The organism is Bacillus cereus group sp. BfR-BA-01380, assembly GCF_022663535.1.
GTDB classification, from domain to species: Bacteria; Bacillota; Bacilli; order Bacillales; family Bacillaceae_G; genus Bacillus_A; species Bacillus_A cereus_BB.
This window is the reverse complement of sequence record NZ_JAKUFS010000011.1, coordinates 1-57,671: the sequence shown is the minus strand read 5'-3', so window position 1 is coordinate 57,671 and position 57,671 is coordinate 1. Positions and strand designations below refer to the sequence as shown.

The window sequence follows — 57,671 nt, the reverse complement described above, 5'->3', positions numbered from 1 at the left end:
GGCGCGGTGGGGGACTGATGAAGAGCTCCAAATTTTAGCCGACTATACTTTACAGCGACATTATCCAGGCGGTGAGACGGCTGAAAATCGCTATCTTTTCCTGCTTGAGGAAGTGATTCAGCGTCAAGCTTCGTTGATTGCAAAGTGGCAACTTGTTGGCTTTATTCACGGAGTGATGAATACCGATAATATGACTATAAGCGGAGAAACAATTGATTACGGTCCTTGCGCCTTCATGGATACTTATAATCCGGAAACAGTATTCAGCTCCATTGATATTCAAGGGCGCTATGCTTATGGCAACCAGCCATATATTAGTGGGTGGAATCTTGCAAGATTTGCTGAAACCTTATTACCACTATTGCATAGTGATTATGAAAAGGCCATTCGAATGGCCCAGGATGCCATTTTAAACTTTAACGAGTTGTATGATGCTAACTGGCTTGCGGGAATGAGAGCGAAATTAGGGATATTTAACGAAGAAGTACAGGATAAAGCCCTTTTTGAAGATCTCCTTACTATTATGGAGAAGTATCGTGCGGACTATACGAATACCTTCCGTGCGTTAACTTTTGATAAGCTTGAGGATATGGCTTTGTTTGAGACTACAGAGTTTGCCGAGTGGCATGTAAGGTGGCAGGAAAGACTAGGGAGACAGGAAGAATCGAAGGCTTCCTCACAATTATTGATGCGAAAAAGCAATCCGGCGATAATCCCTCGGAACCACAGGGTAGAAGAAGCCTTGGAAGCAGCAGTGAATTGCGGGGATTACAGCGTAATGGAGCGTCTTCTTACTGTCCTCTCAAATCCTTACGCGCACTCCCCAGAACAAGATGAGTACGCTACACTGCCTGTGCCATCATCCCGTCCTTACCGAACTTTTTGCGGCACATGATATAGAAGTAGTAAGGATAGTGCTTTCTACAATTATGATAAAGTGAAACTTTAATAAGTGGGGGGGGTTCTTCATCCCCCACTTATTATTAGTTGAACCAATCGGGCTTTTACGGGCAGTTTATCTCCCGCCTAGCCTCTTTGCTGTCGCTGAATTTTGAGGTGGGAGTATTACTGCCCGTTAATGCGGGATAAAGCTTTGTTATAGTTTAGATTCGGATAAAATAATGCTACTTCTTGGTTTGAAGTAGCATTATTTTAATTTGTTTTTAGTAGGGGTCACAGACTTCTGCTTTTAATTTTTCTGGAATGATAATGAAATAACCGTTTTCATCAATAGCAATCAAATTCCTTCTTTTTAACTGATTAATTGTGCGACTAATTGTTTCTCTTGATGTGCCAATCATATTGGCGAGTTCCCGATTCGTAAACTGGGTCGTTAAAGTATATGTACCATTCATTTCTACACCATTTGACCTACATAAACGAAGCAATAACATAATAATTTGTTCGTAAGTATCGTGAAGAATTTGTTCTTCTAATCTGTTCTGAAGATCCACAATTTTTTCTCCAAGAACCTTAAACATTTTAATACATAATTCAGGATGCTGAATCAAAATTTTCTCGAAATCAGCAATTGGAGTAACGATCAATTGTGCAGTCTCGAGTATTTCAGCATGTGCTGGGAAGGTACCTTTTTGGAAAAAGCCAGCATGAGGAAACATTTCTCCAGCTTGAAGTACAGAAACAATTTGTTCTTTTCCGGCTGCATCTGTTTTTTGAATTTTTACTTTACCTGAGTGGATAAAAAACACGCGATCAAGTGTGTCGCCCTGCATAAATACAAATGATTTTTCCTTATACATTCGTAATTGTGAAATATCTACAATAGGCTGAAGTTCTTCTTCTGAGAGTTCTTTAAAGAGAGGGACTTCCTGTAAATGTTTTTTTATCATTTTCGCTTTCATATATACAACTCCTTAATAATTCAAGATATATTCTTATAATAAAGTTATATCAATTTTTTAAATGAAGCAGTGATAAAAATCATATTTGTGAGAAAGTTAAACTTTAATCAGTAACAGAAAAGTACATAAGAAATAGAACATAAGCAAAAAGTGCTTATGTTCTATTTTTTACGTATAAGCGGTATCTATTTAAGAAATTTTTTATTTGTTCAAGATCAAAAAATGTTGTTTTTGAACCTTAATTTGATATCTGTAGATTGTACTTAAGCCTTTGCAATTGCACGCGGGAACAAAATATTATTTTCTAAATGAATGTGCTGGAATAAATCGGATTCAAGAGCTGCAAGTCGTTGATAGACAAGACGATAAGTACCGCAAGCTCCTTCTGGAGGAGTAAAGTCATTCGTAATGTTACGAAGTTCTTTTATAATATCACCAGCATGACTATGCTCACTTTCCAGTTGTTCTACCACTTTGCTTAATTTCGCATAATTTTCATCAGTTGGATTTTGCTCAAATGCTAAAATTAACGGAAAATCTACTGTTTCTTCTTTAATTATATGCTGTTCTAATTCTGTTTTTAGTTCATGGAATAGCTTGTGAATTTGAGCTAAATGAGGCTGATTTGCTCCATGAACGCGGAGTACTTTTGTCACATATGGACTTAATTGTGGCAATTCTTCATTTAAATAGCGATGATGTTTATTCACAATATAGTCAATGAATTCACTATAATTCGCGGTTGTCCAGTCAATTTTTGATTCATTTAATACTTTTGTTTCATGATAAAGAGTATTTAAGTTTGTTATAACTTCTTCTACTGATAAATTTCTCTCATGAATTGCATCGATAAGTGGTCTGTTACCTCCACAACAAAAATCTATTCTATATGATTTGAAAAGGTCGCTTGCTTTTGGGAATTTCGTAACAATATCACCAATCACAGAAGTCTCAGTAAATACATGTTCCATATGAATGCCTCCATAAAATTTAAATTTTGTATCTAGATTAAAAATAGCAATAAATTTAAGTTTATGTAGTGATATACATCACTGATAACCTGTGAATTTCACCATACATTGTTTGTGTAATATAACTGATGCTTGTATGTATGCTAAAAGTAAGTAGAGCCTAAAAGAACTAAATATGGAAAATGAATAACGATATTTTCATAGAGCGTTATGGCACTAATGTTTCTGGGTAATTGACGGAAAATTATAACAATAATACAATGAAATAAAGTGAAACTTTAATCAGTGGGGGTTTTCTTCATCCCCCACTGATTATTAGTTGAACCAATCGGGCTTTTACGGGCAGTTTATCTCCCGCCTAACTTCTTTGCTTTCGTCGAATTTTGAGGTGGGAGTATTACTGCCCGTTAATGCGGGATAAACTGGATAGTCAGTTTGAAGGGAATTTATAGAACTTAAGGGGGATTGTTATGAAGCAATCATTTTTTACTCGCAATCGAAAAAAATTAGCAGAAACATTGCCGGATGAATCTGTTACCATTCTATTTGCTGGACAGGCGCCTTATAAGTCAGCTGATGACCATTATAAATTTGTGCCAAACCGAAACTTCTATTATATGACTGGTATTGATGAGCCGAATATTATTTTTGTGTTAAAAAAATTCGGAGATACAGTGGAAGAAGTACTTTTCATTGAAAAAGCAGATCCGGTTCTTGAAAAATGGGTAGGCAAAACGATTTCAAAAGAAGAAGCACAAACCATTTCTGGTATAAAAACGATAGTATTTTTAGAAAGCTTTGAATCATCAATAGCGCGAACATTTTTTACAGAACATGTGAAGCACGTGTATTTAGATTTGGAACGCCGTGAGTGGGCAGGGATGCAGACACGGACATTAGCATTCGCTAAGCATGTAAGAGAACATTATCCACACCTTTCAATCGGTAACGTTTATCCAAATATTTGTGAATTACGAGTGTTCAAAACTGATGAGGAGATTGAAAAGATAAAGGAAGCAATTATGGTTACAAAAGAGGGTATCTATAATGTGCTCAAGCATGCTAAAGAGGGCATGATGGAATATGAATTGGAAGCTCATTTTGATTTTACGCTAAAATCATCTGGTATTAAGCATCATGCATTCAATACGATTTTGGCAAGTGGTAAAAATGCAACCGTGCTGCATTATGAGGACAATGATTCTAAAATTAATAAAGGTGACCTAGTACTGCTTGATCTTGGAGCTCAGAAGGATTACTACAATGCTGATATCAGCTATACGTTCCCAGTGAGCGGAACATTTTCGAGTCGTCAAAAACTGATTTACAACATTGTGTTAAAGGCGTTGAGGGAAACAATTGAGCTTGTGAGACCGGGATTAAAATTCTCTGCATTAAATGAGCATACGAAAAAGGTGCTGGCGGAAGAATGTAAGAAAATTGGTTTAATCCAAGAAGACTCGGAACTCTCCAACTATTATTATCATGGAGTGAGCCATTTCCTCGGTTTAGATACTCATGATGTAGGTTCATACAAAGAGCGAGTGCTCGAGGCCGGCATGGTTATTACGGTGGAACCAGGCTTGTATATTGAAGAAGAAGCGATTGGAATTCGTATCGAAGATGATATTCTTGTTACCGAAAAAGGATATGAAAACCTGTCAAAAGACATAATCAGAACGGTTGAAGAGATTGAGAATTTTATGGGAGTATACAATCCAAACGTAAAGGATAGGCAAATCGTTGCAAAATAATAAGGAGCGCCCAATTTTGAGCGTATATATTCATGTAGTTCTAGGATTTTAAGTAACCAAATTCTTTTCGTGTAAAGAAACAAAGCACACTACTTATATATCAAGTAGCTCCTTTCACTTTTCGATATAATTTAGTTCAGCGGCTCGACTACTCGTATGTCGAATATCGTCGGAAAGTCGATATAATGTGTCGAAGCGTCGATATATTCTAAAGAACGGTCGATATAATGTGAAAAGCGTCGATATATTGCAAAGAACGGTCGATATATCGATGGACACGGAGCTGACCCAAACCTTTTGGGTCAGCTCCGTTGATTTATTATTCCGCTTATTCAGTTAAAGCCCCGTTAGTTTAGTAAACTATTTTCATTTCAGGCAATAGTGTTTTTAACTCTATTAAGTCATTTATTACCAAATCAGCCTGGGCAAGTTCATCTTCTTGTGCAAAATCAAAATTACATCCAATTGCAATCAAACCGTTATCTTTAGCTGCATGTATATCAGATAGACGGTCTCCAACTACTGCTGCCTTTTTTATATCATATTTTTTTATAATTGTTTTAACTAAATCTCCTTTATCGAGTGTTTGTATTTGTTGAATACTAAATGTTTCAGTAACCCAATTATCCAAATTATAATAACTCACAATTGCTTGTAAATATTCCGTTAAACCATTACTCGCTATGTAAATTGAACAATTATTTTCTTTTAAATAACTGAAAACTTCCTTTACATTAGGATATAAAGCGCCTTTCCCACTTCTTATGTTTTCCACTAATCTTGCCAGAAAATAAGCATCTGTTTGTTCTCTTACTTCATTGGAATGATTAGGTAACAAAGCTTCCCAAACCTTTGGTAAAGGTACACCCATAATTTCACGGTATTTATGAATAGGAGTTACTGTATTCCATAAATTTAGTGACCGTAAATGGTTAAAAGTATCATCAAGTGATAATTCTAGAATTTTTTCTGTTTGAAATAGAGTTCCATCCATATCAAAAATCAGTGATTGTAACATTGTTTTCTCTCCCTTTTTACCAGTGCTGTATAACTTAACCAATCCTTATTCAACTAATTTGACTCATCAGTTTAAGTACAAACTCTCACAGTCTATATATTAACATAAATTTACAATTATTTTTCTTGATATTCTAACTTGAAAAAGAAATCACGTTCTTTTATTACAATTACGATGGATAAAATAAGAAAAAGAACTGTTTGTATGACTTTGCTCATGGGGTGTGTTGCAAACACTTCGTTGAAAAGACCAGCCGTAATATGAAAAACGATGGCAATGATAATATTCCGTCCCGTTTTATAGTACAACCAGTTCATCAAAATCACAAAAGGAATCAGACTCAACAAAAAGTTGATAGAATATATGACTCCTGTTTCAACTAGATTACTTTGATAATAATTCTTATTGAACTAAAGTGGCAGGTGAATGTAAGTTGGCGGGTAATCGGAGAGAGTGATTACAATGGAAAAAATGCTCTACAAATGCGGGAATCTGCTGTCCAACTTCGTATTTATACAGACAGGGAATGGATCGGAAAAATGGAAAGCTAATACACAGGGCATGCACCTATAATCTTTTTAAGAATATGCTAAATCACATATAATCGAAGGGGGCTGGCTTATTATGTATGAGCATTTTGGGTTTGTAGAAAAGTGCGATACAGTTCCAATCGAATTTCCCCCGCAATACCAACCTCAGCAGCCGGGTATTGAATCTTTGATGATTCCAAGACCTATCTCCGAAAATCCTAATTATTCTGGAAGCAACAAACTATTGAACAAAGTCGCCATCATTACTGGGGGAGACAGCGGGATCGGCCGGGCTATCGCCATTGCTTTCGCAAAAGAAGGGGCGGATATTGTAATTGTTTATTTAAATGAGCATGGGGATGCATCCGAAACAAAAGACAGAGTGAACCAATTGGGCAGACAATGCCTGACCATCGCAGGTGATATTGGGGATGACGGGTTTTGTCATTATGTCGTTAAAAAGACAATGGAAGCATTTGGCCACCTTGAAATCCTGATCAATAATGCGGGAGAAGCACATACACAAGCAAGTATCAGCGACATTTCAGCAAAGCAGCTCCAACGTACGTTTCAAACAAACATTTTTTCATATTTTTATTTAACACAAGCAGCTATGCCTTATTTAAAAAATAGAAGCTCTATTATCAATACGGCTTCACTTGCCGCATACAACGGACTTGATCCCGCGATTGATTATGCCGCTTCCAAGGGAGCTGTCGTTGCATTTACCCGCTCGTTAGCATTATCAGTCATTAATCAAGGAATCCGGGTCAATGGCGTTGCTCCAGGTCCTGTATGGACCCCTCTTATCCCCTCAAGCGCTCCGCCAGAACTTTATGCAACACTAGGAAGCAATACGCCAATGAAACGTACTGCACAACCTTTTGAACTGGCACCTGCCTATGTTTATTTGGCGTCGGACGACTCCTCATATGTGACAGGACAAATCCTTCATGTAAACGGTGGCGTGATTATAAATGGATAAGAGCGAATCACTTCGATTCAAACGATATTAAACTTGCCAGCAGATTATGAAGAAATGTACTTAAAGTTACGAGTGCTTTCGTTAAATAAGGACTTAAAAATGTTCAAACCTTATTATAAAAAATTGTATTTTAGTGGAAAGAAAGACGCCATTTTGATCAATCTTTTTTCAAAATGACGTTTTTTATTTCCTGTATAAAAATTGCATAATTACTATTTAGTCTAATACTTTATTTTAATCAAACAGTAGAAAATAAGATGTACGATATATAAGGAGTTCCTATTGTGAAGGTAATAAAATTAAGCGTATAATATTAGAAGTCTATAGTAGAGCATACAGAATTGTAGGTTATACTTATATGTGAAAAATGAAGAGATATCATTGAAGCTATACTGGAATTTAGATAGGGAGTTTTAAAATGAAATTAATTATTGCCGAGAAACCAGATCAAGGTTTGGCGCTTGTTTCTCAATTCAAATATCGACGGAAAGATGGCTATTTAGAAGTAGAGGCGAATGAATTGTTTCCGAACGGGGCTTATTGTACATGGGCAATTGGTCATTTGACACAGTTATGTAACCCGGAACATTATCATGCAGAGTGGAAAAAATGGTCATTAGATACGTTGCCAATGATTCCAGAACGTTTTCAGTTTGAAGTAACAAAATCAAAGTATAAGCAATTTAATGTTGTGAAACAGCTGTTACATAATCCGCAAGTGACGGAAATTATTCATGCGGGAGATGCTGGGCGCGAAGGGGAATTAATTGTACGGAATATCATTCATCTTTGTAATGTGCAAAAACCGATGAAACGTCTTTGGATTTCTTCTTTAACGAAGCAAGCAATCTATCAAGGGTTTAAAAACTTACTTGATGAAGCAGATACGGTGAATACTTATTACGAAGCATATACACGGGCATGTGCGGACTGGGTAGTTGGAATGAATGCTTCCCGTGTTTTTAGTATTTTACTAAAGAAAAAAGGAATGAATGATGTTTTCTCCGCTGGGCGTGTGCAAACACCGACACTTGCATTAATTGTGAAACGCGAGAAAGAAATTGAAAACTTTAAATCAGAGCCATTTTGGGAAGTGTTCGCAACTTTTCATATAGAAGGAAAAAAATATGAAGGTAAGTGGGAACAAGATAATGAGTCGCGCTTAAAAGACCCAAATATGGCAAATAAAATCGCTGCATTTTGTCAAAATAAACCGGCTGAAGTGAAAGAAATGAAAACAGAGCGGAAAGAGTTTCAACCACCATTTTTATTTAACTTGTCATCTTTACAAGCAACGGCGAATAAAGCATTTAAATTTTCACCGAAGAAAACACTTGATATAACACAAGCTTTATATCAAAAAGGAATTGTCTCGTATCCACGTTCGGATTCTAACTATGTAACAGAAGGTGAAGCTGCCACATTTCCTGATATTTTACAGAAATTAAGTCAGTTTGAAGAATATAAAGATGTATTGCCAGCACCGATTCCTTCTATTATGAATAATAAGCGCTATGTAAATGAGAAAAAGGTTACAGATCACTATGCCATCATTCCGACAGAGCAAGTTACAAATCCAAGTAAACTATCTGGCGATGAAAAGAAAATTTACGATATGATTGTAAGACGTTTAATTGCGGCGCATTACGAAGCGGCTATTTTTGATTATACAACGATTACAACACTCGTTGATGGACGTGCGGAATTTATTTCAAAAGGAAAGCAGCAAATTCAAGAAGGCTGGCGCAAAGTGATTTTTCAAGATGATAAAGATGATGAAACAATTTTACCGGTTGTTGCAGAAGGAGAGCAAGGAAAGGTAACAAAGGTGAAAGTGAAAGAAGGGAAAACACAGCCACCAAAACGTTATACAGAGGGTCAACTTATTACACTTATGAAGACGGCTGGGAAGTATTTAGAAAATGAAGAGCTAGAAAAGGTGTTAAAAAAGACAGAAGGCTTAGGCACTGAAGCGACGCGCGCTGGTATTATTACGATGTTAAAAGACCGTAAGTACATTGATGTGACGAAGAACCAAGTGTATGCAACCGATAAAGGAAAAGTATTAATTACTGCAATTGGCGATAAAATATTAGCTTCTCCAGAAATGACAGCAAAATGGGAGCAGCGCCTTGCCGAAATTGGAGAGGGTACAGCTTCACCAGCAACGTTTATGGAACAAACGAAAAAGCTCTCAGCAAAAATTATTGAAGATGCAATTGAAATGTCTGAGAAATGGGATTTCACGGGGTTACATGTGGAATCTATTGAACGATCTAATTCTAAATTTACAGTCGGTAAAAAAGTTGGACAATGTAAAAAGTGTGATGGAGATGTCATTGATAAATCTACTTTTTATGGATGCTCGAACTATAATACAACGAAATGTGATTTCACAATCTCTAAAAAGATATTAGGAAAAACGATTTCACAAAAGAATATGAAGAAGCTACTAAAAGGTGAACAGACGGAGTTAATGAAAGGTTTTAAGAAGAACGATAAAACGTTTGATGCGAAGTTAGAATGGAAAGATAATAAGATTAATTTTGTGTTTGAGAAGTGAGATTGTCAAAAAATAAAAAAGTTCTTTACTAAATAAAAAAATTCTTTACTGAATAAAAAAGTCCTTTACTGAGAAAAAAACTCTGTAAAGGACTTTGTACTTTGAAAAAGCAGCATTAATTTTAAACCTTAGCACAAAGGTATGTCATTAAATTGTGCTGCTTTTCGTTAATATCAGTAACCTATCGGTGCAATATATATTTTTATTAGCCGTATTTCTAATAATGCTTAAGATGATTGTTTAGCACTTTTTGCTACTTCTACTTTACTATGAGTTGATTTCTTATGAAGCCACTCATAAATAATTGGAATGATAATAAAGCTGTTAATTGTTGATGTAACCATTCCTCCTATCACCACGATACCTAATGTTTGAGAAATAACCGTATCCGTACTACGAGAAAATGCAAGTGGTAACAAAGTAAGGATTGTTGCTGCTGCTGTCATTAAGATTGGTCTAATCCTTGAAAGACTACCATTCAATACAGCCTCTTTAATAGGCATTCCTTCTTTTCGATTTCGTTCGATTTTGTCGATTAATACAATTCCGTTCGTTACCACGATTCCCGTCAACATAAGTACCCCAATTAAGGCTGCTAAGTTCCACTCCCCGCCAAACAGCACGAGTGCAACTACGACACCACTTAAGGCAAGGGGGATGCTGAGTAGTACAGCTAACGGAGCTCTCCAACCTTTAAATACTGATGAAATAATCAGTAACACTAACAAAATGGAGAACGCTATAGCAATGGACATATCAAAAATCATTTGTTTGACTTGTTCTGATATACCTCCAATAGAATAACTTACACCTTTTGGCAGCTTCATGTTTTGCAGTGTTTGATCCACTTGGTTTGAAACTTTGCTAATGTCATTTGAAGTAATTTGAGCTGTAACGGTAGAAAATGGTTGGCCATCTCGTTCACTGATTGTAGACGGAGACGCATCTTGTGTAATCGTTGCTAGCTGGTCAAGTCTTACACTATTTCCGTTTTTCGTTTGGAACGTTTCAGCTCCTAATGAAGCCATTACTTCACTTGGCGAAGCATCAATCTGAATCTTTGAATCCTGTCCAGAAGCAATTTGATCTAGATATACGTCTACTGGAAGGTTCTTGTGATCAATGGTAATCGTTGCATCCTTCGCCTGTGCCATATATCTGTTTACTACTTTTAGGATGTCGGCAACATTCACACCTTGTTGTTCAATAGCTGAACGATTTAAAGTTACTTTATATTTCGGTAATCCATTCGTTAAATCTACTTTTCCATCTACGCTTAATCCAGATATTTTTGCTAACTCCGTTCTTACCTTTTGAGCCGTTTGATCGAGTGTAACTTGGTCTGCACCAGTGAGCAATAGTTTCATTTGTGAATCATCACCGGAGATATTTTGACTAGTTACGGTGTAGGCTACTTTATCGGAAAGATGCGGCAATTGAGATTGTAAATCTTGAATAACAGAATCTGCATCCTTTTCATTTTTCAATGCAACAGAGAGATTCGCGACATTTGGACTTTGAATAAATCCTCCTCCTTGGTCGAACACATCATCACTTTGAGGAGTCATGGTGGAACCAAAGCTAGACGAATATGATTTCACCTTCGGATTTTCTTTTAAAGTTTGTTCCACTTTTTGAACTTCTGCATCTACCTCTGGTAATGTACTTCCTTTTGGTAATTCTACCTTAACGGCAATTTGACCAGATTTAGCGCTTGGCAAAAAGTTAATAGGAAGGAAGGCAGCATAAATGGCTGCGAACACAAAGATAATTACAGACCCAAACACCATTGTTTTTTTATGTTTTAAAGCAGATTGTAAAACCGGCTTCATCATCGGCTCCATGCTTACTGATTTTTTATTAGATGGAGCACCTTTCCAACCCATGAATGCTAAAGCTGGAATAACGCACATCGCAACAAAGAATGAAGTAATAAGTGCAATGACTACTGACCAAGCAAATCCACTGTAAGATGCACTAATCATACCTCCTACCATGGTGATTGGTATAAATACCGCAATAGTTGTTAAAGTGGATGCGAGAATCGCAGGTAACATTTCCGTTACCGCAGATCCCAGTAATGAGAGTAAAGATTTCTCTTTGGATTCTTCTTTTTTACGGTACATGTTATCCAAAATGACAATCGAATCATCCACAATTCGTCCCATCGCTACAATCAAACCGGAAACTGTTAAAATATTTAATGTGATACCCATAGATTTTAATATCGCGGTTGTTGCCAATAAGGAAATCGGCAATGAGATTGCGATAAGCAAAGTAGATCGAACATTACGGAAAAAGAAAAATACACAGATCATAGAGAATACACAGCCGAGTAATCCTTCTCGAACTAATCCGAATAAGGAACTGTTTAACTCCTGTTCGCGATCCAATAAGGTTTGCATTGAAACGTCACCATTTTTAACGGGTGCAAGATGTTGTACTCGGTCTTTTACTTGTGCTGCTACGTCTGTAATATTAGCAGAAGGTGTTTTAATGACGTTTAGCACTACGCTAGGTTGACCGTTTGTTCTAGACACGGTCTTCACATCATTTAAGGAACGAGAGATATCCGCAACCGCTGATAAAGGTACAGTTTTTCCTTGTGCGTTTTTAATAGGTACATTTTTAAGTTGTTGTTCATCTAGTGTTAATCCATCAAAACTTACTGGAATGGATAATTGATTATTTTGCATTGTTCCTTTTGGCAAACTTGGAAGAGATGTAGATAATGATTTATTTACATCATCCAGTGTTAGTCCGTTTTTTGCTAAATCCTTCATGCGTACGTTTAATACAAATCCATCCTTTGCTCCACCAAAGACGCTCACATCTGAAACACCTGGTACGGATTTGAGTTGTTTTACAATGTCTTGTTGTACGTTTGAGCGCAGTTCTTGTTCATTAAACTTAGAACTTGTTAAGCTATACGTTAAAACAGGAAATGAACTTGTAGTGACTCTCGTCACAGTTGGTTTCGCTGTAACAGTAGGCGGTAACTGTGCGTTTGCCAACGCTTTGTTTACTTCGTCTTCTGCTTTCTTCATGTCAAAATTCATAGGAAAATACAAACTCATAAACAAACCGCCATCATATGAGGTTGTCTCTACGTTTGCTAATCCGTCTACAGTTTGTGCAGCACTCGTAAGCGGGTCTGTAATTTCTTTCTTGATTTGATCTGCTTGCTCCGCAGGAACACGCATACTTACTGTAAGAGTGCTGTTGTTAATTCCTGGTAAATAGTCGCGTTGCATTTGGAAAGCAGAAATGCCTCCCCAAGCCAATATAATGAGAGCACAAACAATCATTAATATGCCTCGCTGCATCGCTCCCTCAACAATCTTCTTCATTCTCTGACCTCCTCGTTTCATTCATGTGAATAGAATCTCTAAAATAAGTAAATGGCAGTAAATCAAAAGAGACAAAATAACATTTCCTCATAATAAGAAAAAGTTTACTTCTCTAGTAACCATAGGAGCTTGCGCTCTTATTACTGCCTATTTTTCCCTAGAAATATCCTTATCTTTCTAGACTTAGATCTTTATAGCTGTACTTAGCTAGGAAAGGAATATGTTTCGTTAATTTCTTATACATGTAAAACACTACTTGTACTAAAGGCTCCAATTTTTTAGAGAACTTCATAACTAATAGGCTTGCCCCATATGAAATAAGAGCGCCACCAATTACGTCTGCAGGATAATGGACTCCGACGAATACACGCGAAATGCCAACAATTATTGCCCATACTAATACGGGATACTTCCAAGAATCATTTCGTAGCAACAGCGTACATGTTATAGAGAATACTAATACCGAGTGATCACTTACAAACGAAGAGTCAGCAGGATGCGGTATTAATTGATGAACATGATGTGCCACGAATGGACGTGGATGGTAGTAGACAAGGTGAAGGATTGCGTTTATGGACAATCCAAGTAAGCAAGAAAAGACAATGTACATAGCTGTATATTGTTTTTCTGCTCTTTTTTCTTTGTTTGCAGTAAACCATAGAAATAACATAAATGCGATTACGACATAAGGGACGCTATTCGTGATGAAGATCATCCCTCTATCTAGAAAAGAGGAGCGGCCGGCTAAGTCATTAATCCATTGAAATATTTCATAATTCATATTGTTCATCTCCTTGCTTATATATTTTTGGTTCCTCAGGTAAATCAAGTGACCAAAAACATGTATTTAAAGTGTAGCAAGTGAACCTGAACATCCTCTAAAAATTACATTAAAAATAGATTAAAAAAGAAAAATAACTATGAGTTTAGTGTTATAGTGGTTCAAAAATGGAGACAAAAATCAAATGATAACCAATAGAAAATGCAAAGCCGAAAGATTAGGCACAAAGAAGAATTGGTTCGGAGGAATGACATGGAACATTTTATTTCGATCTTTGAGCATTACAGTTACCTTATTTTATTTTTAGTGATTGCGCTGGAACTTATTGCAATTCCTATTTCGGGTGAATTTTTTATGAGTTATGCAGGCTACTTCGTATTTCAAGGAAAAATGAATTACACCTTGGCCCTTTTAACAGCGGTTGCTGCAGGGGGAATTGGAATCACAATCACATATTGGATCGGAAGAATAGGTGGATATAGGCTCATTGAGAAGTACGGAAAGTATGTTCACTTGGGTCCCAAAAGATTTAACAAAACAGCCGCATGGATGGAGCAATCAGGTAGTAAGTTGTTGTTATTTGCTTATTTCATTCCTGGGATTCGGCATTTTACAGGATACGTATCTGGCATTTCTAGGATGCCGTATCGAACCTTTGTCGTTCCGGCATATATAGGGGCGAGTTTATGGGGTTTTTCCTTTATTACACTAGGGAAAATATTAGGACCGCGCTGGGAAGACTTTCATAAATTGGCCGGTCGATATCTCATCTATATTGTCCTTGTATTCGCTATCGCTATCGGAGGGTTACTAGTTTATAAATTTTACAAAAACCAAATCAAAAACTTTTTCGTCCGACTGCTTAACAGAATTATTTCTTACTTTCGAATAATCCGAGCAACGGAAGTGTTCCTTATCAGTCTTACACTAGTCCTACTAGGAATGACAACCTTAATGTTGGGAATGGCACAGGATTATTTATATAATGAGTTTACTCAGTTTAACGAGGTTACTACCTATATTGTTCATTCTGTACTTCAAACAGGATGGACAAGTAGTATCAAAGGATTCCTATCGTTGCAGTCACCTATCGCATTGAGTGTTCTCATTATTATTACGATTTTAGCCATCTGGAGAAAAGGAAGGAATAGATGGCTTGAAGGCCTTTTACTTATCGTTTCCATACTGGGAGCGCATATATATCATAATGCGGTCTTACACACACTTTCTTATTTTCATTTTATTGGAAAAGATGCGGCAACTCGTTCTTCTACTTTTCCAGATGAAAAAGCAACGATCACCATCATCGTGTATGGAACCTGCTTATTTCTAATAGTACGTCACCTGAAGAATAAGTATATACAATTTGTTCTCCCTCTTCTGGGTATTTTGCTTTTACTATGTATAGCAATTGCGAACATTGGATTTTCTCATATACTTCCAAGCGATATCGTGGGCGGATATGTATACGGTGGGGTGTGGATGTTTTTGAATTTCTTGCTATTTGAGATGTTGCGCCTTATCGTAAATAAGCAAATATAATGTCCAGTGCATACAGGAATATGACAGACAATGAATGTAGAAAGAAGAGGAGATCATGAACAAACGGATTTTAGTTGTAGAAGATGAAGTGCAAATAGCGAGGGTACTACAGTTAGAACTGGAGTATGAAGGATACGAAGTATTAGTAAAACACGATGGAAAATCAGGATTAGAAGCAGCCTTACACGGAAATTTAGATTTAATCTTGCTGGATGTAATGTTGCCAGAATTGAGCGGTATAGAAGTGTTACGACGATTAAGAAAGGCTGATATCCATGTACCGGTAATCCTTTTAACAGCTCGAAATACAACATTAGATAAAGTCATGGGCTTAGATCAAGGGGCAAATGATTATGTTACAAAACCGTTTGAAATGGAGGAACTTCTTGCGCGGGTACGTTCAAGTATTCGTTCGAACACCATGATGACAGCTGGTGTTCCATTACATAAACAAGTACCCCTTTTATCCATTGCGGATTTGTCGATAAATATGGAGACGAGAGAAGTGACAAGGAATGGGAAGTCCATTTCACTAACTCCAAAAGAGTATGATTTATTAGTATATCTACTTACGAATAAAAACAAGATTGTAACACGTGAAGGTATTCTTACTCATGTTTGGGGATATCAATACGAAGGAGAAACGAACGTAATTGACGTGTATATTCGTCATCTTAGAAAGAAGCTAGACGAGGAGTTTTCTTCTACATTAATTCATACAATCCGGGGAATAGGGTATTCCATAAGGGAGAAATAAGATGAAGATCACAACGAAAATTAATTTGTTAATGTCAGCTTGGCTATTTGGTATATTACTAATTATAAACGTTGTTGTATTTTTTGCTTTTATGAAAACGACTGTAAATATGGAAGAACAACTGCTGTTTGAAAAAGCGAACAATATTATACAAGAACTTCATAAACAAAATACAACAACGCTAACAGAAGACGCATTAAAATCATATTTAGTCGAGCATTCCTTTATTCGGATTATAAATCCTGATTCTCATGTGATTAGCCAAGTCACGGATGATAAACATTTATATGATATAGAAGCGGAATTCTCTGAAAAATCTGAGTCGCAGCTATACAAGATTCGAGAGGAGCAAATCTTAATCACTCGAGTTCCTATTACTTCGGATAATCATGTTGTAGGCACATTGGAGATTGGCGAGCGATTAACTGGACTTGAAACGAGAAAAGACATTTTATTATCTATTCTTTTCGCTTGCTCCGCTATCGCTATTATATTGTCTCTTCTCATTGGGAAATGGTTGTCAAATATTATTATGCGACCTATTTCTAATATGATTAAAACGATGGAAGATATTGAACAAAGCGGTGTTCCAAAAACAATAACCATTCATAAACAAACAAAAGACGAGCTTGAAAAACTGGCTACAACGTTTAATCAGATGATTAAGAGGCTACAAGAAAACTCTGAAAAACAAAAACAGTTTATTTCGGATGCCTCTCATGAACTAAAAACGCCTCTTACAGTCATTAGAAGTTATGCCAATTTAGTAAGACGACGAGGCATCCAAAACGAAGAAATGACAATAGAAGCGATTGAGGCGATCCACTCAGAAGCAACTCGAATGCAAAGAATGACGGAAGCGTTACTGGATTTAGCAGCATCAGAAAAAGAAACTGTTTTAGAAATAAAATCATCTGATTTAGTATCACTATGTCACAGCATTCTACAGCAATTCAAAGATGTTTATAGAAGAGAAATTACACTCCATTACGGTCAAGCACCTATCATGGTGAAAATGGATGAGCTAAAAATCAAACAAGTCATCATCATATTGCTCGATAACGCTATCAAATATAGTTCTGACAAAATTGAAATTTTCTTGGAGAAGAATGAAGATTATGCTGTTATACGAGTAAGTGATTATGGTATCGGTATACCGAAGGAAGAAATAGAACATATTTTTGAACGATTTTACCGAGTGGATAAAGCAAGGAGTCGAGAGACAGGAGGGACGGGATTAGGACTAGCTATCGCAAAAAATATTATGAAACAACATAAGGGAGAAATTAAAATACGAAGCGAAGAAGGAAAAGGAACAAATGTGAATTTGTTTTTACCTGTTTCCTCTATGAATGAATAAAGTAGTGAGAGCAAAAAGTAGAGGTGAAAAACTGGATTCTTCGGCTGGATCTATATTTATTTAGAATAGTGGAAGAATATATAGAAAATGCTATATAAATGGGAAGTTTAATCAACTTAGGGGGGACAACCTTGTTCAATCAAATAGTAAAAGCTGTACCCAACTTATTTACGATCGGAAATTTATTGTGCGGTGTTTTTTCAATTACCTTGAATATGAATGGTTTTTTGGAAGTAGCCTCCATTTTTATTTTCTTTTCAGCTGTTTTAGATCTTCTTGATGGAAGGATTGCGAGAAAATTAAAGGTGAACAGTGAGTTTGGCGTAGAATTGGATTCCTTAGCTGATATTGTTAGTTTCGGAGTTGCTCCTGCACTTCTATTTCATTCGATAGCAGCACCATCTATTTTAACTTCTTTGGCATTTATCCTTTTCCCAACGATGGGTGCTTTAAGATTAGCTAAATTTAGTGTTAAACCAACCATTGGATATTTTAAAGGATTACCTATTCCAGCTGCTGGATTACTATTGGCTGGTATGGGATTGTTTTCATATGAAAATGCATGGATTACCTTAATCCTCGCTCTCTTAATGGTAAGTCCAATTAGGTTTAAAAAACTTTAATTTGAGTAAGGCTATAGAAGTATTAAAGAGTAAGTATGATTTCAATGACGAATTGCTAAAACATATTTCACCATCTGGGATGGGAGCATATAAACTTTCTTGGAGAACATCGATTTAATGTAAAAGATATGACAACATTGGAATCTCTTCGTCCATTGCAACAAACTTAGCAAAGCGAGAGCCGATTTTTTTTAGAGTAAAAAAATCGGCTCGTTTAATGTCGAAATTTGCTTAGCGTGAGGATTTCGGGCCCAAATTTGATAAATCAACGTTATAAGACTTACTTATAATCAAACATTTTTATGAAACAATAGAAAGAAGGTGTTGCGCTATGTCGTAATACTTTTTTAAAATCGAGAGAGAGAAATTGAAAATGGAGTAAATGGGTAAGAGTGCTACCTTTAGGGAATAAATACGAAAAAACAATGTTTCATTTACAACTATTCAAAAACATGTAATTGTATTTTATAAAAACGTAGTATGTGTTAATTTTTTGAAAAAGGATGTGTAGTATGAACAAAGAGAAAAAGTATACTGTTGTTGGCACTGATATTGATGAAGTGAAGGAGTTAAATAAGAAATCTGGGTTAACATATAACGAAGTAAAACAATTATTAGTGAAACAAATGAAACAAAAGTGATTATCTTGAGTAAGAATAGCAATCACAGTTTTTATAATGTCAAACGTTACTCTAATGATTTTTTCTCGAAGCAAAGAGTATCAATACATACATTTGTGGGAAGATTCTGAATGTAAAAAAGCGAATTTTGTCTTTTACAGTTAATTCACTGAAGATTCTTTTCCTAAATTCATTGAATTGATAGCGATAGCTTTTGACTAGTGATTTTTTTATTTTATTGTCATTCATATTAAAAAAAGCTGTAATAGTCAAATTCATCATATTAAGAAAACAGATATTATAAATATCATTAAACTCGTCCTCTCTAAATAATGCTAGTCTCTCGACGTATATATTCAGCATATCCAAATGTTCTTTGATATGCTGAACTTCGGTTGATTTGCTATGAAGTACGCTGTCTGGACGATTGAAATAGTAATATAACCTTTCATCAGTAATCACGTATTTATTGACCCTTTTCAACAAAAAACAAATAATTTGTTCATCTTCCGCACGTCTATATTGAGTGTTGAAACGAAGATTATTAAATAAACTTTTCTTATACAGTTTGTTAGAAACAACAACTCCCACTCCATTTATTTCATATTTTGGATCAAATACTGTCTTGATTGCACCGACTTTATCATAAACTCTGAGTTCAATATCATCTCTTGGAGGTTCGGCATAATTACTGTCCCAACACCCTCTACTAAAGCAAGCTGACATATCTGCATTATACTTTTTCAGTAAGGAATATAAACGTTCATACATTTCAGGGTGAATATAATCGTCAGAGTCAGGAAATGCAATATAATTACCTGTTGCTACATCAAGGCCCATATTCCTTGCCGAACTTACACCTTGATTGCTTTGGTGGATAACTTTAATCCTGTCATCTTTACTTGCAAATTCCTTACAAATCTGCAAGCAATTATCTGTTGATCCATCGTCAATAAGAATAATTTCAAGATTTTTATATACCTGTCCACACACTGTATGTAAACATCTTTCAAGATAATCCTCTACATTGTAAATGGGAATAATAACTGATATTTTTTCTTTATATATACTTTCAATCATAGCTCTCTCCCTTTATTTTTCAATATATTTTATTTTCAATTAAATTCATCCTAATTATATGTTCTTAATTAAGAACCAACAAGTGGGAGTTTTTCTTTAATAAGGAAATTCGCTTCGTGAATAATTAGACTCTTTTTCAATTGAACCCAACTTACTTAATAATCTGTTCAATTTCATAGTTCATTAGGATTCTGGTGAAATATAAAAATGAAATAAAATTAAAAATAAAAAGGAAATAGCGCCTTTAAATTTACGATATTTTGCAGATGGTATATTAGTAGTTGCAATTGGATTGCAATCTATTTTAATAGAAAAAAAGAAGTATAGTGAAATAAATCGGTAAGGCGTTGTTAATACAACAATAGTCTAAATCACGTAGGCTATTTTTATCCCGCTATTCGTGGGCAGTAAGACCCCCACCTTAAGATAGAGAGAAGCGAAGAAGATAGGTGGGGGATAACTGCCCGTAAAAGCCCGATTGGTTCAACTAACCATCAGTGGGGGATGAAAAAAACCCCCACTGATGGAAGTTTCACTTTATTTGTTAGGGGTTATTCACAGAGTCTAATACGATATTACATTCTTTTTTCACTTCATTTTCGGTAAGGGAAATGTAATGAAGTATTTAATTTCATTTGCATAAAACAATGTTATAATAATGGATGATATGGTAAAATTTTATGTATTGTGTGCATTTTTATACAAAATAAGTATGTTTGTTATGACAATGTACTATTTTTGTAACTTTTATTTTGAATTTCGTTTATACTTGTTAGGTGTAAATTGGTAGAATTTCATAGTGTAAATATTTACATAGTTTTTAGAGAAAGATGGGGGTGACTATGAATGCCCACACCATTAAAGAAAAATAGTCGTTATATGGTTGGATTAGACAGTCTAAGGGGCCTAGCCATACTAGGTGTTATTTTGTATCATATCAATTTTAACTGGATACCTGGAGGATTTTTAGGTGTTACTGTGTTTTTTGTACTTTCGGGTTATTTAATTACGGATATTCTTGTTGTTGAGTGGAAGGAAAACAGGAGAATCGACTTGAAGAATTTCTGGTTGCGCCGGGCAAGGAGATTGCTTCCAGGAATGCTTGTCATGCTTGTTATAACTTTAGCGTGGATTACAATTTTCCATAGTTCATTACTTGGAAAAATGCGTGGAGATTCGGTAGCAGCTTTATTTTATTTTAGTAACTGGTGGTATATTTATCACAAATTATCATATTTTGATAGCTTCGGTAAACTTTCTCCACTAAATCATTTTTGGTCGTTAGCTGTTGAAGAACAGTTCTATGTGGTCTGGCCGCTTATTATTAGTTTAGGGCTTACTTATATAAAAAAACAATCACGTCTGACTTTATTTATTTTTCTCGGAGCGATTGCTTCAGCTGTCGCGATGGCAATGATATATGTACCAGGCGCTGATCCAAGCAGAGTGTATTATGGTACCGATACAAGGGCGTTTGCCTTACTGATTGGTGCAGCACTTGCTTTCATTTGGCCGAGCAGTAGATTAGCTAATAAAATTATCCCACCAGCTCGTCTCGTTCTGGATATAATTGGAGGGATTTCTCTTCTTATTATTCTCGTTATGTTTTGGAAGACGAATCAATATGATCCATTCCTATACCGCGGAGGAATGTTCCTTTTATCGATTGCTACTGCATTATTAGTAGCGAACCTTGCTCATCCAGCTAGCCGTGTTAGTGTGTTTTTAAGGTTTAGACCTTTGCGCTGGATTGGAGTTCGATCTTATGGGATATACCTTTGGCATTATCCGATCATCACATTAACAAGTCCGCAAGTAAGTACAGGAGAATTTCAGCTTACGAGGGCTATTTTCCAATTTTTTCTTATTTTGTTTATTGCGCAAATTTCATGGAAGTTTATCGAAAATCCAATTCGCCAAGGCGCATTGAGGAATATTCGTTTACGTAACTTAGAAATAAGAAACTTAGCGTTAGGCGGTAAGTTAGCTTTAGCGTTTGCAATATTGGTTACTATGACAGCTAGTTTTGGTTTATCGACAGCAGGCAAAGCAAAAGAAAACCCTAAAAATAAAGTAGAGGCGATACAAACACAGCAAAAAGATCAGCCTAAACATCCAGAGGTAGCTTGGGAAGAACCGGCTGATAAACCATCACAAAACAAAGAAGAAGTTAATTCTAAGGGGTCTAAAGAATCTGCGCCGATTACAGCTATTGGAGATTCAATTATGATTGATGTCTCTCCCAATTTAAAAAATACTTTTCCTAATATTAGGATTGATGCGAAAATTGGAAGGCAAATGTCTGAAGCGACCGCTGCGGTAGACAGAATGAAAAAAGAGGGTACCTTAGGGGCGTGTGTTATTATTGGATTGGGTACAAATGGAGCGTTTACTACTGAGCAAATAACATCACTAATCCAATTAATAGGTAATGAACGTAAAGTTGTATTGATTAATACAAGAGTGCCGCGTCCATGGGAATCATTGGTTAATAAAAAGTTAGAAGAAATAGCGTCAAAATTCTCAAATGTTACGCTAGTTGATTGGTATTCAGCTAGTGCTGGGAAGCAAGAATACTTTGAACCAGATGGGGTTCATTTGACGAAAGCAGGAGCAGAGGTATATTCTTCGCTTATAGTGAAGAGTATTAAAAAGTAGAGTAATAGCAAATTGATAATTTTTTCACTTGATCTCACTTGGATGTGTAGAACTTTATCTGTTTAACATATCTCTATATGTATACAAATTGAAAAAACAACATAAAATGAACTTTAAAAATATATGGATTAGATGTGTATGGAAAAGTGTGGTTGCACTTAAATATAGTTTACATATGAGAAGAGAGTCGCGTTAGTATGCGACTCTCTTTATTAAATAAAAGATAATTTTATCCCGCATTAACGGGCAGTAATACTCCCACCTCAAAATTCAGCGAAAGCAAAGAAGTTAGGTGGGAGATAAACTGCCCGTAAAAGCCCGATTGGTTCAACTAATAATCAGTGGGGGATGAAGAAAACCCCCACTGATTAAAGTTTCACTTTATATTATGATGATGTGTCTCGTAAAAACTGAGAATATAAATCGTAAAAATAATTTGGTCGAAAGATATTTGCAGCATGACCAGCTAAGGGGATTTCTTTATATGAAACATTTGGAAGAATGGATTTTAAATCAAATAAACAAGATTTATAGAGATGATCATGTTCTCCCATTACCCATAAAATGGGTTGTGTAAGTTCTCGTAATCGAGATTTTAAATCGAATTCCAAACGATGCCGTAGTGACTCTCGAATAATAGATGAGTGTAATTGTAACCCAAATCGATAGTAAATATTTTTGGAAACAATTGCAAATGGATTGGCTTTTAGTATGCCACTTGGAAATATAGTACTTGCATACTGATAAAGCCAAGAAGAGTATTCATTATTTCGTTTCTCCCAAAACTTTTGAAAGACATTAAACAAAATAGATGGGTTATTGTAATGACCGCCAATATGACAAAGGCTCAATACTTTTTCAGGATACTTATGAGCAAATATAGTGGCAATATAGCATCCATAGCTTAGGGCGCAAATGTGAGCTTGCTGAATTCCTTCTTTTTCATATAAATCTGACAATTGCCCGACTAATTGATTTAAAGAAAAGTCAATGGCTTGTCCTTTGTCATCGCCATGACCAAGTAAGTCATACGTGATGATGTTATAAGATGAGGAAAATAGTTTACACTCTTTTTTAAATGCGCGACGATTTCCAACTAATCCATGAATGAATATAATCGTTTTTTTCTTAAAATCTTTTTTTGTTTGCAAAAGTATGCCCCTTTCAAGTCTATGGTAGAAAAAGAAAATATGTTCTACTAGAAAGTTGTTATCACTAGTAAGTTTAGGCAACAGATTATGCTTGAAACAATGAAATAATAGGATTTTCTAGAATATCATATTTCAAAATGAAGAATAACAAATCTATTTTATGATACGACCCATTTTCTATGGGATTTGTATTTAAAAACAGGACGTAAGAAAAAATTTCTGTGAGCTTAGTTCATTTGTTTTTCGTGTTTAATAGATTGATTATAGTTAATTTTAAGTACCAGGTAATAATACCAGATGATTGTGTGGTTTGTAAAGATAGCTTCTCAACATGGACATAGCAGTCTTTCTAGTATTTGTAATAATTTTATCCCGCATTAACGGGCAGTAATACTCCCATCTCAAAATTCAGCGAAAGCATTGTCCAGTTTCAGTGGCTAGAATGTTCGGTGGCTTCGCTTCTTCCTGCGAGGTAAAAAACACCTCTACGTCAGAAGCTCCATCCCCCTCACATTCTGGACGAGCCACTTCCACATTTCTTTGTTGTCCAGCTCTAGCGGCTAGAATCTCCGGTCGTTTCGCCCCCTCGGACGAGGCAGAAAGCGCCTCTCTGTCGGGTGCTCCAACGTCCTGCGATTCTGAGCGAGCCGCTTCCGCCTTTCTTAAGAAGTTAGGTGGGAGATAAACTGCCCGTAAAAGCCCGATTGGTGAGAGCTGATAATCAGTGGGGGATGAAGAAAACCCCCACTGATTAAAGTTTCACTTTATACAGATTCTGTTTTGTAACATTGTATGAAAACATGCATTATATAGTGAAGAGAAGTAGAATCCTATTTTAATTCAATCTATATAAGTTCATTTTAATTTTTCAACATATAAGTCACTGCTATGCATGGCCAGATGCTCTTGTCCACCTAAAAAGAAAGGGGTTATTATGTCGGTTTTTCAATTTGTATTTATATACCCATCATTTTTTTAAATGATTTCTATTAAAATAATTCATTTTATTTATTTTTGTTATAAATATATAATGGTGATTAGGTGAGTGTATAGGACTGTTATCTATTTTCTTTATATGCTGTATGTAATTTGAGAATGGCCAGTTATTTAAATTGGCAGCTTACATTTGAAATCAATCGTATTTAATTTAGGCGTGAAAGATTAAGAATGTATAAAGTTTACTCATGAAGCTAACTATTTCTATGAGAATAGTTAGCTTCATGAATGTTTCAGAAAAGGTTTCACTTCATATACCTTCTAATATCATTTTTCGTTATGATGGAAATGTAGTTATAACAATAAATTGATGATACGAGAATCTTGTAATCTTTATACATACATAAACCGTAATTCATGCTATTGAGGATGAAATAACGATTGTACAACAGGAGGCATTATTATGGAGCTGCGTCATTTGAAAACTTTTATTATTGTAGCAGAGAGTGGAGGATTTACACGAGCCGGAGAAAGACTCGGGTATACACAATCAACAATCACAAATCATATTCAATCCTTGGAAGAAGAAATTGGAAGTCCGTTGTTTGATCGCCTCGGTAAAAAGGTAGTTTTAACTGAGGTAGGAGAGCATATGCTTTCTTACGCGCAAAAAATATTGGCATTATCAAATGAGGCGTTGGAATCATCTCAAATGAACGGTGAACCGTCAGGAACGATACGTATTGGAGCAAATGAGTCTTTAATGATATATCGATTACCTGTTATTTTATATGAATTTAAAAGGAAGTATCCGCAAGTCCATATCATTTTACAGCCATCAGAGAGTCAGGAGTTGCATAATGAATTAAAGTCAGGGAAATTTGATTTTGCTTTATTTACAAATCCTGAAAAACTAGGTGTAGATATTGTCACTCGTTCGCTTGTTAGAGAAACAATTGTGCTTGTTGCTCCGCCGGGGCATCCGTTAACGAAGCGGAAAAATGTTACTCCTGCTGATTTAGAAGGAGAAATGTTATTGCTTACTGAGCCGGGGAGTTATCGAGACTTACTAGAAAGGTGGATAAAAGAAGAAGGGATTAGTTGTTCACGTATTCATTTTTGGAGTATAGAGGCAATTAAACAAACGGTTATGTGCGGGCTAGGGTTATCGTATTTACCGTTTATTACAGTTAAAGAAGAAATTGAGCGTGGAAAGTTAATTGCTTTGCCGTGGATGTACAGTGAGGATTTTGTTACAACTGAATTGGCGTATCATAAAAATAAATGGTTGACACCAGCGATGGAGACGCTAATAGAAATGATAGAGAAACATGCAGAGAAATGGAGAGAGACAATTTGATTTCCTAAGGTGTATAGAGATTAGAACGAAAGATACATATAGGAAAAGACGGGAGGAAAACGTAATGAATGAACGTATGAAAGAGATTATACTTGTTGTAATTGGGTCGTTATTATTTGCAATTGGAATTAACTTTTTTGCTATTCCAAACCGATTATCAGAAGGAGGAATTATCGGTCTTACGGTAATTACTTACTATTTGTTTGACTGGTCTCCTGGTGCTGTAAATTTTATAATGAATGCTATTTTACTTGCAATTGGTTATAAATTTTTTGATAAGAAAACGATGGTATATACAATTCTTGGTATTATATCTACATCTTTCTTTTTATATATTACAGAAGGTGTGGCAACTCCGGTAAATCACGATACATTATTAGCAGCTCTTTTTGCTGGGAGTTTTGTTGGTGTTGGTTTAGGGTGTATGTTTCGTGCAGGTGGTACATCAGGCGGTTCAGCTATCATAGCTAGGTTAGCAAATCAATATTTAGGCTGGAGTGTTGGGAAAGGTGTACTAATTATCGATATCGTTGTTATTGCTGGCTCAGTATTTATTATTGGACAAGAGAAGGCGATGTATACACTTGTAGCAGTTTTTATCGGTGCAAAGGTTATTGATTTTATTGTGGAAGGATTAAATACAAAAACAGCAGTGACTATTATTTCAAACAATCCAGATATGATTAGAGAATCCATTATGCAAAATATGACACGCGGTGTAACAGTATTAGAAGGACGAGGTGGTTACACAGGAAATAATAAGGAAGTGTTATATGTTGTTATTAATAAACAAGAGCTCGTTCAATTAAAACAAGTTGTAGGTCGAAAAGATCAAAATGCATTTGTTGTGATTCATGATGTACGAGACGTATTAGGTGGCGGCTTTAAAGCGAGTTAAAAAATCTAGCCCTCAAATGTTTGAGGGCTAGATTTTTTTGTCTGTATAATCAAAATGTAATTTGTTTCTAATGATTTCATAAAATATTATTGAAAATTATGCCAAATAAGAGAAAGATTACTTGGGATTTCAAAAAATATTTGTGTTAAAATTTCGTTGTCATCATTTTGTCACAAAGCGATGTTATTTTTTCTGTAGCGAAAAGCTATGATTCGCACATTATGAATTCTTACAAAAATGTAAGGTTGATGAAATGTAATTCGATACAAAGGATGTTACATTTCAATTAAACTAATAGGAGATGTTTTGAAAGGAGGAAGTGAAATGAAAACGGACATGGAAGCAACAAGTAGAAGTGAAAAGAAAAAGAAGCGCTCTAAAAAAAGAGGTTTTTTATTGTTTTTGATCATTCCTGTTCTATTTCTCGTCATTGGAGGAATAAGCTACAGTTCCTTTATATATAGTAAAGCAAAAGCGGTTGTAAGTAATTCTTATGCAGAAATAAATAAATCTGATAAACGTGATACAGAGGTGGCTCCTTTAAAAGATAATATTTCTATTTTAATTATGGGCGTTGATGAAAGTGAGCAAAGAAAAAGTCAATATGGTGAAGCGGTTCGTACAGATGCGTTGTTATTGGCAACGATTAATAAAAATGATAAATCGGTAAAGTTAGTGAGCATTCCTCGTGATGCGCGCGTATATATACCGTCACGAAAGAAATTAGATAAAATTACACATGCGCACGTATTTGGCGGTGTGGAAAGTACACGTGATACGGTTGAACGTTTTTTAAATGTACCTGTTGATTATTATGTGAAATTTAATTTTGAATCGTTCATTAAAATAGTGGATTCACTTGGTGGAATTGATATTGATGTGCCGGTTACTTTTACGGAACAAGATAGTAAAGACCAAGCTGGTGCCATCCATCTTGAAAAAGGATACCAACATTTAAATGGAGAACAAGCGCTTGCGTTGGCGAGAACGCGGAAAATTGATAGCGATGCAATGCGTGGGCAAAGACAGCAACTTGTAATGGAAACAATTATTAAAAAAGCAACATCAATGAATTCAATTACAAAGCTTAGTTCATTATTAGATGCAGTGGATCGAAACTTGAAAACAAATTTAACATTCAATGATATGTTGGCAATTACAAAAAATATGGCAGGAACAGACTTGAAGTTAGAAAAAATACAAGTACAAGGTACAGACAAACGTATGAATGGTATTTATTATTATCAACCAGATGAGCAAAATGTAAAAGAAATATCAAAACAATTGAATGATCATCTTGGGATTGCTAAGAAATCAGAATCTAATAAATAAGAAAAAGGTTGGCTTTTTGCCAGCCTTTTTCTTATTTACTATTCGGTTAAAAGGATAGCTAAGAAACACTCTTTACATCGTAAAGAGTGTTTCTTAGCTATCTAATGATACGTTTAATAGTCGAATGTAATTAAGTGAATAGTTTCACCAACATATAAAATGCAACACCCCAAATAATCACACCAGAAATTTTATTTAATAGTTGTATTCGTTTTCCGGATGCATCAACTTTCCCTAGTATCCGTCCAGCAATCGCTAATCCAATAAACCATAGCCAAGAAACGAAAATTGTTGCGAAGGTAAATGCCCATTTTTCAGTTCCTATATATTGAATGGAATTTGTTCCAATCACTCCAATCGTATCTAAAATAGCATGTGGATTTAATAAAGAGACAGAAGCTGCAAATACAATTTGTTTTTTTATTGAAATTGTTTGTTCTTCATTTTGGGACGCGGTAGGTTCACTTTTCCATATTGCCCATCCCATGTAAAGAAGAAAGAAAAATCCAATTGTGTAGAGTGCAGTTGTTAACCAGGAAAATGTTAATAGTACAAGAGATACGCCTTGTACAGCAACCAAAATTAAAATAGTGTCACAGATTGCCGCCGTTATAACAACTGGAGCAGCTTTAAATAATGTAGATTGACTGGCACCTTGATTAAAAACAAACACATTTTGTACACCTAAAGGTATAATAAGTCCAAATGCAAGAATGATGCCATGAAGAAATGCTTCACTCATTTTTTCACCTCCTATGTAAAAGCGTTTTTTGGTGTAATAATTACTTATTGGTGTCTAGTATATAAAGCGAAATATCAATTGTATCCATCCATATGGATGGATGATGACCCAACCAAAGTATATACTGTAATTGTAGAAATAAAATTGGAGTGATATTATGGAACAGCTTGATTGGAAACCCAATACTTTGTCTCCAATTCCTTTATATAAGCAAATTGAAGATTATATAAAAGAGAAAATTGCAAATGGAGAGTGGACAATCGGTACGAAATTACCGTCTCAACGAACGTTAGCTGATGCCTTTAAAGTTAACAGAAGTACAATTGTTACTGCATTAGATGAATTAGCTGCTCAAGGATTAATTGAAGGAAAAGGAAGACAAGGAACGAGAGTAATAAATAACACATGGGGGCTATTAACTTCTTCGGCACCGTTGAATTGGAATTCGTATGTTGATACCGGAATGCATTATCCTAATTTACCTATAATTCGAGAGATTAACCAGGCCGAGTTTGATCCGAATATCATTCGCTTAGGGACAGGCGAACTTTCGCCAGAGCTTTTGCCACAAGAGAAGACCAAACATATTATGAGTATTCTTTCGAAACAGTGTATACCATTAGGGTATGAAGAACCAAAAGGAGATATTTTACTACGTGAGCAACTAGCCAAGTATTTACAAACGTTAGGAATACAGGCATCAACCTCATCTATTTTAGTTGTTTCAGGAGGCATTCAGGCTTTACAGTTAATTTCTATGGGGCTATTACAAAAAGGAGCAACAATTCTAGTAGAAAAACCTTCTTACTTATATTCACTTAATATTTTTCAGTCAGCAGGGATGCGTTTAATTGGTATTCCGATGGATCAAGATGGAATACAACCAACACTTATCTCAAAATATACAAAGCAATTTGATAGCTCACTTCTTTATACTATTCCTTCTTTTCATAATCCAACTGGGACTTTGATGAATCATGAGAGAAGAAAGGGTGTTGTAGAAACTTGTAATGAAATTGGTCTACCTATAGTAGAAGATGGAGTGTATCAAGATTTGTGGTTCGGATCTCCATCTTCAAAGCCATTAAAGGCATATGATAGAAGTGGGAGTGTACTTTACATTGGAAGTATGTCTAAGACAATTAGTCCAGGATTGAGAATTGGCTGGATTGTAGGACCAGAGGCTGTTATTAATCGATTAGCAGATATTAAAATGCAAACAGATTATGGATCAAGTTCTGTGTCACAACAAGTTGCTGCTCATTGGTTTTTAAGCGGATTGTACGAAGAACATTTACATCGTATCCGGCGACAGTTACAAATGCGTAGAGATATTGCATTACATGCATTGGAAAAACATTTTGCGCATATTGCAACGTGGAATATACCAGAAGGTGGTTTTTACATCTGGTTACATATAAATTTGAGATTTTCTATGCAAAAACTATTTTATAAAGCATTACAAGAAGGTATTTTACTGAATCCAGGCAATTTGTATGATCGGCACGCTGAACAACATTTGCGAATTTCTTACTCTTATGCATCACTGCACGATATTGAAAAAGGAATTGAAAAGCTTGCACGAATTATACAAGAAATAAAACAATAAATACGAAAGAGTAGTTTAAAAGGAGAATGAAAATGAAACGCTATGTAATTTGCCAAGTGATAAATGGAACAAAATATTTAGCTGCTTATGCAGAAACAAAACAAGAAGCAATTGAAAAAGCAGAACTGTTAGGGTTAAGAACGGGAGAGCGTTATATAATTATTACGGAGGAAGAAGCAGAGGGATTGCAATATCCGTAAAAGGATGGTAGCCAATGTGGCTACTGTCTTTTTTTGTATTTACTTTAACTATATTGTATACAGTATAGTTGGAGTCAAGGAGGGAATTCTGTATTTTTATGCGAAAGTGTATACGTGTTACATAAGAAAGGAGCTGAAAAGAAATGAGCCGGATTCAACATATAAGACAGAAAGAAAAAGAGTATCACGAACATTGCTATTCTAATTATAAATTATTTGAAGAAGGGTCATGGTTATATAAGCCAGTTTCGGGTGTTATTGAGATGATGAATGTATTTCAAGACCAACAAAGCGTTACTGCATTGGATTTAGGATGTGGAGTTGGAAGAAACAGTATACCGATTGCGCAAAGAATGAAAGCAGGGAAAGTGGATATATATAGTTTTATTTTATTGCTTATCATAATTAGTAGGTTGGCTGTATGTAGCACGAGGTGGTCCGCCACGATATTGACGTATATACTGCTGAAAATTCCAAGAGTTTAGAAATTTTTTAGCTGCTTGGTAGCCAGAATGATAGAGCCATTCTTTTTCTTCATTACTTAAATTGAAGTTGGTACTCGTAATATTCCCAGTAGGGATTTTAATTGTGCGTGCCCTTGTTTCTGTATTGAGATAGCGTAAATCGTGGGCTTGCATCATTGTTTTAAATAGCCCTTTAAACATAGAAATAGGTTCTTCATAATGCACAGGTTCAGCTTGAATTTCGTCTTTCACAAAATGAAATCCAAAGGTAGGCCAGCGTGGAATGTTTGGTGCGTCGAAAATCCATATCGGATAATTACTGAGAATACCTCCGTCAAGCATATAGCAAGGGTTCTTCCACTTAGGAGTTTTCCATTTTACAGGTTGAAAAAAGAAAGGAATCGTCCCGCTCATTCTTACTGCTTCTGCAATAGAAAATTTTTTATTAGGAAATCCATAATGAGGTAAGTCATCTGGGAAAATAACCATTTTTCCATTGCTGATATCAGAAGCAATAATTTTTAAGCTGCCTGGGTTAGGTAAGTCGCTAAAACAATAAACTCCTTTTTGGGATAATAAATCCTTCAACCATTGTTCTATAAAATCATTTTTATATATTCCCATTTTGAACCATACATTTACTCCTTTTCCGATAAGGGGGATTTTATCCAAACATGTTTTTGTTATGAAGTTTGGATAATTAGCATCATTTATAATTGTTCTCAATTCTTTTCCTGTATAACCGCATGCGAGCAGTGCGGCTATAATAGCACCGGCTGATGTACCAGCGACTCGCTCCCACTCATAACCATGTTCTTCTAATGCACAAATTGCTCCAACATGTGCAATTCCTCGAACTCCGCCACCTTCAAAAACACCATCTATTTTCATAATTGCAGTTCCTTTCAATTTATTATTTATTTAGTTAAAGAAAATAAAAAAGCACGACAAGCACGTGCTTTTTTACAATAGTTGTTAAAGATTACTTAGCAGAAAAAGCTACCAGTGCAGCTCGCTCCGATGATGATAAGAAGGATAAATAAAACGATTAATAAAGCAAAGCCGCCAAATCCGCAACCGCCTCCGCAACCGTAACCATATCCACAACCGCCATATCCATAACCCATATTTATTTCCTCCTTACTATAAAAATTTTGGATAAACAAAGTGGGAATTTTGAGGATGTCTTACAAAGGATGAAAAGTTTGCATGTTTGTAGGAACACTGTATATTATGTGGTCGAAAGACATTCCGATTATAATGAACAAGCCCTTTTTTATAATGGGCAGTACAGGTAGAAATCAAGAAAAAACGAAAGAAGCTTTATCAAATTTCATGATATGATGTAGATAATCATGTAGAGGAAGGAATTTGTATGATGAAACATATTGAAGAATTAATTGAAAAGTATCACTTAAATCATATAAAGGATGAATTGTTAATGGCGGCATTTGAATGTATAAAAGTAGTGCCAACACAAGAAGAGATATTGCCGATAGGATGTTCAAAAATGGGTGGATCACCTGATTTACCAGCAGAGTTGGCATATCCCACTTATAAAGGGCGCCCTCTTCGCTTTGTTGCCCAGTTTAATTTAGCTGAAATTCAAGCTGTAGGTATAAAAAATGATTTGCCTGAAAAGGGCATGTTATATTTCTTTTATTTTGCTGATGATGAGCAGGAAGATTTTTATGAAGTGTATGGAAATTCGAACGTAAAAGAAGGCTGGCGTGTTTTATATTATGATGGAACAATAGAGGAGTTACAAAAAACACATCAAATGAAAGGGCAATATTCTCAGTGTAGAATTACATTTGAAAAGGTGCAAAAACTTCCTGAGTTGTTTATTGAAAACGAAGATGATTCAGATCGTTTCTTGCAATTATTGGAAGAATTAATACCGGATCACTATGACAATCATCAAATTTTTGGCACACCATTTTCCGTTCAAACAGAAGTGTTTGAAGAAGCACAAGAATATATGAATGTGCATCATAGTGAGATGACATTATTATTTCAAGTAGATTCTGATGAGCAACATTTGAACATGATGTGGGGAGATATGGGAATGTTATATTTCTGTATTGCAAATGAAGATATAAAGCAACGTCGTTTTGAAAACGCTTGTTGTATTTTACAAAGTTTATAAATTGAAGAAGCAGTTTCACGTGGGAACGGAAATTGCTTCTTCAATTATATCGAGTTAATTAAGCACATTCATTTTTAGGTGATGCCAAAGGATTCGGATTGTCTAGCATTATTTTCATGTGAATTTCTTTCGAAAATACGTTAAAATATAAAAAATGTATTTTCTTTTTTGATAGAATTCAGATATATTTTTATATGTAAGAAATACATTTTTAAATTATTTTATATTACTAGGATGTGATGAAATGAAGAAATCTGTAAAATGTTTATCAACTATAGCACTTTGTTCGTCTATTATAAGTGGAACTCTTCATATGCCTTCAGTCTCATATGCTGCTACAAAACAAGCAGCAGATAATAATTCTGTGAGCGATGCAAAACTGATTGCGGCATTTCAACAAGAATTACAACAGCACTTAAATAATCATGAAACAAACATTACCATTGTTTATAAGACAAAGAATTCAAACATAAATGAAGTTTTAAATACACTGGTGCAAGCTTATAATCAAACATTGGAAAAGGATGAATATTTAAAATACAATGTAAGCGGTACAAAGTTTTCGATTCGCGGTGTACCAGGGAACTATTCATTTACATTGAATATATCATACCGAGAAACGAAGGAACAATCACAGTATGTGATGAAGCAAGCAAAATCAATTGTAAATTCAATAATTACAGCTGGAATGGATCAAAATGAAAAAGTAAAAGCCATTCATGACTATGTAGTGAAAAATACTTCATATGATACATCACTGCACGCTTACACTGCATACGAAGCGCTAGCAAAACACTCGGCAGTTTGTCAAGGATATGCGCTATTAACTTATCAGTTATTAAAAGAAGCGGGAATTCAATCTCATATTGTAACAGGAACTGGGAATGGACAGCCTCACGCATGGAACCTTGTGAATATTGATGGAAAATGGTATCACCTCGATACGACATTTGATGATCCAGTTCCGGATAAACAAGGACGTGTTACGTATTCTTATTTTAACTTGTCCGATGAGCAAATGAATAAAGATCATCAATGGGACCGTAGTAAATATCCAGCTGCAAATACAAGCTATTATAATGAGTTAACAAATAAAATTAAAGCAGGAAATAAGAAAGCTCCTATTTATCAACAAATCTTAAAAGATACAAATCTTGTTTATTTAGCGGCAGAATTTGGAGCTGAAAATTATAACCAGTTAAAACAAAAATTACAGCAAAAATTTACAACGAAACAAGAGAAGGTAGAACTTCGTTACCATCAAACAATCGATAACACGATGAATGATGTAAAAAAAGTACTGAATGAAGTTGCTTGGCCAAAAGGAGCAAAGCGAGTGTCATATCAGGTAGCTCCTTACCAGGCGCAAAATGGATATTCTTTGCTAACAATTACATTTTCATATTAATAACTAAAAAGAGCATCTTTATGAAGATGCTCTTTTTAGTTATTAATAAGGTTCTGTCGCTTGTAAAATAGCGTCTAATAATCCTGGAAATCTCTTGTTTAGGTCTTCTGCCCTAATGGAGATGAAACGCTGTGTTCCTTCGATTCTCGTATACATAACACCAGACTCTCGCAATACTTTAAAGTGATGAGAGAGTGTGGATTTTGCGATAGGGATGTTTAAAGCCCCGCAAGACTGTTCACCGCATGTCAGTAAGTCGTTTACAATCTTTAATCGGATTTGATCGCTAAGTGCATATAATACGGAGGAGAGTCGAATTTCCTCACGATTTGGATGATATAGAGTTCGCATTTTTCCACCTGCTTTTCATAACGTAGTTTATTTTCTATTTGCACTATAACATATATCATGATATATTTCTATTGTTCGAATATATTGGAACAATAGAAATATAAAGGGGATAGAAAAATGAAATTAGTAACCTTACAGAAGGCAAAATTGGAAGTTTCACAAATTGGTTTTGGAACAAATGCGGTTGGTGGCTATAACTTATACTCAAATATTGATGAGGCAGAAGGAACGAAAATGATAGAAGAAGCTTTATGTCGAGGAGTTACCTTTTTTGATACGGCAGATGTATACGGATTTGGGCGTTCAGAAGAGTTGGTAGGAGAGGTGTTACGAAGAAAACGAAAAGATATTGTACTTGCTACGAAAGGTGGGGTTCAAAAGTTATTAGGAGATACTACTCGTATAAACAATAAACCTAGTTACATAAGAACAGCTGTAGAACATAGTTTACAACGGTTACAGACAGATTATATAGATTTATATTATTTGCACTTTTCAGATCCAACAACTCCATTTTCAGAGTCAGTGGGGGAACTAGTACGATTAAAAGAAGAAGGAAAGATACGAGCGATAGGTATTTCAAATGTTAATATTAAGCAGTTAAAAGAAGCGAATCAGCATGGGGATATTGCTGTTTTGCAATCGCCATATAACATGTTAGATCGGACTGCGGAAAAAGAATTAATTCCGTATTGTATTGAACAAAATATTTCATTTATTCCATATGGACCTCTTGCTTTTGGAATTTTAGGTGGTAAATATCCAAAAAATTTGCAATTGAGTGAAGGAGACTGGAGAAGAAGTATTTCTTTATTTGAAGAGGATGTATATAAGAAGAATTTTGTGAAGGTAGAAAAACTAAAGAAATTTGCAACTGAGAGAAGTACGACTATGCCAAATTTAGCGTTAGCTTGGTTGCTTGCACAAGACGGGATTGATGCTGTCATTCCAGGAGGAAAACAAGTAGAGCAAATAAGAGAAAATGTGGAAATAAATCGAGTTACTTTACTTGAGAGTGATTTGCAAACGATTCAATCTATTTTAGAAGAGGAATAAGAGAAAAGCTGCATGTGTTGTTTTTATCCCGCTATTCGTGGGCGTCCTGCGATTCTGAGCGAGCCGCTTCCGCTTTTCTGTAAGAAGTTAGGTGGGAGATAAACTGCCCGTAAAAGCCCGATTGGTGAGGGCTAATAATCAGTGGGGGATGAAGAAAACCCCCTTTCTTTTATGGAAGGACGAGAGCATCTGGCCGTGTATAGAAGCGGTCAGGGCCTTTTCCTGACACATGCAAGGTTAAAACTAAGGGAGTAAGCTATACAGGGCATATTGTATGCTACATAGCAGAGACTTATATGTCGAAAATTAAAATGGATTTATATAGAAAGGGTGTTTATGGTGAAGAAAACGATATTTTTATTTTTTATGATCATGTTTATGATAGGAACAGATACATTTTTAATTTCACCCCTCTTACCCACAATGCAAGAGTTATATAATGTCTCTACGGAAATATCAGGTTGGATGGTAAGTGCATACGCATTAGGATATGCTCTATTTGCGTTAATTGCTGGTCCCATTTCTGATGGTATAGATAGAAAGCGGGTTATACTAGGTGGAATGATATTTTTTTCAATTAGTACGTTTTTATGTGGTATAGCTCCTACCTTTTGGTGGATGATTACCTTTCGTTTTTTAGCTGGCGTTAGTGCAGCGTTTGTATCACCGCAAGTATGGGCGTCTATCCCGCTCCTTGTATCACCTCAGCATATTATGAAATGTATAGGAATTGTTACAGCTGGATTATCTTTGTCACAAATGTTGGGATTACCTATCGGAGCTTATCTTGCATCTGTCCATTATTCTACTCCGTTTTTTGTAATTGGAATTTGTTCCGCTATATTGGGAATACTCATATATTTTATACTGCCTCATTTACGACCGTTACAACAAGAATCTCAAAAACAAACAGTTTTTAGTCGTTATAACGAGTTATTACATAAATCAAAAACAGTACCGTCATTTTTTGCTTATTTCTTATTTCAAACGGGTAACTTTGCAGCTTTCTCATTTTTAGGAAAATGGTTATCAGATCAATTTCAATTAGAAGTAAATGAAATTGGAAGCGCTATGCTTATATTGGGATTTGGGAATTTAACAGGCAATTTGTTTGGCGTTAAACTTGTCAATAAGTTTGGTAAGATCCGCTTGTTATATGGGGGGATAATTGTGCTTGCTGTTTTGTATTTGATATTGCCTCAATTAAAATATGTGTTACTTATAGAGGTGCTCTTCTTTATTATATTTTTCATAACAGGTATTTTGTTTACTATTATGATGAGTGCATTACAATCATTATCACAGTCAGCAAGAGGTACTATTGCCGCGCTGACTAATTCATCAATGTATATTGGACAAATGATTGGGGCAGCCTTAGCGGGTTTTTTATATGTTATATTTCACAATTTTTCTGCTATCGGGATGTTTACAGCTAGCATGTATATCTTTTCTCTATTCACGTTTAAACGGGCTGGAATTATAAAAGATATAGAATCTGAAACAAAACAAAGAATAGTTTCATAATGTATATAAAAAACATACATACACTATGTAAATTGAAAGGAAAAAGCACTGTTTTCATGTATATATTAAAACAGTGCTTTTCGCTTTGGATGGATTGTTGCAGCATTTTCATCTTTAATACCGGCTTCTTTAATAATACGTTGTTTTGCTTTATCTAACAAATCGTTTACTGCTTCGCCAAAATAGTTTGCTTCTCGCTTTGTGCGGGCTTCTCGTAAACATTTGTAGTTTTCTATCAGCTCCTCTTTTTCAGAGTCTGTTAAGAAATCTTCTATTTTTTTGTTTGCCATACGAAACACCCTCTCTTCTGACAGACGCTTTCATTCAGCATTTTTATTTTTCATTATATCAGTAAATTGCAAATTGTAGTACATATTAACGCTTTAATAATTTGTCAATTTCTTGTATTTTTTCATTTGCTTTATTCATTTGCGTATTCTTTGCTTGTTCTCCTCCAAGCGCTTGATGAAGTAAAAATGTTTGGCCAGAAATAGCAGTAACGATTGCAACTTTAATGATTTCTTTTATAGTTGTCGCATCAAATAAAACAAGGCCAAGTAAGGCAGCGAGGCTACCAGTGATGATATCAGCTAAAAAGCCAAGATGGAAAAACGTTTTTAATCGGCGTGGAAGCAATAATTTGCCTTGATGATTGATAAGATGGGCAACAAAACCGGTAATTCCACCAACGAGAAGAGCAGTTAGCCACGAATACATATCCATCAAACCCACTCCTTTTAGTAAATATCATTCTGTTTTTGGCGTGTTTACTCCTTTTTAAATTTTATGTGTATAGATTGAGAAAGTTTGTTTTTGTTATATAGGCTTTTTAATCTGATAATTCTGTTATAAGTGGTGGAAATTTTATTTGAAATTTCATATAATATAATTAAATCTAATAAGAACGGAGTGATGTATTATGTCGATTGTTTATAAAATTTACACGGTTAATACAAATAAGGAAGGAACGGACGAAGCTTTATAAAGAATCGTTATATCCTTCCCCAGTAAACATTTTAGGGAGGATTCGAGATTGAATCGTAATTATTTAGTGGAATTTGGATGGGATACACATTTTGAAGAGCAATTATCGGAGCAATATGAAGTAGGACGTGTTTTGTTAGAGCATAAACATATGTATCGGGTTATATGCGAAGATGGTGAATATGTAGCTGAGCTAACAGGGAAATTTCGTTATGAAGCATTGGAAAAGGGTGATTATCCTGCAGTAGGTGATTGGGTAAGTATAACGAAATTTCCAGAAGAAAAGAAAGCAATGATTCATACTGTACTTACAAGAAAAAGTTCTTTCTCTAGAAAAGTAGCTGGAGAGAAAACGGTGGAACAAATTGTCGCAGCAAATGTAGATTATCTCTTTTTAGTTAATGCTTTAAATGCTGATTTTAATGTGAGGCGAATTGAGCGCTATTTATTGTTAGCATATGAGAGCGGAGCGATGCCTGTCGTTATTTTAACAAAGAGTGATTTATGTACAAATATAGAGCAAAAAATAATGGAAACAGAGACGATTGCAATTGGAGTGCCTATTTTTGCAGTTAATAGTTTGCATCAAACAGGAATAGAACGATTGCAACAATTTTTACAACCAGGAAAAACAATTGCGCTTATTGGCTCTTCGGGGGCAGGGAAATCCACGTTACTGAACGCTTTAATGGGAAATGAAGTGGCCAAAACAGGCGGAATTCGTGAGAGTGATAGTAAAGGAAAGCATACAACAACACATCGAGAATTGTTCCAATTACCAACTGGTGCACTTGTTATTGATACACCGGGAATGAGAGAGCTCCAGCTTTGGGAAGGAAGCGGTGCAATGCACGCAGCCTTTTCTGATATTGAAGAAGCTGCTCAAAAATGTCGCTTTCGAGATTGTCAACATGAAAATGAGCCTGGTTGTGCAATTCGCGCCGCGATTGATGAGGGAACATTGGAGGAAGCTCGGTTGTTTAATTATAAAAAACTACAAAAAGAAATTGCTTATGCGATGAGAAAGCAAGATGCTCTTTTAGCCCGTGCAGAGCGTAATAAATGGAAAAGTGTCACAAAACAAATGCGACAGAAAAAATAAAAAAACTCTAAAGGCATGATTAAAAGTGTTAATTGCAAGAGTTAAAGTATAATAAAAAAGCGTGTGGATCAAATGATTCACACGCTTTTCGTTTTTAGTTACCCTATAAATGAATAAGAGGTAATATACAGTTTTGAGCAGGGAAATACAGCTGTTATAGTCGTTTATGGTACAATAAATGTACTTAGGGTATATTGAGCAAGAGATAAGAGAGGGGTTATTTTATGCTGCACGAGGAGATTACATCATTTTTTAAAGTTCTTCCACAAGAAGACGGAACACGCGGATGGAAGTATTATATTCAAGAAGAAAAAGGTGCGTATTTTATAACAAACACAATCCCATTAATAGGTACAAGTATAGAATTGTTTTTTAATGATGACGATGAAATTTGTCTTGTTTTATATAAAGATGGTCAGGCGATAACAACGATTCAACGTATTGCTGTCCAAAAGATGGATATTAGAAAAGAAGAAGAAGAAAGCCTTCAATTTGTACTAGATCGTATGCCAAGCCGCATGATTCGATTACAGTTAAAACCGTTTCTGGCAGTTGAAATGGGATTGTATTGGGAAGTGTGTGAAGATTGTGAGTAAAAAACATCCAGTTACTAACGGATATTTTTTATTTTACCATTCGCAGTCAGTAAGAGATTTCTTCGGTAAGATTTTGAAGAATTCAAAGAAAATAAGTTTGGATAACAGTGAGTATGTACTCAATTGGTTCAAGTCATTATATAGTGGAAGAGGAATCTTAATTGCGGGAATAATCGTTTTATACAGAAAATAGTTCTTGGTGTTTTTATATTTAAAAATTTTATTATATATATCTAAAAATTATATGTTGATAAATCCATTTTGATTTATCAACATATAAGTCGCGGCTGTGTAGAACAAAACATGACAGGCACTCGCCCCTCAAAAAAGGGGCTTTTATGTCGGTTTTTTAATTTGTATTTATATAGAATTTACAAAGTATGAGTCGGAAAGTATGATCAGTCAGTTGCAGAATCTGATCAGATTATTAGATAATAAGTCAACGTAAATTGACGATGATATTAGAAGTGATTCAAAATATTACAGATTCAACGAATTTATCAGCATTGAATGCTGCAGGAGCTGGAACGTTATCACAAATGGCTGAAGAGTTATTAATATAAATTGAAAGATTTAAGGTGTATGAAAAAAGCGCGTGAATAAGATGATTCACGTGCTTTTTGTTTTAGTTTGATAAAGATCCAATTCGTTCAACTCATTCTTAGCAAGGGAGTTTCACTTTATGTATTTTGCTGTTGCTTGAATGCAATAATTGGAAGGAAAATCAAGTTAATCCACCCAATCACAGGATATAATATATGAAGTAATTCACTATAACCGATATAACTAAAACAATAACTAATCAGTAAGATGAAATAAATAATGATGTTACTTTTCCAACCGGTGATAGATTGAAGTTGTTTAGTCATACCAAATATGTTACCGACGAGTGTTGTAAATACTTCTCCAAAAATAATTAATACAAAAAAGAAATGAAAAGTAGCATTGAAGCGACGTACAACTTCTGCCATTGGAATATTATATTGATAAAATTGCTCGACAGTTAAAATGGCGAGGTGACTACATAATAAAATTAAACAAAGACCAGCCCCGCCTAACATACCACCCCATTTAATGGCTTTTTGGTCCTTTACTTCACTTGCTAACGGTACAAGTACACTTTGAGCGAGGGAGAGATTGAGTGCGACATATGTAATTGGACTTGTAATCCATTTGATATTCCAATTTTCAGAAGGTGTCATGTTGAAAAAGGAAGGTACATCATGAAAGAGTGTTGTAATGGATAGCCCCACGATAAACATCATCATAATTGGTACGACGAGTGAATTGACTTCGAATACCCCTTGTAATCCTCGACTGCCAATTATCACACAAGCAAGTATTGTTATAAGGATTCCAAGTTGTCTTGGGAGACGAAGTTGTTCTTCAAATACCGCTCCAGCTCCAGAAAGCATGACGCTTGTTACACCAAATAATACGAGAAGTAATAAAATATTTACAACGTTCCCAAAGATATCACCAAATAAATATTTATTAAATTCTTGAGCAGAAAATGCATTGATTTGTGAAGAAAGCAGCATCATTTTTGTACCTAACCAAATAAAGAAAATGCCGCTTACTAAAATGCCGATTGTTCCATATGTGCCATGAATTGTAAAAAACTCAACGATTTCTCTTCCTGTTGCAAAGCCAGCTCCAACGACAGTTCCTATATACGTAGCAGCAATTTTTTTAGCTACTTTCCATTGCTGATTATCCATGTAATCCCTCTTTCTTATATTATGAGCTGATTGATTTGTTACCTAGACTTTGAGAGTAAGGTGAGACAATAAAACATTCATCAGTTATTTCTTATTTTTCTTTTTTGGTTTTTCTTGCATTTTGAGATAAGAGAAGTTTCACTGCCTATTGAAAACTTTACTTAATTTCATACATATGAATGAGTTTGGACAAACATACGATAAAGTGAGAATTTCACATGATTTTTTTAAAATGTGAGACTAGTAGAGGGAATTATTGGTAAATTTTAGATGTGTTTTTCCATTATTTATAATTGTCTTGTAATTTATGGTATAATGGAGGAGAAGGGGGCGGAGAAGATGTTTCTCTTTTTTAAAAAAGGAAAGGAAGAAAGAAAGATTACGAAAGATGAATTAGAACTTGCTATGGCAAAATTTCTTGAAACGAATGCTAACGTCGTATATACAGTATTAGTAAATGATGACTACACGGTTAATTATGACTTATTAAAACCTTATTTACCTGCTTTTCCTACGAATACATTCATTATTACAAAGGAGACACTTGAAGTCTTTGAGAATACACAAGAAAATCTTGCTCTTGTTAAAGAAATTGATGATGTACAACGTGCTGTTGATCAGTATGTAACGGAAAAAGAAGTTTTCCCAATCGTTGAAGGAAATGAGAATCGCCTTATTTGTTCGATAAAGTTAGGTCCATATTTAAAAAGGGGACTAGAACGAAATTTGTATGTTTCAGAGAAACATTATTTAGTAACAAGTAAGCCTGATAAAGTAAATACAAGCGTTGTACAATAAAGAAACAGCAATGAAGAATTGTTGTTTCTTTATTGTAAGCATCATGCAGAAGGTGTAGGGAAGAGGAAACTTCATGATTCTAAAAGATTGGGATTTAAATTTAAAGATTCGTCTAGTAGGGGAATGGCTTTTCGGACTTTTCTTTTGGATGCTTCTTCCGTTTATGGCGATATATTTCGCGGAAGAACTAGGGAAAACGATGGCTGGAATATTACTTGTATTGTCGCAAGTATTATCTGTTTTTGCCAATTTAGTAGGCGGCTATTTAGCGGATACGTATGGCCGTAAGCGTATGATGGTGATTGCTACATTTGTACAAAGTGTTGCCTTTGTACTATTTGCGTTTGCTAATTCACCATGGTTGCAATCGCCTCTCTTAACATTTGTAGCTTTTTCACTTATTGGTATTATGGGTTCTTTATATTATCCGGCGAGTGCAGCAATGGTTGCCGATTTAGTATCCGAAGAGCAGCAAAGTAACGTATTTGCGGTTTTTTATACAATGATAAATATTAATGTTGTGTTGGGACCAATTTTAGGGGCGTATTTCTTTTTTTCTTATCGTTTTGAATTATTACTGGCAAGCGTTATCATTAATATTATATTAGCATTTGTACTACTTAAGTTTATAAAAGAGACGTTACCAGAGAATAGGGCAAAGGTAGAAAATCAAAGCGGATGGCTGACTGTTGTGAATGAACAGATAAAGAATTATCGAATTATTCTTCAGGATGGTGTCTTTCTGTTGTTCATTGTTGCAGGTATTCTTGTTGCTCAAACTTTTACACAGCTTGATTTATTGTTAGCCGTATACATAAAGGAAAATGTTCCTACGCAAGAGTTTTTTAATCTGAAGATAAATGGAGAGAAATTGTTTAGTTGGATTATTGCGGAAAATGGATTTTTGGTTGCTTTATTTACTGTATATGTAACAAGGCTAGCAAATTACTTTTCTGAGCGGACTATTTTTCTTTTGTCTTCTTTTGCTTATGGGATAGCAATGATTATGTTTCCTCACACTATATCAGTCTGGGGTCTCATTATTGCGATGCTTATTTTCACATTCGGAGAGCTATTGGTTGTTGGAATTCAAAACAGTTTCGTTTCTAAATTAGCACCTGAACATATGCGAGGACAATATTTTGCGGCAGCAACACTTCGTTGGTCTGTCGGCCGAACAATTGCGCCAATTGCGATTCCCTTAACGGTATGGATAGGTTATCAATACACATTCTACATTATTGCATTACTTGCGTTTTTGAGTGCAATTTTATATTATGTGATGTTTCAGTTGTTACAAGGGCGGAAAATTCAGGTGGAAAAGGTGATGAATGAGTAAGCCCAGCAATATGAAAATAAGTATATATAACAAATGCCCTCTTTTTGTGAGAGGGCATTTGTTATATATACTACCTTCCTTGCATTATTTGAGGAGTATTCTATATACACTTACTAAAAGTATATATTTTTCCGGAACGAATCTAAACTTCGCATTAACTCCCATCATCAGCAATAGGATAGCTACTTAGAACTGAAAAAGAATTTGCCAACTTTTTTGCAAAATGTAATGGCGGCTCTACTGATTGGACGTGAACATACATGATTAATGGGTTCATATATAACCAATGATTATGCAAGGCACTAACAATCATTCCCTGTTGTGTAAGTGATCGCAAAAATGAGGGGATTTCTTCTTGCAAAACGGCAATTTCACCTAAATTCAACGCATTACCATTTTGATCTAAAGATTCAAAGCCCACTCCTACAGGTATTACAGACATACTCGGTTTTCCTTGAACAAGTACCTTAAAATTGCGATGGAAAGATACTGAACAAGAATTTTGACTGATTTTACTTTTCCCTTTAAGAATGGTAGCGAATTGTTCGCAAAGAAAATGAAAGTTGTTCATAAATTAAGTCCGCCCCTCTATCATACAAAATGGGAATTTTTAAAGAAATGTAGATGTTTCTATATTCGTCAGCTACTATTTTACCGTTCATCTTTTTTCAAACTAATAGTCCAAAAAGAGAATATTTATATAACCATATGCATAAATTGTCTATTTTAGAATGGAAAATAAGAATTTTAAATACATTGGCATTTAAGATTCCAATATAGAGAGCCTTAAAAAAATTTGCAGGGTTTTACTTTTACATAATTAGTGTTATTGGAAGTTCGACTGCTGGAAAAGATATAGCTATATGGATAATGAGGGCAGTATAGAAGGGGGCAGGGGTAATCATTATATCCATGATATATCCGCTTTTGTAAGTATAGGAACGAAAGAACTGTAACATTTCAAAAATGTATGAAAGATTATTCTTTGAGCAAGGGAGTTTTTATGGGAAAAACGAGTAAACAAAAAAAAGGACTAGGAAAAGGATTAATACTCATTATAAAAATAGCTTTAGCTTCTGGTCTATCATGGGAATTAGCAAAAATGTTAGGATCAGAACACCCTTATTTGGCACCATTAACTGTTATTCTTTCTATGCAAGAAACTGTCCAGCACTCTGCCGCGTATGCCTTTTACAGAATTATCGGCACTATTTTTGGAATTAGTATTACCGTTTTTATTATCAGTCATTTAGAAGTGAACGGATGGACAATAGGTTTATTACTGTTAGGAGGAATGCTGCTTCCAGTTATATTAAGGGTACATAAAACTATCATACATCAAGTGGCATTAACCATTTTACTCGTCTTTGTCTTTGTACACAAAACGAATTATTATGTATCAGATCGAATTAGAGATACGATCATAGGAGCGCTTATCGCCATTATCGTTCATATGGTGATTTTTCCACCTAATTATGTGAAAGAAGCTCGTTCTACGTTAAATCAATTTGGTTTTCATCTTGTACAGTTGTTTGAAAAGACAGCCCTTTGGGTGAATACGAACTGTGACCCGATTACAGAACAACATTTAAGAAAGAATATAACAACTTTACTTCAGGAATTGCATGAGGTACAAAAAGATTTTAAGCTGGCAGAAAAAAGTTTGAAATTAAATCCATTTACTAAAAATAAAAAACAAATTTTAAGACAAAACGAACAACTTCTCTTACAGTTAAAGACAGGGTATATCTATATTTCCAATATACTAAACACATTCAGTGACTGGTCCCAAACCGATTTTATTTCAAAAGCTGATCAACAACAATGGACTGTTCAATTACAAATGCTGGGGAGATATATAGAAAAGCAACTCAATGGGAGTTCAGAGAATCAACAAAACTTTAAATATTCCCTAGACTTACTGGACCTATCTTCGATTTCTGTACAAGTCAATATCTCACCAGAATTAGAGCTCTATAGACATCAATTAAGTTTGTATAATGACACGCTTAAATTCATTCAGGAGATAAAAAAGGATAATAGTAATAACTATATAAATACAAATTAAAAAAGACATAAAAACCCCTTTTTTTTAAGGGGGAGATGAGAGCATCTGGACATGCATAGAAGCGGTCAGGTCCTTTTCCTGCCACGTGCAAAGTTTAAAACAAAGAGAGAAAGCAAGTAGCGGTCATTTTTTGTCTGCATACCCGTTTTAACTCGCTATTCGTGTGCAGTAAAGTCCCCGCTAGATGCAGAGAGAAACGAAGAAGATAAGCGGGGGACAACTGCTGGCATTTTCACTTTATTTTTCACCTTTAGGTCTTGATAATTTATACACCCGTTTTTAGTGAGAAATTCCTCTTTCAAAATGATTCATTTCAACTAAAGTAAGAATGTATTCGTAATTATCAATCGTTCTCTTGATTTCATTGCGCTCATTTTCTGTTAATTTTACATCTGTTAATCGTTTACATAACTGAGATTTTTGACTTTCTAATTGTTTCTTAATCTCATGATAGTTGTAAGAGCGTTTCATGTTTCCATCCCCTTCCTTACATTTCCTATCTACATTTTTATTATACGATTAAATAAAAGGGAAGAGTGCATATCTCTTTGAACTTTTTGTGAATATTCAGAAAATGAAGAATGGTCCATCCTTTTCATGAATACAATACATGGAACTATGAATTTTAGAAGGATTTTTAGAAAGGTCTTTTGTAGATTTAGGGGCAATACTTGGAAATCAAGTGTATGATGAGTTTATTTCTGGTATATCGAAGAGCTGGACGTTAGATCCGTACGCATTAGGAGGGTTTGCAATCTTTCAGGCAACCCAAGAACCAGAATTGCAACCTCACATTGTGAAACCAGAAGGAAGGATATATTTTGCAGGGGAACATACTACGTTGTATCATGGTTGGATACAAGGAGCAATTGAATCAGGAATTCGGAGTGCAGCAGAAATAAATCAATTACAGATGTAAAAAGGACATGAGAATGAACCTCATATCCTTTTTGTGTACTTACGGAACAGGATGACCATTTGAGCTTTCAAAGATGGTAAACCATTGCTGACGGTCTAATTTTAGTTTTGTTGCTTCCACAGCTGTTTTGACACGTTCTAGTTTACCAGAGCCAACAATCGGAAGCATATTAGCTGGATGAGCAAGTAGCCACGCATACATAATTGAATCGATTCCAGCAATATTAAAATCAGTAGCAATTTTCTCTAGTGTGTGACGTAATCGAAGCGTACGCTCACTTTCTCCTTTAAAAATCTCACCGCGAACAAGAGGAGACCAAATCATAGGAGAAATTCGCTTTTCTTGGCACTGTTCAATCGTACCTTTTTCGAAATGCTCAAGCTGCATAACAGATACTTCGATTTGATTTGTAATGAGCGGAAAATCTAAATACGAACTTAACATATTGAATTGGGAAGGCAGAAAGTTTGATACACCAAAGTGTCGTACTTTTCCCTCTTGTTTTAAACGAGAAAAAGCTTCTGCAACTTCTACTGGATTCATAAATGGATCAGGACGATGGATGAGCAATACATCGATATAGTCAGTATTTAGGTTTTGTAGTGACCGTTCAGCGCTTTTTATAATATGGTAAGTACTTGTATTATAGTGACCAACGTAGCGTTCTGGAAATTTAGGTGATGTGGGAGCGATTCCGCATTTTGTAACAATTTGCATATTGTCACGTAGACTTGGTTTTAATTGAAGCGCTTTTCCAAATAAAGCTTCACATGTATAATCGCCGTAAATATCAGCATGGTCAAACGTTGTAATACCCATCTTCATACATGATTCAATGAAAGAGAGTAATTCCTGATCTGTCATATTCCATTCTGCTAAACGCCAAAGCCCTTGAATAATTCGAGAAAACTCTAGGTTTTGGGCCATTTGAATTCGTTCCATTTATGTAGGTCCTCCTTGTTGATGTGTATGAACCGATTCGGTATGAAAAGGTTTTCTTATTTAGTATTATTATATATTTGTGTAGACGTGCCTACAACTAATATGTTCTATATTCAAAAAAATAAAAAGACAACTTATGATATAATTATGTAATTAGATATATAACAAGGAGATGTAGTATTGTGATTCCAGTAACAATTTTGACCGGGTTTCTCGGATCAGGCAAAACAACTTTATTAAATCGTATTTTATCTGAAGGACATGGTAAGAAGCTTGCGGTTATTGTAAATGAAATTGGGCAAATAGGTATCGATAATCAATTGATTATGAATGTAGAAGAAGAGATTATGGAAATGACAAACGGCTGTTTATGTTGTACAGTACGTGAAGATTTGCTTGTCGCATTAAAGCATTTATTAGAAGTAAAAGCGGAAGGGAAAATGGATTTTGAAGGTTTAGTAATTGAAACAACTGGGCTTGCAAATCCTGGTCCAATTATTCAAACATTCTTTTTAGATCCTATTATTCAGTCTGCATACCAAATTAACGGTGTAGTAACCGTAGTAGATAGCTATCATATATATAAACACTTTGAAAAAGGTTTAGAAGCAAAAGAACAGATTGCTTTTGCAGACATGGTATTAGTAAATAAATTAGATTTAGTAGAGCAGGAAGAAACGGAGAATTTACTTATTGAATTACAAGGGATCAATCCAACTGCCAAATTAATCCCAACAACAAATTGTGAAGTAGATATCCCTTCATTACTAGATATTCAAACATTTAAAACGCGTGACAAGTTAGAGATTTATCCCCATAAAGAGCAGCATCATTTAGAAGGTGTAAAGGCCTTTGTGTTAAGAGAAGAGCGTCCTCTTGATCTACAAAAAATAAATGAATGGATGTCAGCTGTTGTACAAGAATTAGGAGAGTATTTGTATCGTTATAAAGGAATATTATCTATTGAAGGAGTAAATCGCCGCGTTGTGTTTCAAGGCGTACATACGCTATTTGCGGCTACATATGACAGAGAGTGGCAAGAAGGGGAAAAGCGGGTCAGTGAGATTGTTTTCATTGGTAAAGATTTAAATAAAGAATGGTTTCAAAAACATTTTCAAGAATGTATAAAATAAGCCTGCATTTGCAGGTTTATTTATGTTGTTTTATGGAAGTTTCACTTTATCTATCAGCAATTCCATCACAACTCCAACAACAGGACCTTCATCGTCAATATCACCAGTTAGACGAAAGCAAAACGATTCATATAGTTTCATTGCTAATTTGTTATGGGGATAAAGACTTAAATAAATCTTTTTGCAAAGATATATATTACTAATATAGATAATGTTACTTTTCGTTTTTTGTAAGTCAAGCCAATAAGGAAGAGATAGTATAAGAAAAGACCGCAGAAATATTATTCAGCGGTCAGAAATGAAAAGTTATGTTAATTTGTTGCTTCTTTTAAAGTGTTAATGTTTTCTTCCATTAGTGTAAAGTAATCTTTATTTTTTTTCGCATCATTATCGGAAATAGTTGCAAGATGATTTAAGCGTAAGATTTTCGTTCCTGTTTCTTTTTGAATAACTTCCGCTACTTTTGGTGTAGAGAATGTCTCAAATAAAATATATTTTAATCCGTGCTCTTTTGCTGTTGCCGTGATAGAAGCTAATGTTTTTTGGGATGGTTCATCAGAAGCAGAAATACCTGCAACTGGAATTTGTTTTAAACCGTAACGCTGCTCCCAATATCCGTATGCTGCATGAGAAACTAAAATTTCTTTCGTTTTTGCATGATCAGCAACTTCTTTAAATTGATTATCTAAACTTGTAAATTTTGTTTGCAGTGCAACAAAGTTTTTCTCAAATTCTTCTTTATGTTCTGGTTGTAGTTTTACAAGTGCATTTTTAATTGCTTCAGCTTGCTTCATTGCAAGTGTTGGATCTAGCCAAACGTGAGGATCTTTATCGTGATGCTCCTCTTTATGACCTTCTTCATGTTCGTCTTCAGTTGAAGCTCGCAGTTCGATACCTTCTGATGCATTCACAATTTTAACATTTTCATTTTTTAATGTTTTTTCCATTTTTTCTGCAAATGGTTCTAATCCAGCTCCGTTATACACAAATAAGTCTGCTTTGGCTACTTGTACAGTTTGTTTTTGACTTGGCTCATACGTATGAGAATCTGCACCTGGTGGATACATAGCTGTTACTTCTACATAATCACCACCGATTTTTTTAGCAAAGTCAGCTAAAGGAAAAATAGTTGTATAGACGGAAAGTTTACCATCTTTTTTATTTGCTGTGTTATTTTTATTTGAACATCCAGCAAATATAAGGGTAAATATTAGTACGAATGAAAATATAAGTGATCTTTTCTTCATGTTGTTTGCCTCGTTTCTTTACTTTCTAGAATCTATTTTCTCCAAATAAAAGAAAGAATAACTTCCTTTTTTATAAAGCGTAATAATTACGGTTTATGCTACCGATTTAGTATAATACATCTTTGACGATGTTGCAATAAATAATAATGATTACGATTTGTGATTTGTTCTAAATTTGTCACAATACTATGGTTTATTTTTTTTGTTTTTGCATATATCCTTTCGTTCCCTTCATATAGTGTGATAGAGGATGCAGAGAAGGGGATGAGTAAATGGGATATGTGAGCGAAGCAATTTTATTAATATTGGCTGTTATTTTTCCATTATCATGTGTTCTGTTTTTTTTAAAAGCGCTTATTCGGAATTTAGGGGATACAAGTACAATTACTGAGGTGCCAAAAGAAGAGAAAGAGTAAACAAAGCGCTTGCATATTGTATTATGATTTGCATATGATAGAGAAAGATATTAGAAGATAAAGAGGTATGGAAACGGATGAAAACAAGAACAGCCTTAGTACTTGGAGCTAGTGGCCTAGTTGGGCAGGAATTGACACAGTTATTGCTTGATTCGGACTATTATGATTCAGTTACAATTTTTGTGAGAAGATCACTAGACTGGGAACACGAAAAGCTTCAACAAAAGCAGGTGGATTTTTCAATTTTGGAACAATATAAAGAGTTTTTTGCTGTAGATGATGTGTTTAATTGTCTTGGTACGACAATTAAAAAAGCAAGGACGAAAGAAAATTTTAAAAAGGTTGATTATGATTATACAATACGAGCAGCTCGTGTAGCAGAAGAACAAGGAGTACAAAACTTTCTTGTTATTTCTTCGATGGGGGCAAATCCGAAGTCGCTATTTTTTTACTCGCAAGTAAAAGGAAAGATGGAGGAAGATATTAAAAAGCTAGTCATAGGAGGCATTCATATTTTTAGACCATCTCTTTTACTTGGAGAACGAGAAGAGTTTCGTTTTGGAGAAAGAATGGGAGAAAAAATTTCGGGAATTATGCCGTTTTTATTTAAAGGGTCTTTTTCAAAATATAAACCGATCTCAGCAGGACAAGTAGCAAAAGGAATGTATGTAACAGCGCTGCGTGAAGAATCTGGGGTTCATATACATGAATCTTTGGAAATTGCTAAGATGAAATAAAAGTGGTTTTCACTAGATATTTTCCTCTTTAAGAAAATATTACTTGTATAAAATATAGGAACTTCCCAAAGATAGTACTTTGGGAAGTTTTTTTATTTAGCAGTATTTTTTAGTTTTCCTGGAGCACGGCTATATTGAAACGGCTCAGCTAATTCAAAACCAAGTTCATTCGCTGCTGCTCTTGGAAAATATGGGTTTCGTAATAGTTCACGGCCGATAAAAATTAAGTCAGCAGACCCCTGTTGTAAAATTTCTTCTGCCTGTATGCCGCTTGTAATAAGGCCAACAGTACCTGTAGCAATAGAAGCGTGTTCTTTTATATGTTTTGCATAGGGTACTTGATAACCAGGATACACATTGATATGTGCTGGTACAACAGCTCCTGAACTACAATCAATAAGGTTAACACCTTGTTCTTTCATCCAATGTGCAAACGTTACATAGTCTTCTACAGTTAAACCTTCTGGATGATAATCATGAGCGGAAATACGAACAAATAATGGCCCGTTCCATACTTCTTTTACCGCATCAATGATTTCGCGTAAAAAACGATAGCGATTTTCACAAGATCCGCCATATTCATCTGTACGATGGTTTGTAAGCGGAGATAAAAATTCATTAATTAAATAACCATGTGCTCCGTGTAATTCAATGATATCAAATCCAGCCTTTTTGGCACGTGTTGCTCCATGTTGAAAGGCTATGATGGTTTCTTGTATTTGTTCTTTGCTCATTTGTACAGGGATTTTCATAGAAGAATCAAAAGGAATTGCTGATGGTGCAATAGGGTCTGTATCAAGAACAGCTTTTCTACCGGCATGTGCAATTTGAATAGCAGCTTTTGCTCCGTGTTCATGGATCATATTGACAACTTGATACAGGCCATCTATATGCTCATTATCCCAAATGCCTAAATCTTTGTGGGAAATGCGTCCTTCTGGTGTTACGGCTGTAGCCTCTAGCATGACAAGCCCTACTTGACCAGCTGCACGTGATGCGTAGTGGACGAGATGGAAATTCGTTATTTTTCCGTCTTCGTTTTCAGAAGAATACATACACATAGGGGACATCACAATTCGATTTTTTAGTGTAACATCTTTTATTGTATACGGTGAAAATAATTGATTGTTCACGATAAGAATCCTCCTTTATTTTCTTAAATGAGCATATATCCAATTATAATTTCTTAACTAACGGGAGTGCCACTTTATTGTAGCACCTTGCTTCCTATTTCCATAACAAAATGATTAAAGAAATGTTATGATGGGTCTATGTTTAGTGAATAACTATAATTTCGATGTTTTAGAATGAAAGGTTTTATGATGAATGTAAGGAGAGGTGGCGTATTTTTCATGTATCAAGCATATTACAAAAGTGAACTTGGATGGATTGAAGTAAAAGGGGATGAGGACGGCATTTCCTCTGTATTATTTGTAGAACAAAAACAAGAAGATGCTCCTCATCCAATTGTTGAGCAATGCGTAATGGAGCTAGATGAATATTTTCATAAGAAGCGAACGGAATTTACTGTCCCGCTACAAGCCAAGGGAACTTCCTTTCAAAAACAAGTATGGGATGCACTTGGCAGTGTTTCATATGGAAAAAGTGCTTCTTATCTTGATATTGCAGAGAAAATCGGCAATCCAAAGGCTGTACGTGCAATTGGCGGAGCGAATAGTAGAAATCCAATTTCGATTATTGTGCCTTGTCACCGGATTATTGGAAAGAGCGGGAAGTTAGTAGGGTATGAAGGTGGACTTTGGCGAAAAGAATGGTTATTAAAGCATGAAGGTTTTTTGAGATAATAGAATATTTTAAATGAAACAATTTAGTTGAATTATATAGGGGGGACAAGAGCATCTGACCGTGTATAGAAGCGGTCAGTGTCTTTTCCTGCTACAAGTTTTAAAATAAAGAGAGAAAGCGAGTGCAGGTTATATTGCATTCTTCATAGCAGTGAATGATATGTCGGAAAATTAAAATAGATTCATGTAGATGATGGATAGCGAAAAAAGTGACGTGTGTCACTTTTTTATTTTTTAAAAGATAGTATTTTAAATTATCAGAAGATTATGTATAATACTATTCAAGAGTACTTGGACTTATTTTTAGTTGTCATATAGAGAAAGAGGGGAAATGGTCTATGAAGAAGAAAGTGTCACTTATTACAGCACTTGCACTTTCTACAAGTGTGTTAGTTGCAGGATGTGGAAATGGGGAAAAAGCATCAACAACTGAAAAGGAAAAAGGAGGGAATGAAGCACTTGCTGATAAACAAGTATTAAATTTACTCGAAACAGCAGAAATTCCCTCTATGGATACATCAAAGTCAACTGATGGTGTATCATTCCGGGCCTTTGTAAACGCAATGGAAGGATTATACCGCTTAGATAAAGAGAATAAACGAACACCTGGCATGGCTAAAGACGTGAAAATTAGCGAGGATAAGAAAACATACACATTTCACTTGCGAGATACAAAGTGGTCTAATGGAGAACCCGTAAAAGCGCAAGACTTTGAGTTTGCTTGGCGTCGTGCTGTTGATAAAGCAACAGCATCAGAATATGCTTTTATTTTGTTCGATGTTAAAAATGCTGAGAAAATTAATAAAGGAGAATTACCGCTTGAACAGCTTGGTGTTACAGCAAAAGATGATAAAACATTAGTGGTTGAGTTAGAGAAACCTACACCATATTTTCTAGAGCTTACAACATTTCCAACATTTTTCCCATTGAATGAAAAATATGTAAAAGAACAAGGGGACAAATATGCATTAGAATCAGATAAGTTATTATATAACGGACCATTTGTGATGAGTGAATGGAAGCATGAACGAAGTTATCAGTTAAAGAAAAATCCGAACTATTGGGATAAAGATAATGTGAAATTAGAGGAAATTAATGTAAGTGTTGTAAAGGAAACATCAACAGGTGTAAATTTATATGATAGTAACCAAGTAGATCGAGTCATTTTAAGTTCGGAGTTTGTTGATAAATATAAGAAAAGTGATGAATTTAAATCGGAATTAGATTCACGTATGTATTTTATTCGTTTCAATCAGAAAAATCAGATTTTTTCGAATAAAAAAGTGCGTCAAGCTATTGATTTATCATATGATAAAAAGGGAATTGCAAATGTGATTTTAAACGATGGATCATTACCTGCATATTACTTAGTAGCACAAAAATTTACAAAAGGACCAGATGGAAAAGACTTCCGCGAAACAAATAAAAACTTTCATGATGGGAAAGACAATGCAGCAAAAGCGAAAAAACTATGGGAAGAAGCGAAAAAAGAGTTAGGCCAAGATACAATAACGGTTGAAATGTTGAACTTTGATAAAGATAGCTTGAAAAAAGTTGGAGAATACATTAAATCCGAGCTGGAGAAAAACTTACCTGGTTTGAAAGTGAATATTAAGCAGCAGCCGTTTAAACAAAAGTTAGATTTAGAAAAGAAATTAGAATATGAGTTCTCTTTATCATCATGGGGCCCAGATTATCCAGATCCAATGACATTTATTGATATGTTTATTACAGATAGTGCATTTAACGAAATGGCATATTCTAATAAGAAATATGATGAACTAGTTGCGAAAGCAAAAGGTGAGTTGTTAACCGATGAGAAGGCACGATGGAAGGCTCTTTCTGAAGCAGAGAAAATTTTATTTGATGATGCAGCCATTTCTCCGGTTTATCAGCAGGGCGTTGCTTTTCTTGAGAAATCCAAGGTGAAAGGAACTGCTAAGCATACATTTGGAGGAGATTTTAGTTATAAATGGACATATATTACAAAAAAATAGTACGATAAAGATGCGCGAATATTGCGCATCTTTTTTACTGTGAGGAGATAATGACAATGATAAGAGGAATGAATCATATTTGCTTTTCTGTTTCAAACTTAGAGGAATCTATACAATTCTATGAACAGGTGCTGGAAGGGAAATTGCTTGTAAAAGGTAGAAAACTTGCCTATTTTGATGTATGTGGCATGTGGTTTGCGTTAAATGAAGAAAATGATATTCCAAGAAATGAAATTTATCAATCGTATACACATATTGCGTTTTCGGTAGAAAAAGAAGATTTTACAGCTTTATTACATCGTCTTGAAGTGAATAAAGTACATATTTTACAAGGACGAGAGCGTGATGTACGAGATTGTCAGTCTATTTATTTTACTGACCCTGATGATCATAAATTTGAATTTCATACAGGGACGCTGCAAGAGAGATTACAATATTACAAAGAAGCAAAACCGCATATGATGTTTTACTAAGTATGGAAAAGGGGAAGGGTTATGCATGTACTTGTTGTTGGTGGAACTGGCATGTTACAGAAAGTGTCAAAGTGGTTTGCTGAGCAAGGGCTTCATACTTCAGTAATCGGCCGAGATGTAAAACGCTTAAAAGAAATAAAAGATTCATGCCATGCTCCTAAAAGTGTTACGTGTTTAGCTGTTGATTATCATAATAGTGATGAGTTGCGTGCTCATATTAAAAGTTCGATTCATAAAAATGGACCAGTTACGCTTGTGGTTGCCTGGATTCATTCAACGGCTGTAGATGCATTGCAAATCATTAGTGAGGAGATTGAAATATTTTCGAAAGAATGGGAATTGTTTCATATACTTGGAAGCAGTGCTTACAAATCAGTGGGAAAAGTAAGATGCTCTTCTTTATGTAGATATTATCGAATTATATTAGGTTTTATGGTAGAAGAAAAATGTTCCAGATGGTTAACACATGATGAGATTGCGAGTGGTGTTATAGATGGAATTCAACATAAACAACGGGAATGGATTGTCGGAACATTAGAACCATGGAATGCTAGACCGAGTTGGTAAAGGAGAAAATGATGATGAAAACAATGTTATATATTACGCGTCACGGGGAAACAGAATGGAATGTAGAAAAAAGAATGCAAGGTAGAAAAAATTCAAATTTAACGGAAACTGGAATACTGCAGGCAAAACAATTAGGGAAACGTATGAAAGATATGCCACTTGATGTTATTTATAGTAGCCCGAGTGGAAGAACAATGCATACAGCTCAGTTAATTAAAGGAGACAGAGATATTCCAATTCTAGCAGATGAACATTTATATGAAATTGATATGGGAGTTTGGGAAGGGCAAACACAAGTTGAATTACAAGAGAAATATCCGAAAGAGTTAGATTTATTTTGGAATGCACCACATCAATATGAATCAAACTCAGGTGAAAGTTTTTATGCCGCGAGAGAGCGTGTATTAAAGGGGCTCAAATACATTCTTCAAAAACATGAAGGAGAAAGTGTTTTAATAGTTTCTCATGCTGTTACAGCGTTACTTATGATGGGACACTTTGAACGGCGTTCTATTGAAAATACATGGGATGGTCCTTTTATGCACAGTGCAAGTTTAAGTATGATTGAAGTTGAAGAGGGAGAAAGTACAATTCACTTATTTGCTGATATTGCGCATTTTGAAGAGGTGTAAAGGTTTATAAGGAGAAATTTCCATTCTTTTTGGGAGAAGTAATTTGTTTTAATAGATAAATAGACCGCTTAAAGCGGTCTATTTGCATTTTTGAAAAAGCGAAGGATATTTTTTCTATGTTATAGAGTTGGATGAAATTATATATTATATTAGCGATCAGAACGGCAAGAACGAGAGCGACGAGAGCGACAAGAACGAGAGCGACCGGAACGGCAAGAACGAGAGCGACCGGAACGGCAAGAACGAGAGCGACCGGAACGGCAAGAACGAGAACGGCCAGAGCGGCGAGAACGACCGAGAGGACCTGGAGGACCAGAACGACGGGAGCGGCGAGAACGAGAGCGACCAGAGCGGCGAGAACGAGAACGGCCAGAGCGGCAAGAACGAGAACGACGAGAGCGGCAAGAACGAGAGCGACGAGAACGGCAAGAACGAGAACGTTTAGAACGGCAAGAACGAGAACGATCAGAACGGCAAGAACGAGAACGATGAGAACGGCAATAAAGAGAACGATAAGTACGGCAAGAACGAGACCGATAAGAAAGGCAAGAAGGAGAAAGT

52 protein-coding genes and 3 pseudogenes (1 of these 55 running past the window's edge) are annotated in these 57,671 nt (G+C 35.2%); 34 read left to right on the top strand and 21 right to left on the bottom strand.

Annotated elements, in window-relative coordinates; genetic code table 11:
* On the top strand, positions 1-895 hold the 3' portion of the coding sequence (locus MR076_RS12285; RefSeq protein ID WP_242220914.1) for a protein adenylyltransferase SelO. 578 nt of this gene lie to the left of the window's left edge; only the last 895 of its 1,473 coding nucleotides appear in the window; its start codon lies off the left edge, out of view; its stop codon occupies positions 893-895.
* 268 nt (positions 896-1,163) lie between these two features.
* Here the strand turns inward: MR076_RS12285 and MR076_RS12280 are convergent, their stop codons facing one another.
* Both MR076_RS12280 and ric read right to left on the bottom strand, forming a co-directional pair.
* On the bottom strand, positions 1,164-1,862 hold the full coding sequence (locus MR076_RS12280; protein ID WP_242220912.1) for a Crp/Fnr family transcriptional regulator: 699 nt from the start codon (positions 1,860-1,862) through the stop codon (positions 1,164-1,166).
* 263 nt (positions 1,863-2,125) lie between these two features.
* Complete coding sequence (gene ric / locus MR076_RS12275) at positions 2,126-2,833, bottom strand: iron-sulfur cluster repair di-iron protein (protein WP_242220909.1); 708 nt, start codon at positions 2,831-2,833, stop codon at positions 2,126-2,128.
* A gap of 470 nt (positions 2,834-3,303) precedes the next feature.
* Here ric and MR076_RS12270 point away from each other — a divergent pair, with 470 nt between their 5' ends.
* Positions 3,304-4,587 (top strand): aminopeptidase P family protein, encoded by a 1,284-nt coding sequence (locus MR076_RS12270; RefSeq protein ID WP_242220907.1) that lies wholly within the window; start codon positions 3,304-3,306, stop codon positions 4,585-4,587.
* A gap of 352 nt (positions 4,588-4,939) precedes the next feature.
* On the opposite strand, the gene MR076_RS12265 is transcribed toward MR076_RS12270, so the two are convergent.
* Positions 4,940-5,605 carry an HAD family hydrolase gene (locus tag MR076_RS12265; RefSeq protein WP_242220905.1) on the bottom strand — a complete coding sequence of 222 codons (666 nt, stop codon included), beginning with the start codon at positions 5,603-5,605 and terminating at the stop codon, positions 4,940-4,942.
* A 624-nt stretch (positions 5,606-6,229) separates the two neighbouring features.
* Here MR076_RS12265 and MR076_RS12260 point away from each other — a divergent pair.
* Together MR076_RS12260 and topB are read left to right on the top strand one after the other, a co-directional pair.
* A complete protein-coding gene (locus tag MR076_RS12260; RefSeq protein WP_242220903.1) occupies positions 6,230-7,120 on the top strand; it encodes an SDR family oxidoreductase in 891 nt (296 codons plus the stop codon).
* Positions 7,121-7,538: 418 nt separating this feature from the next.
* The gene (gene topB / locus MR076_RS12255) at positions 7,539-9,683 is read left to right on the top strand and encodes a DNA topoisomerase III (protein ID WP_242220901.1); all 2,145 of its coding nucleotides are present in this window, start codon (positions 7,539-7,541) and stop codon (positions 9,681-9,683) included.
* 227 nt (positions 9,684-9,910) lie between these two features.
* On the opposite strand, the gene MR076_RS12250 is transcribed toward topB, so the two are convergent.
* Together MR076_RS12250 and MR076_RS12245 are read right to left on the bottom strand one after the other, a co-directional pair.
* Positions 9,911-13,033 carry an efflux RND transporter permease subunit gene (locus MR076_RS12250; protein WP_242220899.1) on the bottom strand — a complete coding sequence of 1,041 codons (3,123 nt, stop codon included), beginning with the start codon at positions 13,031-13,033 and terminating at the stop codon, positions 9,911-9,913.
* A 169-nt stretch (positions 13,034-13,202) separates the two neighbouring features.
* Entirely contained in the window at positions 13,203-13,814 is a 612-nt protein-coding gene (locus MR076_RS12245) for an undecaprenyl-diphosphatase (RefSeq protein ID WP_242220897.1), read from the bottom strand.
* Between the two features lie 252 nt (positions 13,815-14,066).
* Between MR076_RS12245 and MR076_RS12240 the strand changes: the two genes are divergently transcribed.
* The 6 genes and pseudogenes from MR076_RS12240 (at position 14,067) to MR076_RS26385 (ending at position 18,737) form a co-directional block, all read left to right on the top strand.
* Entirely contained in the window at positions 14,067-15,356 is a 1,290-nt protein-coding gene (locus MR076_RS12240; protein WP_242220895.1) for a VTT domain-containing protein, read from the top strand.
* Between the two features lie 55 nt (positions 15,357-15,411).
* A complete protein-coding gene (locus MR076_RS12235) occupies positions 15,412-16,113 on the top strand; it encodes a response regulator transcription factor (protein ID WP_242220893.1) in 702 nt (233 codons plus the stop codon).
* A 1-nt stretch (position 16,114) separates the two neighbouring features.
* A complete protein-coding gene (locus MR076_RS12230) occupies positions 16,115-17,473 on the top strand; it encodes a HAMP domain-containing sensor histidine kinase (protein ID WP_242220891.1) in 1,359 nt (452 codons plus the stop codon).
* Positions 17,474-17,604: 131 nt separating this feature from the next.
* Positions 17,605-18,096: a CDP-diacylglycerol--serine O-phosphatidyltransferase gene (gene pssA / locus MR076_RS12225; protein ID WP_242220889.1), complete on the top strand. Its 492-nt coding sequence runs from the start codon at positions 17,605-17,607 to the stop codon at positions 18,094-18,096.
* A gap of 1 nt (position 18,097) precedes the next feature.
* Positions 18,098-18,266: pseudogene (locus MR076_RS26800) on the top strand (Tn3 family transposase); the annotation flags it as partial.
* Positions 18,267-18,608: 342 nt separating this feature from the next.
* Entirely contained in the window at positions 18,609-18,737 is a 129-nt protein-coding gene (locus MR076_RS26385; RefSeq protein ID WP_277928457.1) for a hypothetical protein, read from the top strand.
* Between the two features lie 51 nt (positions 18,738-18,788).
* Here MR076_RS26385 and MR076_RS12220 read toward each other — a convergent pair whose 3' ends face one another.
* The gene (locus tag MR076_RS12220; protein ID WP_242220887.1) at positions 18,789-19,796 is read right to left on the bottom strand and encodes a glycosyltransferase family 2 protein; all 1,008 of its coding nucleotides are present in this window, start codon (positions 19,794-19,796) and stop codon (positions 18,789-18,791) included.
* 846 nt (positions 19,797-20,642) lie between these two features.
* Here MR076_RS12220 and MR076_RS12215 point away from each other — a divergent pair.
* On the top strand, positions 20,643-22,454 hold the full coding sequence (locus MR076_RS12215) for an acyltransferase family protein (RefSeq protein WP_242220885.1): 1,812 nt from the start codon (positions 20,643-20,645) through the stop codon (positions 22,452-22,454).
* A 386-nt stretch (positions 22,455-22,840) separates the two neighbouring features.
* Here MR076_RS12215 and MR076_RS12210 read toward each other — a convergent pair whose 3' ends face one another.
* Positions 22,841-23,605, bottom strand: a complete 765-nt coding sequence (locus MR076_RS12210; RefSeq protein ID WP_242220883.1) for an alpha/beta fold hydrolase — start codon at positions 23,603-23,605, stop codon at positions 22,841-22,843.
* A gap of 1,399 nt (positions 23,606-25,004) precedes the next feature.
* On the opposite strand from MR076_RS12210, the gene MR076_RS12205 reads away from it, so the two are divergent.
* From MR076_RS12205 to MR076_RS12195, 3 genes are all read left to right on the top strand, one after another.
* The gene (locus MR076_RS12205) at positions 25,005-25,901 is read left to right on the top strand and encodes a LysR family transcriptional regulator (RefSeq protein ID WP_242220881.1); all 897 of its coding nucleotides are present in this window, start codon (positions 25,005-25,007) and stop codon (positions 25,899-25,901) included.
* A gap of 64 nt (positions 25,902-25,965) precedes the next feature.
* Positions 25,966-26,799: a YitT family protein gene (locus MR076_RS12200; protein ID WP_242220879.1), complete on the top strand. Its 834-nt coding sequence runs from the start codon at positions 25,966-25,968 to the stop codon at positions 26,797-26,799.
* A 336-nt stretch (positions 26,800-27,135) separates the two neighbouring features.
* Positions 27,136-28,131, top strand: a complete 996-nt coding sequence (locus MR076_RS12195) for an LCP family protein (protein WP_472927085.1) — start codon at positions 27,136-27,138, stop codon at positions 28,129-28,131.
* Between the two features lie 130 nt (positions 28,132-28,261).
* On the opposite strand, the gene MR076_RS12190 is transcribed toward MR076_RS12195, so the two are convergent.
* Positions 28,262-28,873 (bottom strand): LysE/ArgO family amino acid transporter, encoded by a 612-nt coding sequence (locus tag MR076_RS12190; protein WP_242220876.1) that lies wholly within the window; start codon positions 28,871-28,873, stop codon positions 28,262-28,264.
* A 157-nt stretch (positions 28,874-29,030) separates the two neighbouring features.
* On the opposite strand from MR076_RS12190, the gene MR076_RS12185 reads away from it, so the two are divergent.
* Positions 29,031-30,482, top strand: coding sequence for an aminotransferase-like domain-containing protein (locus MR076_RS12185; protein WP_242220874.1), 1,452 nt, complete (start codon positions 29,031-29,033; stop codon positions 30,480-30,482).
* Between the two features lie 32 nt (positions 30,483-30,514).
* On the top strand, positions 30,515-30,682 hold the full coding sequence (locus MR076_RS12180; RefSeq protein WP_242220873.1) for a DUF3933 family protein: 168 nt from the start codon (positions 30,515-30,517) through the stop codon (positions 30,680-30,682).
* A gap of 389 nt (positions 30,683-31,071) precedes the next feature.
* Here MR076_RS12180 and MR076_RS12170 read toward each other — a convergent pair whose 3' ends face one another.
* Entirely contained in the window at positions 31,072-32,037 is a 966-nt protein-coding gene (locus MR076_RS12170; RefSeq protein WP_242220871.1) for a patatin-like phospholipase family protein, read from the bottom strand.
* Positions 32,038-32,132: 95 nt separating this feature from the next.
* Positions 32,133-32,273, bottom strand: a complete 141-nt coding sequence (gene yjcZ / locus MR076_RS12165) for a sporulation protein YjcZ (RefSeq protein WP_242220869.1) — start codon at positions 32,271-32,273, stop codon at positions 32,133-32,135.
* Positions 32,274-32,521: 248 nt separating this feature from the next.
* On the opposite strand from yjcZ, the gene MR076_RS12160 reads away from it, so the two are divergent.
* A complete protein-coding gene (locus MR076_RS12160) occupies positions 32,522-33,295 on the top strand; it encodes a YwqG family protein (protein WP_242220867.1) in 774 nt (257 codons plus the stop codon).
* Positions 33,296-33,539: 244 nt separating this feature from the next.
* A complete protein-coding gene (locus tag MR076_RS12155) occupies positions 33,540-34,703 on the top strand; it encodes a transglutaminase domain-containing protein (RefSeq protein ID WP_242220865.1) in 1,164 nt (387 codons plus the stop codon).
* 42 nt (positions 34,704-34,745) lie between these two features.
* Here the strand turns inward: MR076_RS12155 and MR076_RS12150 are convergent, their stop codons facing one another.
* Complete coding sequence (locus MR076_RS12150; RefSeq protein WP_242220863.1) at positions 34,746-35,054, bottom strand: ArsR/SmtB family transcription factor; 309 nt, start codon at positions 35,052-35,054, stop codon at positions 34,746-34,748.
* Positions 35,055-35,171: 117 nt separating this feature from the next.
* Here MR076_RS12150 and MR076_RS12145 point away from each other — a divergent pair, with 117 nt between their 5' ends.
* Complete coding sequence (locus MR076_RS12145; protein WP_242220861.1) at positions 35,172-36,110, top strand: aldo/keto reductase; 939 nt, start codon at positions 35,172-35,174, stop codon at positions 36,108-36,110.
* A gap of 339 nt (positions 36,111-36,449) precedes the next feature.
* Positions 36,450-37,634 carry an MFS transporter gene (locus MR076_RS12140; RefSeq protein ID WP_242220859.1) on the top strand — a complete coding sequence of 395 codons (1,185 nt, stop codon included), beginning with the start codon at positions 36,450-36,452 and terminating at the stop codon, positions 37,632-37,634.
* A 65-nt stretch (positions 37,635-37,699) separates the two neighbouring features.
* Here MR076_RS12140 and MR076_RS12135 read toward each other — a convergent pair whose 3' ends face one another.
* Positions 37,700-37,924: a hypothetical protein gene (locus MR076_RS12135; protein WP_242220857.1), complete on the bottom strand. Its 225-nt coding sequence runs from the start codon at positions 37,922-37,924 to the stop codon at positions 37,700-37,702.
* A gap of 85 nt (positions 37,925-38,009) precedes the next feature.
* The gene (locus tag MR076_RS12130; protein WP_242220855.1) at positions 38,010-38,357 is read right to left on the bottom strand and encodes a DUF4257 domain-containing protein; all 348 of its coding nucleotides are present in this window, start codon (positions 38,355-38,357) and stop codon (positions 38,010-38,012) included.
* 310 nt (positions 38,358-38,667) lie between these two features.
* Here MR076_RS12130 and rsgA point away from each other — a divergent pair, with 310 nt between their 5' ends.
* Together rsgA and MR076_RS12120 are read left to right on the top strand one after the other, a co-directional pair.
* On the top strand, positions 38,668-39,720 hold the full coding sequence (gene rsgA / locus MR076_RS12125; RefSeq protein WP_242220853.1) for a ribosome small subunit-dependent GTPase A: 1,053 nt from the start codon (positions 38,668-38,670) through the stop codon (positions 39,718-39,720).
* A gap of 224 nt (positions 39,721-39,944) precedes the next feature.
* Entirely contained in the window at positions 39,945-40,316 is a 372-nt protein-coding gene (locus tag MR076_RS12120; protein ID WP_242220852.1) for a DUF3979 family protein, read from the top strand.
* Positions 40,317-40,996: 680 nt separating this feature from the next.
* On the opposite strand, the gene MR076_RS12115 is transcribed toward MR076_RS12120, so the two are convergent.
* Positions 40,997-42,037, bottom strand: a complete 1,041-nt coding sequence (locus tag MR076_RS12115) for a YkvI family membrane protein (protein WP_242220850.1) — start codon at positions 42,035-42,037, stop codon at positions 40,997-40,999.
* A gap of 339 nt (positions 42,038-42,376) precedes the next feature.
* On the opposite strand from MR076_RS12115, the gene MR076_RS12110 reads away from it, so the two are divergent.
* The gene (locus MR076_RS12110) at positions 42,377-42,835 is read left to right on the top strand and encodes a DUF3939 domain-containing protein (RefSeq protein ID WP_242220848.1); all 459 of its coding nucleotides are present in this window, start codon (positions 42,377-42,379) and stop codon (positions 42,833-42,835) included.
* A 73-nt stretch (positions 42,836-42,908) separates the two neighbouring features.
* Positions 42,909-44,174 (top strand): MDR family MFS transporter, encoded by a 1,266-nt coding sequence (locus MR076_RS12105; RefSeq protein WP_242220846.1) that lies wholly within the window; start codon positions 42,909-42,911, stop codon positions 44,172-44,174.
* Between the two features lie 154 nt (positions 44,175-44,328).
* On the opposite strand, the gene MR076_RS12100 is transcribed toward MR076_RS12105, so the two are convergent.
* Positions 44,329-44,745, bottom strand: coding sequence for a DUF1259 domain-containing protein (locus MR076_RS12100; RefSeq protein ID WP_242220845.1), 417 nt, complete (start codon positions 44,743-44,745; stop codon positions 44,329-44,331).
* Positions 44,746-45,177: 432 nt separating this feature from the next.
* On the opposite strand from MR076_RS12100, the gene MR076_RS12095 reads away from it, so the two are divergent.
* On the top strand, positions 45,178-46,242 hold the full coding sequence (locus tag MR076_RS12095) for an FUSC family protein (protein WP_242220844.1): 1,065 nt from the start codon (positions 45,178-45,180) through the stop codon (positions 46,240-46,242).
* Positions 46,243-46,521: 279 nt separating this feature from the next.
* Here the strand turns inward: MR076_RS12095 and MR076_RS12090 are convergent, their stop codons facing one another.
* Entirely contained in the window at positions 46,522-46,713 is a 192-nt protein-coding gene (locus MR076_RS12090; RefSeq protein WP_242220842.1) for a DUF3896 family protein, read from the bottom strand.
* 184 nt (positions 46,714-46,897) lie between these two features.
* Here MR076_RS12090 and MR076_RS12085 point away from each other — a divergent pair.
* Positions 46,898-47,161 (top strand): annotated as a pseudogene (locus tag MR076_RS12085) (FAD-dependent oxidoreductase); the annotation flags it as partial.
* A 39-nt stretch (positions 47,162-47,200) separates the two neighbouring features.
* Here MR076_RS12085 and MR076_RS12080 read toward each other — a convergent pair.
* A complete protein-coding gene (locus MR076_RS12080; RefSeq protein WP_242220840.1) occupies positions 47,201-48,103 on the bottom strand; it encodes an aldo/keto reductase in 903 nt (300 codons plus the stop codon).
* A 182-nt stretch (positions 48,104-48,285) separates the two neighbouring features.
* On the opposite strand from MR076_RS12080, the gene MR076_RS12075 reads away from it, so the two are divergent.
* Positions 48,286-49,236 carry a CobW family GTP-binding protein gene (locus MR076_RS12075; RefSeq protein ID WP_242220839.1) on the top strand — a complete coding sequence of 317 codons (951 nt, stop codon included), beginning with the start codon at positions 48,286-48,288 and terminating at the stop codon, positions 49,234-49,236.
* A 30-nt stretch (positions 49,237-49,266) separates the two neighbouring features.
* On the opposite strand, the pseudogene MR076_RS12070 reads toward MR076_RS12075, so the two are convergent.
* Both MR076_RS12070 and MR076_RS12065 read right to left on the bottom strand, forming a co-directional pair.
* A pseudogene (locus tag MR076_RS12070) lies at positions 49,267-49,422 on the bottom strand (N-acetyltransferase); the annotation flags it as partial.
* A 125-nt stretch (positions 49,423-49,547) separates the two neighbouring features.
* Complete coding sequence (locus tag MR076_RS12065) at positions 49,548-50,483, bottom strand: metal ABC transporter substrate-binding protein (protein WP_242220837.1); 936 nt, start codon at positions 50,481-50,483, stop codon at positions 49,548-49,550.
* A 272-nt stretch (positions 50,484-50,755) separates the two neighbouring features.
* On the opposite strand from MR076_RS12065, the gene MR076_RS12060 reads away from it, so the two are divergent.
* Both MR076_RS12060 and MR076_RS12055 read left to right on the top strand, forming a co-directional pair.
* A complete protein-coding gene (locus MR076_RS12060; protein ID WP_242220835.1) occupies positions 50,756-50,899 on the top strand; it encodes a hypothetical protein in 144 nt (47 codons plus the stop codon).
* Positions 50,900-50,976: 77 nt separating this feature from the next.
* Positions 50,977-51,636: an oxidoreductase gene (locus MR076_RS12055; RefSeq protein ID WP_242220833.1), complete on the top strand. Its 660-nt coding sequence runs from the start codon at positions 50,977-50,979 to the stop codon at positions 51,634-51,636.
* Positions 51,637-51,728: 92 nt separating this feature from the next.
* Here the strand turns inward: MR076_RS12055 and namA are convergent, their stop codons facing one another.
* Complete coding sequence (gene namA / locus MR076_RS12050; RefSeq protein WP_242220832.1) at positions 51,729-52,769, bottom strand: NADPH dehydrogenase NamA; 1,041 nt, start codon at positions 52,767-52,769, stop codon at positions 51,729-51,731.
* Positions 52,770-52,988: 219 nt separating this feature from the next.
* Between namA and MR076_RS12045 the strand changes: the two genes are divergently transcribed.
* From MR076_RS12045 to MR076_RS12025, 5 genes are all read left to right on the top strand, one after another.
* A complete protein-coding gene (locus MR076_RS12045) occupies positions 52,989-53,441 on the top strand; it encodes a methylated-DNA--[protein]-cysteine S-methyltransferase (protein ID WP_242220829.1) in 453 nt (150 codons plus the stop codon).
* A gap of 338 nt (positions 53,442-53,779) precedes the next feature.
* The gene (locus tag MR076_RS12040; RefSeq protein ID WP_242220827.1) at positions 53,780-55,438 is read left to right on the top strand and encodes a peptide ABC transporter substrate-binding protein; all 1,659 of its coding nucleotides are present in this window, start codon (positions 53,780-53,782) and stop codon (positions 55,436-55,438) included.
* Positions 55,439-55,494: 56 nt separating this feature from the next.
* Positions 55,495-55,911 carry a FosB/FosD family fosfomycin resistance bacillithiol transferase gene (fosB, locus tag MR076_RS12035; protein WP_242220825.1) on the top strand — a complete coding sequence of 139 codons (417 nt, stop codon included), beginning with the start codon at positions 55,495-55,497 and terminating at the stop codon, positions 55,909-55,911.
* 21 nt (positions 55,912-55,932) lie between these two features.
* On the top strand, positions 55,933-56,478 hold the full coding sequence (locus tag MR076_RS12030) for a short-chain dehydrogenase (RefSeq protein ID WP_242220822.1): 546 nt from the start codon (positions 55,933-55,935) through the stop codon (positions 56,476-56,478).
* Positions 56,479-56,492: 14 nt separating this feature from the next.
* Entirely contained in the window at positions 56,493-57,110 is a 618-nt protein-coding gene (locus tag MR076_RS12025; RefSeq protein ID WP_242220820.1) for a phosphoserine phosphatase 1, read from the top strand.
* A gap of 4 nt (positions 57,111-57,114) precedes the next feature.
* On the opposite strand, the gene MR076_RS12020 is transcribed toward MR076_RS12025, so the two are convergent.
* The coding region (locus tag MR076_RS12020) for a hypothetical protein (protein WP_242220818.1) at positions 57,115-57,671 on the bottom strand (557 nt) is incomplete at its 5' end.

What these genes read in the sequence shown, in the direction of transcription:
- MR076_RS12260 (WP_242220903.1), top strand. Translation starts at nt 6,230, where the DNA reads ATGTATGAGCATTTTGGGTTTGTAGAAAAGTGCGATACAGTTCCAATC.
- MR076_RS26385 (WP_277928457.1), top strand. Translation starts at nt 18,609, where the DNA reads ATGAACAAAGAGAAAAAGTATACTGTTGTTGGCACTGATATTGATGAA.
- MR076_RS12100 (WP_242220845.1), bottom strand. Translation starts at nt 44,745, where the DNA reads ATGAACAACTTTCATTTTCTTTGCGAACAATTCGCTACCATTCTTAAA.
- MR076_RS12245 (WP_242220897.1), bottom strand. Translation starts at nt 13,814, where the DNA reads ATGAATTATGAAATATTTCAATGGATTAATGACTTAGCCGGCCGCTCC.
- MR076_RS12060 (WP_242220835.1), top strand. Translation starts at nt 50,756, where the DNA reads ATGGGATATGTGAGCGAAGCAATTTTATTAATATTGGCTGTTATTTTT.
- MR076_RS12110 (WP_242220848.1), top strand. Translation starts at nt 42,377, where the DNA reads ATGTTTCTCTTTTTTAAAAAAGGAAAGGAAGAAAGAAAGATTACGAAA.
- MR076_RS12180 (WP_242220873.1), top strand. Translation starts at nt 30,515, where the DNA reads ATGAAACGCTATGTAATTTGCCAAGTGATAAATGGAACAAAATATTTA.
- MR076_RS12205 (WP_242220881.1), top strand. Translation starts at nt 25,005, where the DNA reads ATGGAGCTGCGTCATTTGAAAACTTTTATTATTGTAGCAGAGAGTGGA.
- MR076_RS12200 (WP_242220879.1), top strand. Translation starts at nt 25,966, where the DNA reads ATGAATGAACGTATGAAAGAGATTATACTTGTTGTAATTGGGTCGTTA.
- MR076_RS12215 (WP_242220885.1), top strand. Translation starts at nt 20,643, where the DNA reads ATGCCCACACCATTAAAGAAAAATAGTCGTTATATGGTTGGATTAGAC.
- MR076_RS12025 (WP_242220820.1), top strand. Translation starts at nt 56,493, where the DNA reads ATGAAAACAATGTTATATATTACGCGTCACGGGGAAACAGAATGGAAT.
- MR076_RS12120 (WP_242220852.1), top strand. Translation starts at nt 39,945, where the DNA reads ATGCTGCACGAGGAGATTACATCATTTTTTAAAGTTCTTCCACAAGAA.
- topB (WP_242220901.1), top strand. Translation starts at nt 7,539, where the DNA reads ATGAAATTAATTATTGCCGAGAAACCAGATCAAGGTTTGGCGCTTGTT.
- MR076_RS12190 (WP_242220876.1), bottom strand. Translation starts at nt 28,873, where the DNA reads ATGAGTGAAGCATTTCTTCATGGCATCATTCTTGCATTTGGACTTATT.
- MR076_RS12135 (WP_242220857.1), bottom strand. Translation starts at nt 37,924, where the DNA reads ATGGCAAACAAAAAAATAGAAGATTTCTTAACAGACTCTGAAAAAGAG.
- MR076_RS12220 (WP_242220887.1), bottom strand. Translation starts at nt 19,796, where the DNA reads ATGATTGAAAGTATATATAAAGAAAAAATATCAGTTATTATTCCCATT.
- MR076_RS12195 (WP_472927085.1), top strand. Translation starts at nt 27,136, where the DNA reads ATGGAAGCAACAAGTAGAAGTGAAAAGAAAAAGAAGCGCTCTAAAAAA.
- yjcZ (WP_242220869.1), bottom strand. Translation starts at nt 32,273, where the DNA reads ATGGGTTATGGATATGGCGGTTGTGGATATGGTTACGGTTGCGGAGGC.
- MR076_RS12115 (WP_242220850.1), bottom strand. Translation starts at nt 42,037, where the DNA reads ATGGATAATCAGCAATGGAAAGTAGCTAAAAAAATTGCTGCTACGTAT.
- MR076_RS12265 (WP_242220905.1), bottom strand. Translation starts at nt 5,605, where the DNA reads ATGTTACAATCACTGATTTTTGATATGGATGGAACTCTATTTCAAACA.
- MR076_RS12055 (WP_242220833.1), top strand. Translation starts at nt 50,977, where the DNA reads ATGAAAACAAGAACAGCCTTAGTACTTGGAGCTAGTGGCCTAGTTGGG.
- MR076_RS12090 (WP_242220842.1), bottom strand. Translation starts at nt 46,713, where the DNA reads ATGAAACGCTCTTACAACTATCATGAGATTAAGAAACAATTAGAAAGT.
- MR076_RS12235 (WP_242220893.1), top strand. Translation starts at nt 15,412, where the DNA reads ATGAACAAACGGATTTTAGTTGTAGAAGATGAAGTGCAAATAGCGAGG.
- MR076_RS12185 (WP_242220874.1), top strand. Translation starts at nt 29,031, where the DNA reads ATGGAACAGCTTGATTGGAAACCCAATACTTTGTCTCCAATTCCTTTA.
- MR076_RS12150 (WP_242220863.1), bottom strand. Translation starts at nt 35,054, where the DNA reads ATGCGAACTCTATATCATCCAAATCGTGAGGAAATTCGACTCTCCTCC.
- MR076_RS12250 (WP_242220899.1), bottom strand. Translation starts at nt 13,033, where the DNA reads ATGAAGAAGATTGTTGAGGGAGCGATGCAGCGAGGCATATTAATGATT.
- MR076_RS12230 (WP_242220891.1), top strand. Translation starts at nt 16,115, where the DNA reads ATGAAGATCACAACGAAAATTAATTTGTTAATGTCAGCTTGGCTATTT.
- MR076_RS12040 (WP_242220827.1), top strand. Translation starts at nt 53,780, where the DNA reads ATGAAGAAGAAAGTGTCACTTATTACAGCACTTGCACTTTCTACAAGT.
- MR076_RS12145 (WP_242220861.1), top strand. Translation starts at nt 35,172, where the DNA reads ATGAAATTAGTAACCTTACAGAAGGCAAAATTGGAAGTTTCACAAATT.
- MR076_RS12160 (WP_242220867.1), top strand. Translation starts at nt 32,522, where the DNA reads ATGATGAAACATATTGAAGAATTAATTGAAAAGTATCACTTAAATCAT.
- MR076_RS12065 (WP_242220837.1), bottom strand. Translation starts at nt 50,483, where the DNA reads ATGAAGAAAAGATCACTTATATTTTCATTCGTACTAATATTTACCCTT.
- MR076_RS12240 (WP_242220895.1), top strand. Translation starts at nt 14,067, where the DNA reads ATGGAACATTTTATTTCGATCTTTGAGCATTACAGTTACCTTATTTTA.
- MR076_RS12030 (WP_242220822.1), top strand. Translation starts at nt 55,933, where the DNA reads ATGCATGTACTTGTTGTTGGTGGAACTGGCATGTTACAGAAAGTGTCA.
- MR076_RS12045 (WP_242220829.1), top strand. Translation starts at nt 52,989, where the DNA reads ATGTATCAAGCATATTACAAAAGTGAACTTGGATGGATTGAAGTAAAA.
- MR076_RS12155 (WP_242220865.1), top strand. Translation starts at nt 33,540, where the DNA reads ATGAAGAAATCTGTAAAATGTTTATCAACTATAGCACTTTGTTCGTCT.
- MR076_RS12095 (WP_242220844.1), top strand. Translation starts at nt 45,178, where the DNA reads ATGGGAAAAACGAGTAAACAAAAAAAAGGACTAGGAAAAGGATTAATA.
- MR076_RS12105 (WP_242220846.1), top strand. Translation starts at nt 42,909, where the DNA reads ATGATTCTAAAAGATTGGGATTTAAATTTAAAGATTCGTCTAGTAGGG.
- MR076_RS12130 (WP_242220855.1), bottom strand. Translation starts at nt 38,357, where the DNA reads ATGGATATGTATTCGTGGCTAACTGCTCTTCTCGTTGGTGGAATTACC.
- MR076_RS12170 (WP_242220871.1), bottom strand. Translation starts at nt 32,037, where the DNA reads ATGAAAATAGATGGTGTTTTTGAAGGTGGCGGAGTTCGAGGAATTGCA.
- ric (WP_242220909.1), bottom strand. Translation starts at nt 2,833, where the DNA reads ATGGAACATGTATTTACTGAGACTTCTGTGATTGGTGATATTGTTACG.
- fosB (WP_242220825.1), top strand. Translation starts at nt 55,495, where the DNA reads ATGATAAGAGGAATGAATCATATTTGCTTTTCTGTTTCAAACTTAGAG.
- MR076_RS12270 (WP_242220907.1), top strand. Translation starts at nt 3,304, where the DNA reads ATGAAGCAATCATTTTTTACTCGCAATCGAAAAAAATTAGCAGAAACA.
- MR076_RS12080 (WP_242220840.1), bottom strand. Translation starts at nt 48,103, where the DNA reads ATGGAACGAATTCAAATGGCCCAAAACCTAGAGTTTTCTCGAATTATT.
- MR076_RS12280 (WP_242220912.1), bottom strand. Translation starts at nt 1,862, where the DNA reads ATGAAAGCGAAAATGATAAAAAAACATTTACAGGAAGTCCCTCTCTTT.